This is a genomic window from Streptomyces sp. NPDC037389 (assembly GCF_040636475.1).
GTDB classification, from domain to species: domain Bacteria; phylum Actinomycetota; class Actinomycetes; order Streptomycetales; family Streptomycetaceae; genus Streptomyces; species Streptomyces hesseae.
Map to the genome: position 1 here is coordinate 1 of NZ_JBEZUS010000017.1, position 54,326 is coordinate 54,326.

Genomic DNA, 54,326 nt, shown 5'->3' on the forward strand with positions numbered 1-54,326 from the left:
ACGTCAGCAGGCGCCGCTAGCTCAGTTGGTTAGAGCAGCTGACTCTTAATCAGCGGGTCCGGGGTTCGAGTCCCTGGCGGCGCACAGACGGTCGAAGGCCCTCACCACACGGTGAGGGCCTTCGATGTATGCCCCGGCCACGGCGGGACGGCCGATGACTTATGTCATCGGCGGCCGGTGATTCCCGGACCTGCCCGCGCACCGCCCGCCCCGGAAGACTTCTTCCCATGACGACCGAGACCATCACCGCCGCCGAAGCGACCACCACCCGCACCGCCGGCACCGCCGTCGAGGCCGGTGAGGAGATCAAGCCGCTCCCCACCTGGTTCTTCTGCTTCGAGGGCCTGATGTCGGCCGCCTACGACCTGTTCAAGGCGTACCCGCAGAGCCTGTGGGTGCTCGGCGCCCTCGCCCTGGTCAACCTCGTCGCCTCGCTGACCGTGCTGCGCTCCCGGCTGAAGCTGGCCAAGCGGCTGTGGCGCGGCAAGGGCACCCGCAAGATCGCCCTCGGTCTGGTCGCCCTGCGCCTCGGCAGCCACCTGGCGCTCGGCGCGGCGGGCCTGGCCGTGACCGGGGTCGCGGGCCACCTCGGCTTCGCCGTCGTGATGGCCGCCACCACGGTCTACCTGCTCTGGTTCGGCCAGCGCGCGGCCCTGCGCGCGATCGCCGCCGGCCGGGCGTGACCCGCCCGGCGTACGGACGCCCCCTACGGACGCCCCCTGTAGACACCCTTTACGGACGCGCGTCACGGCCGACCGTGCGGACGCGCGGTCGCGGGAGGGCGGACGGCCCGTAGCATGGAAGGCCGTCCCCGGCGCCGGTCCCGGGGCGCCCGGCCAGGACAGGGCCGGCCAGGACAGGGAGGAGAGGGCACGTGCCGCAGCACCGCCGCCCGACGGCAGCCGCAGCGCTGCTGCTCCTCCTCGCGGTCCTCTTCGGCCCGGTCGTCTGCGGCGCCGGCTCGTCCGCGTACGCGACGGGCAGCGGCTCCGTCCCGGCCGTCTCCGCCCGGGCACAGCACCCGGCCGTCCCGGTCTCCCCCGAGCTCCGGCCCCGTACCGACGTCACGGACACCGGCGGCAGCTGCCGCCAGCAGGACACGCCCCTCAAGGGCGCCGAGGCCGCCGTCGCGCACGCCCAGGCCGACCCGCTCAGCGCCCCCGGCACCGCCCGCACGGCGCTCCCCCGCGCCCGGGCCCCGCAGGTCACCGCCCCCAGGGCGCCGCCCGTGACGGCGGCCGACCGCGCCGAGCTGCTCCCCGTCCTACGGATCTAGACCGCCCCACCACGGCCCACGCCGGGCCGTGCTCCGGCATACCCAGATTCCGTACGACCCAGGGAGTCCCCTCCTCATGTCCGCACGTCCCGCACGCCTCTCCACGCCCTCCCGCCGCCTGGCGGCCATCGGCGCGGTCCTCGCCCTCGTCGTGGCGGTCGTCGCCGCCGGCATCGCCATCGCCAAGAACACCGGCGGCTCCGGCAAGGACAGGCCCGCCGCCGGCTCCGGGCCGTCCTTCGACCCCAACCAGGCCACCTACGACAAGTTCGAGCAGGCCACCAGCCGCCGCAAGGACGGCGACCCGCTCGCGATCGGCAAGGCCGACGCCCCCGTGGTGCTGGTCGAGTACGCCGACTACCAGTGCTCCTACTGCGGCCGCTTCACCCGGGAGACCCAGCCCGAGCTGGTCAAGAAGTACGTCGACGCGGGCGTCCTGCGCATCGAGTTCCGCAACTTCCCGATCTTCGGCAAGGACTCCGAGCGCGCCGCCCGCGCCTCCTGGGCCGCCGGGCAGCAGGGCCGCTGGCAGCAGTTCCACGACGAGCTCTTCGCCAAGCTCCGCAAGGGCGACGCGCTCGCCGAGGACAAGCTCGTCGACATGGCCGGCAAGGCCGGTGTGAAGGACCTCGGCAAGTTCCGCGCCGACCTGTCCGGCGCCGAGTCCGAGGCCGCGGTCAAGAAGGACCAGGACGAGGGCTACGCCCTCGGCGTGCAGAGCACCCCGTCCTTCCTCGTCGGCGGCCGGCCGCTCGCGGGCGCCCAGCCGATGAAGGAGTTCGAGGCCGCCATCGCCCAGGCGAAGGCGGTCAAGGAGGCCGCCGGGAAGTCGGGCAAGTGACCGACATCGGCTACCTCGCCGCCTTCCTCGGCGGCGTCCTCGCCCTGGTCAGCCCGTGCAGCGCGCTGCTGCTGCCCGCGTTCTTCGCCTACTCCCTGGCGACCCCCACCAGGCTCCTCGCCCGCACCGGCGTCTTCTACCTGGGGCTCTCCACCACGCTCGTCCCCCTCGGGGCCGCCTCCACCGCCGCCAGCCGGCTCTTCAACGGCCACCGCGATCTGCTGATCACCACCGGCGGCTGGGTGGTGATCGCCCTGGGCGCGGCCCAGATCGTGGGGCTCGGCTTCGCCTCCAGGAAGGCCCAGGCGGCGGCGGGGCGGATCACTCCGCGCACGGCCGCCTCGACCTTCCTCCTGGGCTGTGTCTACGGACTGGCCGGCTTCTGCGCGGGGCCGATCCTCGGCGCGGTGCTGACCGTGACGGCCGTGGACGGCGACCCCCTCCACGGGGCGTCGATGCTCGCCGTCTACGCGCTGGGCATGGCGCTGCCGCTGTTCGCACTGGCCCTGCTCTGGGACCGCTTCAAGCTGGGGCAGCGGCGCTGGCTGCGCGGGCGGGAGCTGCGCCTGGGCCGGCTGCGGCTGCACACCACCTCGCTGGTGTCGGGCCTGTTCTTCATCGCCATCGGGGTGCTCTTCCTCGGCTGGGGCGGGACGACCGGGCTGCCGGGGCTCGTCGACGCCGAGCAGGAGTTCCGGCTGGAGGAGCTGGTCTCCCGGGTGGGCGGCGCGGTGCCGGACTACGCGCTGCTGGCCGTGCTCGCGCTGGTGGCGGCGGGCGCGCTGGCGTGGTTCGCGCTGCGGCGCGGGCCCGGCGAGTCCGCCTCCGGCGGACCGGACGGCACCGACGGCCCGTAGGCCCCCGGTGCCGCCGTGGGGTGCCCGGCGGACGGGCACCCCACGGCGGTCCTCTCGGGGACCGTCAGGATCCGGACGTCGGTGACGTCGGAGACATCAGAACTGGACGTCCGAACAGGCGTAGAACGCGTTGCCCGTGTCGGCGACGGTCCAGACGGCGAGGATCAGCTGCTTGCCGCTCTTCCCCGCCGGGAGCGTGCCCTGATGCGTGACCGTGGCGTCGGGGATCCGGCCGCCGTAGGGGACGGTCAGGAACGGCTGGGGGTCGAGGTCGGATCTGGTGAGCGGCCGGTTCGGGTCGTAGTGGTCGTTGGTGATGTAGTAGCGGAAGTCCGTGGTGGCGTGGCGGGCCGTCAGCTTCCAGCGGAACGAGTAGCCCTGCCCCGCCGAGACCTTCGTGGCCGGCCACTCCCCGCCGCGCGGGTCGTCGAGCTCGGCGAAGCGGCTGTTGCCGCCGGCGCAGAGCGTGCCGTCGGACGGGCCGTGGGACGGGAAGCCCTTGGGACCCTCGACGGACTGGGGCTCCCACTGGATCTCACCGCAGTCGCTCACCGCGCCCTGGGCGCAGAACACCTGCCGGCTGGTGGGCGCGTCGGTGTAGCCGTGGCTGTTGGCACTTCCGGTGGAGACGAGGGAGATACAGGCGACGCTCAGGCCGATGATCGCCGCACTGATCCTTTTGCGCATACGTCACTCCTCGAGAACGTGGGGGGTTCTGTGAGCCGAGTGGATTGCGGTCTAGACCAAGAGTGACGCTAGTACCGGCCAACGGTCATGTCCAGGCCAAAATTGGGGTCTTGACGTCACCCTCGGTCGCAGTGCTCCTCATCGCCCGTACAGGTGACCGGCGATCCGGCCTCCTCGTCCCAGCCGGAACCGTCATGGTCGGGCGACTCGATCCGGCCGTACATGCGCGCGTCGAAGTACGCGAGGCTGGAGATCCGCACCCGGGTCCCCGGGCGGGCCGCCTCGACATAGCGCCCGCCGCCCAGGTAGATCGCCACGTGGTGCACCCCGGAGGCCCGGCCGTCGCTGGACCAGAAGACCAGGTCGCCACGGGCGAGGGCGCCGCGCGGAATGCGCCGGGTGGCGCGGTACTGGTCGGCCGCCAGCCGCGGCAGCCGGACCCCCGCCCGCTGGTACGCCTGCTGGACGAGCCCGGAACAGTCCCAGCGGTGGGGGCCGGCGCCGCCGTAGGCGTAAGGGTCACCCAGATGGCCCAGCGCGAAGGCGATGGCGGGCTCCAGCCCGCGGATCCTGGCGCTCTCGCCGGTCCCGCCGCCCTGATCGGCGACGTCGTCGCCGTCGACGGCGGTCGTGTCGTCGGTGTCGGCGAGGACCTCGGGGGGCACATCGGCGGGCAGGTCCTCGGGGGCGGTGTCGGCCGGGCCGCCGTCCGGGTCGTCGGCGGCGACGGCCACCGGGTCCGGGAGGGGATCGGGCCGCTCGGTCGCCAGGGCGAACGTGCCCGTACCGGCGAGCAGCACGGCCCCCGCGGCCGCCATCGCCGCCCGGCGCCCGGTGAGCCGGGGGCGCCGGTGCCGGCCGCGCCCGGCGGGTATCTCCTCGGGCATCTCCCCGCCGCCTTTCCCTCGGTTCCGCTCGGCACAGCTTCTCAGCGGCCAAGGAGAACCGCATGTCGCGAGAGAGTCACCCTCCGTAATAAATATCGCCCGATTTTCGGGCATGGCAGCCACCGCGGTCGGAGGCACTCCCGGGCGTCGGGTAGAGTCTTCTCTGTCAGCAGGCGCCGCTAGCTCAGTTGGTTAGAGCAGCTGACTCTTAATCAGCGGGTCCGGGGTTCGAGTCCCTGGCGGCGCACGCGAGACTCAGGGCTCCTCACCATCGGTGAGGAGCCCTGAGTCGTTCTCTGTTCGATGCGAACATCTACACGCATCATTGATGACCACTTCCGCAACATTCGTAAGCATCTTCGTTCGACGTACCGCTTTGCCCGGTAAACACCTTGTTTCACCCTTGCGATCATGATGCGCGGTCCGAGATCCTAAAGCGCACGACTTCACCCAATGTCACGTCGCCAACGGGGAGTTGGGTGGCGCCGCAGGGAGCCGGCGCGGGGCATGCCCGCGCGCGGCCAGGGGGGGCCGGGGGGCCCGCGAAACGGCACACACGCGCAGTGAGCATGCGTGCGGGGGGAATGACTCATGACGTCCACGCCTGCCGACGCCCGGCAGCAGCCCTACGACCCATCGGTGACGGCACGCCCGCACCTGCCGGCCCCGGCCGGCGCGGACGACCCGCCGCCGGGGCCCCATCCGCCCAGACGGACGTCGCCGCCCCGTCGCCGCGAGCCCCTCCCCCGCTTCGACTACGAGCACTACAGCCGGCTCGCCGGCCCGCTGAGCAGGCCACCGCAGGACCCCGGCCCGTACCGGGTGCGCTACCGCAGCCTCCTCGCCGACGAGCCGCACCGCGTCCAGGCGGCGCTGCTGCTCGGCGCGGCGCCCGTGGTCTCGCTGGGCCTGCTGATCTGGCTGATGCAGCCCGCCCACTGGACCCAGCGGGAGCACGGCACACCGCTGATGCGCGCCCTCGACACCGTGATGCTCGTGTCGATCGGGCTGATCGAGCTCTTCCGTACGCTGAACGTGACGTCCAACGCCCACGCCACCCTCGTCGCCCGCGACCCGATACCGGTCGTCCCCGAGACCGGCACCAAAGTGGCCTTCCTGACCTCCTTCGTGCCGGGCAAGGAGCCCATCGAGATGGTCACCAGGACCCTGGAGGCGGCCGTCAGGGTCCGTCACCGGGGGCCCGTGCACGTCTGGCTGCTCGACGAGGGCGACGACCCCGAGGTCAAGGCCGTCTGCGCGCGCCTGGGCGTCCACCATTTCTCCCGCAAGGGCGTGGAGAGATGGAACCAGCCGAAGGGCCCGCACCGCGCCCGCACCAAGCACGGCAATTACAACGCCTGGCTCGACGCCCACGGCGACGAGTACGACTTCTTCGCGTCCGTCGACACCGACCATGTCCCGCTGCCCAACTTCCTCGAACGGATGCTCGGTTACTTCCGTGACCCGGACATCGCCTTCGTCGTCGGCCCCCAGGTGTACGGGAACTACGAGGCGGCGGTCACCAAGGCGGCGGAGAGCCAGCAGTTCCTTTTCCACGCGCTGATCCAGCGCGCCGGGAACCGCTATGGCGCACCCATGTTCGTGGGCACCAACAACGCCGTACGGATCAGCGCCCTCAAGGGCATCGGCGGGCTCTACGACTCGATCACCGAGGACATGGCCACCGGCTTCGAGCTGCACCGGCACCGCAATCCGGGGACGGGCCGGAAATGGCGCTCGGTCTACACCCCCGACGTCCTCGCCGTGGGAGAGGGACCGAACGCCTGGACGGACTTCTTCACCCAGCAGCTGCGCTGGTCCCGGGGCACCTACGAGACCATCATCAAGCAGTACTGGAAGGGCCCCTTCACCCTGTCGCCGGGGAAGTTCCTCAATTACACCCTGATGGTCATCTATTATCCGATGACAGCACTCAACTGGATGCTCGGAGCGCTGAGTTGCGCGCTCTTCCTGGGGCTCGGAGCCTCCGGCATCTCCATCGATTCCGAGATCTGGATGATGCTCTACAGCGACGCGGCGGCCCTCCAGATCGGCCTCTACATCTGGAACCGCCGGCACAATGTCTCCCCCCATGAGCCCGAGGGCTCGGGCGGCCTCGCGGGCATGGTGATGTCCGCGCTCTCCGCGCCGATCTACGCCCGCTCGCTGACGGACGCGGTGCTGCGCCGCAAGAGCTCGTTCGTGGTGACGCCCAAGGGCGATTCGGCCAGCCCCGACACCCTTTTCGGCACCTTCCGCATCCATCTGTTCTTCCTGCTCGTCTTCGGGGGGTCGCTGGTGGCCTCCTTCGTCCTCGGCCACACCCATGTGGCCATGCGCACCTGGGCCTCGCTCGCCCTCGCGGTCACCGTGGCCCCGATCGTCGCGTGGTCGTGGACGCTGTACCGCGCCAAGCATCCCGAGGGAGCCCGTCAGCGATGAGATTCCAACCGAGCCGCCGCACCCGTCGTACGACGGTGGGTGCGGCGGTCGTGTTCGCCCTGGCGGGAATGAACGGCCCGGCGCTCTGGGACTACACCGCCGACCGGTACCACACATACAAGATCAATCAGCCCGCCTACAAGGCGGAGAACGGCCACTGGGACGTCGTGGACGTCCCCCGGGAATACCGGATCAACACCATTCACGCCGCCCTGCTGCACACCGGCAAGGTGCTCCTCGTGGCCGGCTCCGGGAACAACGCCGCCAATTTCAAGGCCAAGTCCTTCCGCACGGTCCTGTGGGACCCGCGCGGGAACACCTTCAAGAACATCCCCACGCCCAAGGACCTGTTCTGCGCCGGCCACACCCAGCTGCCGGACGGCAGGCTCCTGGTGGCGGGCGGCACCCAGCGCTACGAGAAGCTCAACGGCGACGTCACCAAGGCCGGCGGCCTGATGATCGTCCACAATGAGAACCCCGACAAGCCGATGACCTTCCCGGCGGGCACCCGCTTCACGGGCAAGGCCAATCACAAGACCTTCGAGTCCAAGGACGCCGTCCTCGTGCCGCGCGCCGCCAAGACCGGCGAGGGCGACAAGGTCAAGGTCACGGCCAGTACCGCGCGCGTCTATGTGGAGGCCCTGGACAAGGGCCCCAAGTACGAGACGGGGACCACCGACAACTACCGCATCCAGGGCCTCACCGGCGTCGACGACCGGAACAACTACGGCATCGCCAACAAGCTCTCCTTCGACAAGAAGGATTTCCAGGGCATCAAGGACTCCTTCGAATTCGACCCCGTGGCCGAGCGCTACATCACGGTCGACCCGATGGAGGAGGCCCGCTGGTACCCGACCCTGACCACGCTCCAGGACGGCAGGGTGCTCTCGGTCTCCGGGCTGGACGAGATCGGCCAGGTCGTCCCCGGGAAGAACGAGGTCTACGACCCGAGGACCAAGAAGTGGTCCTACCTCCCCAAGGAGCGGTTCTTCCCCACCTATCCGGCCCTCTTCCTCGCCGACAAGGGGAAGATCTTCTACACCGGCTCCAACGCGGGCTACGGCCCGGCCGACAAGGGCCGCACCCCGGGCCTGTGGGACCTGGAGAGCAACGCGTTCACAGAAGTGCCCGGCATCAGCGATCCGGACGTCCTGGAGACCTCGATGTCCGTGCTGCTGCCGCCCGCCCAGGAGCAGCGCTTCATGGTCCTCGGCGGCGGCGGGGTGGGCGAGGACCGCAAGTCCACGGCCAAGACCCGCATCGTGGACCTGCGCGAGGACAAGCCGCGCTTCCACGACGGCCCCGACCTCTACGCCGAGGTCCGCTATCCCAGCAGTGTCATCCTCCCCGACGACACCGTGCTGACCACCAATGGCTCGGGCGACTACCGGGGACGCAGCCAGTCCAACGTCCTGGGGGCCGAGCTCTACGACCCCGGTGCCAACTCCACCCGTCGCGTCGCCGATCCGCTGGTGGGCCGCAACTATCACTCCGGTGCCCTGCTGCTGCCCGACGGCAGGGTGATGACCTTCGGCTCCGACTCGCTGTTCGGCGACAAGGACAACACCAGGCCCGGTACGTTCCAGCAGCAGATCGACCTCTACACGCCGCCGTATCTCTTCCGCGACGAGCGCCCCGGGTTCAAGGACACCGGCCCCCGGACGGTCAAGCCGGGCGAGCGGACCTCGTACCGCACCAGCGCCCCCGAGGCGATCTCCCGGGCGCGGCTGATCCGGCCGGGGTCCTTCACCCATGTCACCAATATCGAGCAGCGCTCGATCGCACTGGACCTCGCCAAGTCGGCGGACGGTGTGACCGTCACCGTGCCCGGGGACCCGTCCCTGGTACCGCCCGGCTGGTACATGCTGGAGCTGATCGACGGCAAGGGCACCCCGTCCGAGGCGGTGTGGATCAAGGTGCCGGTGGCGGAGAAGGCATCCGGGGAGCAGGGCGGGGAGTGAGCGCGGGCCCGGGCGCCGGCGGTGGTCAGCGGGTGTTGCGGGCCAGCTCCAGGGCGTAGTTCTCCCACCACTGGCCGGCGTCCGGGCCGCCCTTGCAGGTGCCGTCCGACTCCCCGGGCCGTTTGACCCATAGGTAGGCGTCCACCAGCGCGTCCCCCGTCCTTGTGGTCGGGGGGGCGCCGAGGGCGCGGCCGGAGGGGTTGCACCAGGCCTTCTCGTGGCCGCCGGAGAGCGGGCCGTTGCCGTTGCGGCTGGTGTCGATGACGAAGTGCTTGCCGCCCAGTTGCCCGGAGATCCGGTGGCCGTACTCCTTGCTGTCCTGGGTGGTCTGGAAGTTGGAGACATTGAGGGCGAAGCCGTCGGCCTGGTCGATGCCCGCGCGGCGCAGCGGGTCGGCCATGCGGTCGGCGGGGGTCACCCAGCTGGGGTTGCCCGCGTCCAGGTAGACCTTGGTCCTCGGGAGGGCCTTGAGCCTGCCGACGGCGTCCTTGAGCAGCGCGTAGCGCTCCTCGTGGAACTGCTGGGGGGTGCAGCCGTCCTCCATGTGCGGCAGGGCGTCGGGTTCGAGGATGACGGTCGTCCTGCGGTCGCCGATGCCGGCGGCGGCCTTGTCCAGCCAGGCCCGGTAGGAGTCGCCGTCGGAGGCGCCGCCCTGGGAGTACTGGCCGCAGTCGCGGTGGGGGATGTTGTAGAGGACCAGCAGCGCGTCGCGGTCGACGGCCGCGGCGGCCTCGGTGAAGCCGCGGGTCTGGGCGTCCGGGTCGTCGGCGCCGACCCATTCGGCGACGGGCTGGGCGGCGATCTTCGCGATCAGCGCGGCGTCCTGGGCCTTGCCGGCCTTGCCGAGCCGGAGGGCCTCGCGGGCGGCCGTGCCGTCGGGGTTCACCCAGTAGGGAGAGGTGGACTTGGGGAGCTGGGAGGGGGCCTGGACGGCGAGGGCGTCCTTCCTGGGGGCGCCGGAGTCGTCCGAGGAGCCGCAGCCCGTGGTCGCCAGGAGCAGGAGCACCCCCGCCGTCGCTCCCGTCCGCGCCCATGCCCTGCGGCCCCGGCGCGCGCGGCCGGAGTAACTGCGGTACATCCACTCCCCCTTGGGTGTACTGCCTGTGGAGGTGATTGACGGAAGCGCCGTCCCCATGCTGGCACAGACGTGCCCACGCCCGGGGGCAGTCATGCCACGACACGTGGTGGGTCGCTCTGTCGGGCGACCCGGCCGGCGGGTGCCCATGCGCTCGGGCGGGCCGCCGGCCGGGGTCTCAGGCCGCACGGCCGGATCCCGTGGCGGCGGGGTCCGTCGCGCCGGTCAGATAGGCGGAGACGACGACGTTGGCGCTGTAGGTGCGCCGGTCGCGGTCGTAGTAGCCGCCGCAGGTGATGAGGCGCAGCTCGGCGCGGTCCTTGACGCGGGGTCCGTAGGCGCGTGCGGCGTCGAAGCGTTCCTTGGTGAAGACGGAGACGTCCTCGACGGTGAACTCGGCGACGGAGCCGTCGGCGCGGGTGACGTCGACCTCGGTGCCGCGCCGGATGCCGCCGAGCCCGTAGAAGACGGCGGGCGCGTGGTCGGTGTCGAGGTGGCCGACGAGGACGGCGGCACCGGGGCTGCCGGGCCGGGGCCCGTCCCGGTACCAGGCGACGGCGCCGGGCCGGGCGTACGGGGGCGGGTCGACCGCGCCCCGGGGGGTCAGCCCGTGGTCCTCGACGGGGGCGTGGACGTTCATGGCCTTGATGGTCAGGCCCTGGGGGCGGCTCCCGGCCAGGGGGCGGTGGGGCGGTGGCAGCGCGGGGTCGGCGGGCCGGCCCACGGCGGCCACGTCGCCGGTGGTGGGGGCGGTCGCCATGGGCACCTCGGTGATGTCGCGTCCCCACAGCCACAGCGCCACCAGCAGGGCGGCCCAGGCCGTGCCGGTCAGCATCCGGCCGGTGCCGCCGGGGCGGTCCTCGTCCATGGCGGTCGTCCGTCCTCGCCTGGTCAGCGCCGGGCCGCGGCGGTGCGGCGCCGGTGCCAGATCAGCGCGCCGGCGATGGCCGCGGTGGTGGCGGCGAGGACGAGGCCGGCGGTGTCGGGCGGTTCCACGGCGGCCGCGTGGGAGGTGCTGCCGCCGCCTCCGGCGGGGACGGGGGCGACGGGTGAGGAGTGGCCGATCCGGCGGTCGCGGCCGGTGAGGGTGCCGTGGTCGTCGCGGTCGGCGAGGGAGCCGGCGGCTGGGTGGTCGGCGTCGGGGTGGTCGTCCCGGCGAGCGTCGGAGCCGTCGGTGACGACGGTCAGCCTGCCCTCGGCCGTGGCCTCCGTGCCGTCGCAGTTGACCCTGACCGGGTAGGTCCCGGGGCGTACGGCCTCGCGGATGGTGGCCTCGGCGAACAGCCCGGCCGAGTCCTTGGCGAGCTTGGCGTCGGAGACGAACGCCTCGGAGGTGGCGGTCCCCCGCTCGCCGGCGCAGCCGGAGACCCTCAGCTGCACCTCGGCGCCGGGCCGGGTGGTGACGGGGGTGAGCTCCATGGTCCCGGACATGGTGACGGGCCCGTCGCTGGCGTGGGCGGGGCCCGCGCCCGCGACGAGCGCCGCCGCGATCACGGCCCCGCAGAGGGCGGAGCGGACTGCATCCATAGTGAACCTCCTGGTACTCCCGAGGTTCACCCGGCGATGTCCGTGGACGCATCCGCTCCGTAGCCGTATTGCTCCATTTGACGATCATCCAAGCCGGTCGGGTCAGCGCGGGGGCGCGGGCCCGGCCGGGGCGGGGCGTCAGATGAGCTCGACGAGGTCCGCGATGGAGTCGACGACCCTGGACGGGCGGAAGGGGTGGAGGTCGACCTCCTCGGCCCGGGTGAGGCCGGTGAGCACCAGGAAGGTCTCCATGCCGGCCTCCAGGCCCGCCAGGATGTCGGTGTCCATCCGGTCGCCGATCATGGCGCTGGTCTCGGAGTGGGCGCCGATGGCGTTGAGGCCGGCCCGCATCATCAGGGGGTTGGGCTTGCCGACGAAGTAGGGCTCGCGGCCGGTGGCCTTGGTGATGAGGGCGGCGACGGAGCCGGTGGCGGGGAGGGCGCCCTCGGCGGAGGGGCCGGTCTCGTCGGGGTTGGTGGCGATGAAGCGGGCGCCGTTGTTGATCAGGCGGATGGCCTTGGTGAGGGCTTCGAAGCTGTAGGTGCGGGTCTCGCCGAGCACCACGTAGTCGGGGTCGGCGTCGGTGAGGACGTAGCCGATGTCGTGGAGGGCGGTGGTCAGGCCGGCCTCGCCGATGACGTAGGCGGTGCCGCCCGGCCGCTGGTCGTCCAGGAACTGGGCGGTGGCCAGCGCGGACGTCCAGATGTTGCGGACCGGCACGTCCAGGCCGATCCGCTTCAGGCGCGCGTGGAGGTCGCGGGCGGTGTAGATCGAGTTGTTGGTCAGCACCAGGAAGGGCTTGCCGGACTCCCGTAGCCGGGTGATGAAGGCGTCGGCCCCGGGGACCGGGATGCCCTCGTGCATGAGGACGCCGTCCATGTCGGTGAGCCAGGACTCGATCGGCTTGCGTTCTGCCACTGCGGACTCCTGCCGTGCTGTGCCCGTCGCCGGGGACGGGTCGGGGACGCCGGGACGACACCTCCCCCAGCTACCGCTGGGAGGTACCCCCAGGCGTCGCCCGACACCCCCAAGCTTAATCAGCTGCCGGTGGCCGCCTTCCATGCGTTGACATAGGAGGGGAGATTCCTGTCGATGTCGGCCCAGTCGGGGCGGAATATCTCGACGCCCTTCATGAGGTTCGCCAGGGAGGTGGCGCTGAGGTCGGTGGCCTTCACGTCCGTGCGGGAGGAGAATCCGCCGCCGACGCCGGACACGGCCTTCTGGACGGGTTCGGTGAGGAGGTAGTCCAGGAACCTCTTGGCGTTCTCGTCGTGCGGGGCGCCCTTCACCAGTCCGGCCGCGTAAGGCAGGGCGAAGGTGGTGGGCTTTCCGTCGTCGCCGGCCGGGAAGAAGATCCCCTGGTTCGGCATGGACTTCATGTTCGCGAAATTCATCTGGACGTCGCCGTTGGCCACCAGGAGTTCGCCCTTGTCGACCTTGGGGGCGAGCTGGCCGGTCGACTTCGAGGGGCCGACGTTGTTGGCCTGGAGGTCCTTGAGGAAGGCCATGGCCTTGTCCTTGCCGCCCAGGTCGTGCATGGCCTTGATCAGGACGGCGGTGCCGTCGCCCGCGACGCCGGGGGTGGAGTACTGGAGCTTCCCCTTGAACTTCGGGTCGAGGAGGTCCTTCCAGGTCTTCGGCGGAGTGCTCTTCAGTTCCATCGAGTTGTAGATGAAGCAGAGGTAATTGTTGGCGATCGACGTCCATTTGCCGTTCGGGTCCTTGTCGCTCGCGGCGACGTTCTCGGATCCCTTGGGCGTGTAGGCCTCCAACAGGCCCTTGCCGTCCGCCTGCTGGATGAAGGGCGGCAGGGTGACGACCACGTCGGCCTTGGTGTTGGACTTCTCCCGGTCCAGGCGCTGGACGAGCTCTCCGGAGCCGCCCTCGACGTAGTTGACCTTGATTCCGGTCTCCTTCTGAAAGTCCTTGAAGACCTTGTCGTAGAAGCCGGAGCCGTCCTCGGCCTTGAGGCCGTCGGCGCTGTAGACGGTGATTTCCTTGGCGTTCCCCGCGGCGGAGGCGCCGCAGCCGGTGAGGGTCGTGCCGAGGGCGAGGACCGACAGCGCGGCGGCGAGCGCGAGCGGGCGGGGCTTGAGGGAGCGAGGCATGACGTGTCGGACTCCTTCGGGAGATACCGGTGGGGGGACGGTATGGGGAGGGACGGCAGGGAAAGGGGGGTCTAGCGGTAGGAGGCCCTCGTACGGATCCGGGAGACCGCGGTCAGGACGATCAGCGTCGTGCCCATGAGGACGACGGCGAGCGCGGCGCCCGAGAAGAGGGACCCCCGGTCGGTGGCGGCGAAGACCTTGACCGGCAGGGGCAGCCAGTCCGGCGGGTAGAGCATCATCGTGGCGCTCAGCTCGCCCATGGACAGGGCGAAGCAGAGGCCGGCGGCGGCCGACAGGGACGGCAGCAGCAGGGGGAGCTTGACCCGCCGCAGCACATGCGCCGGGCTCGCGCCCAGGCCGGCCGCGGCCTGCTCGTACGCCGGGTCCAGGCGGCTCAGCGCAGCGGTCACGGACTGGTGGGCGAAGGCGGTCACCAGCACGGTGTGGGCCAGGACGACGATCGTGGGCGTGCCGTTGAGGAGCAGCGGCGGCTTGGAGAAGGCGACGAGGAGCGAGAGGCCCACGACCACGGAGGGCACGGCGACCGGCAGCATGAACAGCGTGTCGACGGCCCGGCTCAGCCGGCGGGCCCGGGTGCGCAGCGCCTGGACCGCGAGGGCGGACCAGGTGCCGATGGCCAGCGCCAGCGCGCTCGCCGCGAGGCCGGTCAGCAGGCTGGTGACCAGCGCGTCGAGCGCGTCGCCGCGGGAGACGTCCCGGTAGTGCGCGAGGGTCGCGCCGGAGGGCAGCGCGCCGCTCCAGCCGGTGGCGAAGGAGGCCGCGAGGATCACCAGGAACGGCAGCGCGAAGACGGGCAGGAAGACCGCGGTGAAGGCGGCCCACACGGCCCACCGGGCGGGGCGGCTATGCACGAGCACGTCGGACTCCGTTGGTGGAGACGAGGAGGCGGTAGAGCCCGTAGAGGGCCACCGAGAGGGCGATGTTCACGACCGCGACGACGCAGGCGCCCGTGTAGTCGCCGTCGAGGATCGCCTTGCCGTAGATGAGCGTCGGCAGCGTCGTCACACCCTTGGCTCCGGTGAAGAGCACGATCCCGAACTCGTTGAGGCACATCACCAGCACCAGCGACCCGCCCGCCGCGAGCGAGGGCAGCGCCTCGGGCAGGATCACCCGTCGTACGATCCGGGGCGCGGTGGCCCCGAGCGAGGCGGCGGCCTCCAGCTGCGCGGTCTCCACCTGCGAGAAGGCGGCGAGGAGGGGTCGCATCACGAACGGGGTGAAGTAGGTGACCTCCGCGAGGAGCACGCCCCAGGGGGTGTGGAGGAAGTCGAACGGGCCGTGGGCGGCGCCGGTCATCCCGGTCCACAGGCCGTTGGCCATGCCGACGGTGCCGTAGACGAAGAGCAGGGCGAGGGTGATCAGGAAGGACGGGAAGGAGAGGAAGACGTCGATGAAGCGGCTCAGCGCCTTTCCGCCCGGGAAGGGGACGAAGGCGATGACGAGCGCGAGCGCGAAGCCGAGGGCGACGGCGCCGAGGGTGGCGCCGACGGCGATGAGGACGGTGTTGGTGAGGGCGTCGCGGAACGCGGTCTGCGCGAGGACGTCGCTGTAGGCGGACAGCGAGAATCCGCCGCCGTCAGGGGAGACGGACTCCCGGACGACCAGGGCCAGGGGGTAGAGGAAGACGAGGCCGAGGGCGGCGACGGGCGGGAGGGCGAGGGCCCAGGCGGCCCGGCCGGGCCGGGTCGCCCCGGGGCTAGCCACGCGCCACTCCCGCCGGCAGCAGTACCGCGTCCTCGGCCGCGAAGTGCAGCGACACCTCCGTGCCCAGGGGCGGCGGCTCCCGCAGTTCGCGGACGTCGGCCTTCACCCGGTGGCCGGCCACGTCGACGTGGAGCCGGTGGGTGGCGCCGCGCCACTGGAGCTCGGCGACCGTGCCGCGCAGGGTGTTGGGCCCGGTGCCGAGCCCGACCAGGTGGGGGCGGACGCAGAGCGTGGCCGAGGCCCCGGGCGCGGCGGCACCGGCGGCCACGTCCAGCCGGGTGCCGGCGAATTCGGCGCCGCCGTCCCTGACGGTGACGGGCAGCAGGTTCGCGTCGCCGACGAAGGACGCCGTGAACTCGGTGCGCGGGCGGCGGTAGAGGTCGTGCGGGGTGCCGCAGTCCTGGAGGCGGGCGCTGTCCATGACCGCGATCCGGTCGGCGAGGGTGAGCGCCTCGACCTGGTCGTGGGTGACGTACAGCATGGAGACGTCGGGCAGTTCGCGGTGGAGCCGGGCGAGTTCGGCGAGCATGCCGGAGCGCAGCTGGGCGTCGAGCGCGGAGAGCGGTTCGTCGAGGAGGAGTACGCCGGGCCGGACGGCCAGCGCCCGGGCGATGGCGACGCGCTGCTGCTGGCCGCCGGACAGCTCGCGCGGGTAGCGCTTGGCGTAGGCGGTCATGCCGGTCATCTCCAGCGCCTCGGCGACGCGGGCGGCGATCCCGGCGCGGGGCGCCTTGCGGGCCTTGAGCCCGAAGGCGACGTTGGCGTCGACCCGCATGTGCGGGAAGAGCGCGTACTGCTGGACCACCATGCCGACGCCCCGCCGGTGCGGGGGCAGCGCGGTGACGTCCCGGTCGCCGATGAGCACCCGTCCGGAGGCCGGCTGGACGAACCCGGCGACCGCCCGCAGCGCGGTGGTCTTGCCGGAGCCGGACGGGCCGAGGAGCGCCATGACCTCGCCGGGTTCGACGGTGAGGTCGAGTGAGTCGAGAACGGTGTTCCCGCCGTAGGCGACCGAGACGTTCTCAAACGTGATTCCGGACATCAATCGCCTTCCGCGGCGGACCGCTCGTACGCGGCGATGGCGTCCGGGAGTTCGGCGACCGACCCCAGGACGTGGGTGGCTCCGGCGGTGCGCAGGGCGGGCTCGTCGTGGGCGCCGGTGAGGACGCCGGCCGCGAGGGCGGCGCCCGAGCGGCGGGCGCTCAGCATGTCGTACGAGGTGTCGCCCGCGACGGCGATGCCCCGGACGGAGTCGGCGGCGTGGGTGCGCAGCAGGGCCGTGAGGACCATGTCCGGGTACGGGCGGCCGCGGCCGCCGGCGTCTGCCGGGCAGAGGGTGAGGTCGGCGAGGCCGGTCCAGCCGAGGGCGGCGAGGATCGCGTCCTGGGTGACGCGGGCGAAGCCGGTGGTGAGGACGACGGTCCGGCCCTCGGCGCGCAGCTGCTCGATGGCTTCGCGGGCGCCGGGGATCGGCGCGACGTGCCCGGCGTCGACGAGCTGCCCGTAGGCGGTCTCGAAGGCGGCGTTGGCGCGCTGGGCCCGTTCCTCGTCGCCGCCGAAGAGGTGGCGGAAGACGGAGATCTTCGACTCGCCCATGGTGGCGCGGACGTAGGCCAGTTGCCCGGCGTGCTCGGGGGTGCCGGGTTCGACGCCCAGGGTGCGGGCGGCCGCGTCGAAGGCCCGCTCGACCAGGCCGTCGTCGGCGACGGTCGTGCCGGCCATGTCCAGGACGACCAGGCCGATCTTCTCGTTCTCTCGCATCTCTTTCACCACTCCAGTGCGTCGGCGGTGGTCTCGGCGATCGCCGGGGAGCAGGTCATGCCGCGGCCGCCGGGGCCGGTCACCAGCCACACCCCGTCGCGCACCTGCTCGCGGTGGACGACGCGGGTGGTGTCCACGCACTGCGCGTACACCCCGGCCCAGCGGTGCCGGATCTTCGGCAGCGGCCGGCCGAGGAGCCCTTCGGCGACGGCGGTCAAGTGCTCGTAGGGGTCCTCGACGACGTCGAAGGAGAAGGGCTCGGCGTATTCGTGGGTGTCGCCGATGGTCAGGCCGCCGTCGGCGCGCTGAACCATGAGCAGCTGCATCTTGTGCTCCGCCGCCACCGGGGGCTGGGGCTTCGCCGCCGCCATGGCGTCGAGGCCGGCGCCCGCGTAGGCGGGGTAGTAGCGGAAGCTGTCGGCGTCGGCGACGGAGGTGGTGAGCTTCTCGCCCAGCGGCGCGGTCTGCATCATCTGGAGCCGCACCCGGCGGACGGGGAGCGTGGGCGCGAGCTCGCGGACGAGGCCGCCCAGCCAGGCGCCCGTGCACAGGACGACCGCGTCGCCCGTGTGGAGGTCGCCGCGGTCGTCGCGGACGGCGCGCTCGCCGACGACCTCGCGGACCTCGCGGCCGCCGAGGAAGGTGTAGCGGCCGGAGGCGAGGAGGGCGTCCTTGAGGGCGCGCTGTGCGGTGCGGGGCTCGACGGCCGCGTCGCGCTCGCACCACAGGGCGCCGAGGAAGTCGCCGCGCAGGGCGGGGTTGAGGCCGCGGGCCTCGTCCGGGGTGAGCAGCCCGAAGCCGCGGGCGGCGGCGTCGGGGCGGGCCAGGGCGGCGCGGGCGACGGCCAGTTCGGTCTCGTCGGTGACGGCCGTCAGGGATCCGTTGGCGCGGAAGCCGAGGCCGGGGACGGCGGCGCCGATCTCCTCCCACAGCTCCCGGGCGCGCAGGGCGGTCTCCAGCTCCTCGCCGGCCGCCCGGCCGCCGACCCAGACCAGGCCGAAGTTACGGACGGAGGCGCCCCGGGCCTCGGCCTCCCGCTCGATGTGGACGACCTCGTGGCCGCGTTGGACTGCCTGCCAGGCGTGCATGGTTCCCAGCACCCCGGCTCCGACGACTATGACTCGCATGACTCGAACAGTCGTCGGGCGCGGTGTCGCCAATGCAGCCGTACGGCGACGCGGCGGTGAACGAGCCGCCAAACTTGGCCTAGACCCGTTATCGTTCCGTTATCACCCCTCCCGGCCCTCGCCCCGCAGGTGCGCGGTGAACGAGAACCGGTCCCCCCGGTACAGCGACCGCACCCGCTCCAGCGGGCGGCCCTCGGTGTCGCGCGAGACCCGGTGGATCAGCAGCATGGGCAGCGCGGGCGGCGTACCGATCAGCAGCGCCTCGCGCGGGGTGGCCAGCACGGTCTCCAGCCGCTCGTCCGCGTCGCCGAAGGAGATGCCGAGGCGCTCGCGCAGATAGCCGTAGAAGGACGAGTCCGGGGCGAACTCGGCGTCCAGCGACGGCACTCGCGCCACCGCCACGTACGTGCTCTCCAGCCCCACCCGTTCGTCGTCCGCGAGCAGGACGCGCTCCATGTGCCACACCGGCTCCCCCGCCGCCACGCCGAGATCGGGGGCGAGGCCCGCCGGGCAGGAGAGGCGGTCCAGGCCGATCAGGGCACGGCCGGGGCGGCGGCCCTGACGGCGTACGCCCTCGGTGTAGCTGGCCAGGGACAGCGGCTGCTCCAGCTTGGGCCCCGCGACGACCGTGCCACGCCCCATACGGCGCAGCCGCCCCTCCAGCAACAGCTCGCGCAGGGCCTGCCGCACGGTCTCGCGCGAGACCTCGAAGCGCGCCGCGAGCTCGCGCTCGGTCGGCAGCGGTCCGCCCTCGCCCAGCTCGTCGAGGAGCGCGGCCACGCGTGTCTTGACCGCGTAGTACTTGGGGATCCGGCCGTGTTCCGGGATTCCCGCGCGGATGGGGGCGCCGGGCCGCTGACCTGCCATGTCATGGGGGTGCGTGTGCGTGTTGTCCACGGCGCGATCCTCGCACCCCCGGGTGACGCCCCGGTGCCGGCGGGCGCCGGCGGTTCGGTCAGGGGGCGTCAGCGGTTCAGTCGTCGTGCCCCGACCACCAGCGCCGTCCCGGCGACCAGCAGGGCGAGGGCGGCCGCGCCGACGGCGAACACGGGCCGTTCGTCACCGGTGTCGGCCAGTCCGGGCGGCTCCAGGTGCGCGGCGGCGTCGGGCCGCGCGGGAGCGGTGGCGGCCGAGGGCGTCGCGGCTCCGCCGCCGGCCCCGACGGCGAACGTGTAGTCGTCCGACTCCCCCACCCACGCGCCGTCGCCGCCGCGCTTCTGCACGGCCGTCACGTTGACCGTGACCGGCCCCTCGGGGGCGTCGCCGGCGAAGCCCAGCCGCAGGGGCACGGTGAGCGAGCCGTGGGCTGGCACGGTGAAGCCGGGGAAGGCGGGCGCCTCGCCACCGGGTGCCGGTGAACCGCCGTCCAGGACGCCGACGTTCTCCGCCTCGTCGGTCCGCTCGAAGCGTACGGGCAGCCAGCGGCCGTCCCCCGGGTCCTGGAAGTCCAGGTGGAAGTCGGCGGGTTCAAGGGCCCGGCCCCGGTCGGCGAGGACCGCGACGGGGTGGATGGCCCGGCACTCGGTGGCGGTGGCGTTGCGCAGCTCCAGCCGCCAGGCGCGCGGGGTGCCGCCGCGCTCGTATCCGGCGGGACCGCCGGCGATCCGCGACGTGATCGGGAACTCGGCGCTGTGCGGGTCGCCGCACTGCTGCCGCCCCGGGTCGGCGGGCGGACGCGCCGCGCCGACGGCGCCGAGCGCGAGCACGGCGCCGCAGACGAGCAGGGCGCGGCGGGGGGCGGAGCGGGGCGACGGCTTGGGGGGCCTGTTCATGGCGGGCCTTTGCGGCTGGGGGCTCCGGTCGTCCGCAACCTTCCACGGCCCACGCCGTCGGGGGCGTACGGCACGGGCACGTACGGCCGACCGGGCGTCAAACGCCGCCCGATGAGCCGACAGTCGTTTGATCCGGTCGGGTCATTCGGCCGAGCGGGTGAGCGCTGCCGGAGCGGCGGGCGCCAGGGCGCGGCCCGCGCCGAAGAGCGGCGCGAGCACGAGTTCGGCCGCACCCTCGGCCACGGCGCGCTCCCCGCCGGGGGCGACGGCCACGGGCACGGACGCGGGGAGCTCGGCGCGTACGCCCTGTACATACGGGTCGGGGTCGGCCAGCAGCGTCCGGCCGCCGAGCAGCACACGGTCGATGTCCAGCAGCTGGACGAGGTTGGCGGCGCCGACGCCGAGCAGGCGCGCGGCGAGGGCGGTGTCGCCGTCGGCGACGGCCCGCAGGCACAGGACTTCGAGGCAGCCGCGTCTGCCGCAGGGGCACGGCGGCCCGTCGAGCCGCAGCACCTGGTGCCCGAACTCCCCGGCGCCGGTCCGGGCGCCCCGGTGCACCTCGCCACCGAGCACGAGCCCGGCGCCGAGGCCGGTGCCGAGGTGGAGGTAGGCGAAGGAGCCCGGCTCGCGCGGGGCGGACCGCAGGAGGCCGAGCGCGGCGGCGTTGGTGTCCTTGTCGAGGACGACGTGCCGGCCGAGCCGCTCGGCCAGCACCTCCCGCAAGGGGAAGCCGCTCCACTGGGGGAATCCGGTCACGTCCCGCAGGACGCCGCCGATGTGATCGAGCGGCCCGGGGGCGGCGACGCCGACGCCGAGGAGGGAGGCCGCCGGTGGGACTCCCCCGCCTTCCAGCAGCGCCCGCACCTCCCCCACGACCACGTCGGCCAAGGTTTCCGCTGTCGCGCCGAGAGAGAGCGGCACCGTGCGAGTCGCGACAGCCGATCCCGTGAGGTCCACGACCGTGACCGTCACCGCGTCCCGGTCGACGTGCACCCCCACCGCCCGTCCCGCCCCCGGCACCAGCCGTAGCGCCGTCGCCGGCTTGCCGCCCGTGGAGACCCGTCGTCCGGCCTCGGCCGCGAAGCCCTCCGCCCGCAGCCGTGCCGTGATCTTGCTGACGGCCTGGGGCGTCAGCCCCGACCGCGCGGCCAGCTCCGCGCGGCTCGCGCCGTCCTCGCCCGCGTCGCGCAGCAGTCCGAGGACCACGGCGGCGTTGTGGTCGCGCAGCGCGGCGAGGTTGGCTCCAAGATTGCTCACAGACCCCATTCTCCCCTCCACTTGCGCTTACGCAACAGCGTTGCCAAAGTGGAGGGCATGAACACCGGCATGGACACCGCCCCCTTCCGCGTCGGCCTGATCGGCTACGGCCTCGCGGGCTCCGTCTTCCACGCCCCGCTCATCGCCGCCGCCGACGGGCTCACCCTCGACACGGTGGTCACCGCCAACGCCGAGCGGCAGCGGCAGGCCGTGGCCGAGCACCCCCGGGCCCGTACTGTCGCCACCGCCGAGGCGCTCCTCGCCCGTGCCGCGGACCTCGACCTGGTCGTCATCGCCTCCCCCAACCGCACCCACGTCCCGCTCGCCCGCGCCGCTCTCGAGGCCGGGCTGCCGGTCGTCGTCGACAAGCCGCTGGCCGCGACCGCCGCCGAGGCGGAGGAGCTGGCCGCGCTGGCCGAGACGCGCGGGCTGCTGCTCAGCGCGTTCCAGAACCGCCGCTGGGACAACGACTTCCGCACCGTCGCCAAGCTGGTCGGGGGCGGCACGCTCGGCAAGGTCCGGCGCTTCGAGTCCCGCTTCGAGCGCTGGCGGCCCCGCCCCAAGGGCGGCTGGCGCGAGTCCGGCGACCCCGCCGAGATCGGCGGCATCCTCTACGACCTGGGCAGCCACCTCGTCGACCAGGCCCTCACCCTCTTCGGCCCGGCCGTCACGGTCTACGCCGAGTCGGATGTGCGCCGGGCGGGCGCGGAGGCCGACGACGACACGTTCATCGCCATCGGCCACGCCTCCGGCGTCCGCTCCCATCTGTGGATGAGCGCCACCGCCGCCCAGCTCGGCCCGCGCTTCCGGGTGCTGGGCGACACGGCCGGCTATGTGAAGTACGGGCTCGACCCGCAGGAGGGCGCGCTCCGCGAGGGGCTGCGGCCGGGCTCGGCGGCGTCCTGGGGCGTCGAGGCGGAGTCCTCCTGGGGCCGGCTGGGCGCCGGGGAGTCCCCGCTGACGGGCGGCGGCGAACCGGTGCCGACGCTGCCGGGCGACTACCCCGCGTACTACGCCGCGATCGCCGAGGCGCTGCGCACGGGCGGCCTGCCGCCGGTCACGGCCCGGGAGGCGGCGGCCGCGCTGCGCGTGCTGGAGGCGGCGAAGACCTCCGCCGCCGAGGCGCGTACGGTCACGCTGAACGGCTGACGGACAGCGGGGCCCGCTCGCGCCACCGTGCGACGGCGGGCTCCAGCATCGCCCCCATCTCCGGCATCGTCGGCACGAACGCCAGCGCCCCCACCACCTGGAGCAGCCGCGCGCCCTCCATGACCTCCAGGAGGGCGGGGTCCACGGGCCCGCCGCCGGCGCGCTCGTACGCCTCGATCCCGTGCGGGCCGACGAGGGTCAGGTCCCACTCCACGGGTCCGAGGGTGACGTCCTCGAAGTCGCTGAAGAGCCGGCGACCGCCGGTGACGCGCAGCATGTTGTACGCGGGGGAGTCGCCGTGGAGCGGCTGGAGGCGGGCGCCGGGGAAGTGCGCGGACAGGTCGGCGGCCAGCGCTTCGAGCGCGGCGTACTCGCTCTCGGCCCGGTCCAGGTCCGCCGCGGTGAGGCCGTCCGGCCGGTGCTTGCCCAGCTCGTCCAGCAGGGGGCGCAGACCGGGTACGAGCGGGGAGAGCACGGGCAGTTCGCCGGGGTAGCCGGCCAGGAGGGCGTGCAACTCGGCCGCGTTCCCGGTCTGTTCGGCGAACCGTTCCTGGAGGTCCTCGTCGGCGGCGGGCTTCTCCTCGCTGACGAACTCCCAGAACGTCAGCGACGTCCCGTCGGTCACGACCGGTTCGCGCGGCACCAGCGGGCTGGGCCGGACGACCGGGGCGCCGATGTCCGCCAGCCAGCCCGCGACGGCGAGTTCGCGGCGCTGCTTGCGCGCCGGCTCCTCGGCGCCGGCGAAGCCCAGGGACGGCACCCGCACGACGACGGGCTCGGGCGCGAGGTGCACCAGCACGTTGAACACGTCGTGCAGCACGCGGGGTTCACGGGCGTGGAGCCCCAGCCGGAGCCCGGCCCGGGTCGCGATGTCCACGGCGCGTCGGGCGCGTTCGCTGAGGTTCGTCATGAAGGTGATCATGCCGTCCGGGTCGGGCCCTGTCGAAGAGATTTCCCGCGATCTAAGCTCGTGACAGCATGATCCAGCCCAATGGGGAGGACTGACCGATGGATACCGCCGAGACAGCCGGGATAGCCGAGATCACCTCGCCCGAGGAACTGCGCGAACTGCTCGGCGAGCCGACGGCGGCGGCCCTCGGCAAGGTCCGTACGCGGCTGCACGATCTCGACAAGGAGTGGCTGGCGCGTTCGCCGCTCTGCCTCGTGGCGACGGCGGCGGCCGACGGCACCTGCGACGTCTCCCCGAAGGGCGACCCCCATGGCTTCGCGCTCGTCCTCGACGACACCACCCTCGTCATCCCGGAACGCCCCGGAAACCGCCGCGCCGACGGCTTCTTCAACATCCTGAGCAACCCTCACGTCGGGCTGGTCTTCCTCATCCCCGGGCGCGGTGACACGCTCCGCGTCAACGGCCGCGCCCGGCTCCTGCGCGACGCGCCCTTCTTCGACGAGCTGGTGGTCAAGGGGCACCGCCCCCGGCTCGCGCTCCTCGTCGAGATCGATGAGGTCTTCCACCACTGCTCCAAGGCCTTCCTGCGGTCCGCCCTCTGGAAGCCGGAGACGTGGCGGCCCGAGGAGATGACCTCTCGCGCGCGGATCGCCAAGCGCCTGGAGCGCCCGGAGACGCCGCTGGAGGAGCTGGAGAACTACTACGGCCCGCGGTACGCGGACGGCCTGTACGGCTGAAATGGCCGGAACACTCCGAATCGGAGTGAACTGGAACCAGTGCCCTCTTTTGCGGCGTCGTGAGTGATGTCCTGGCCGCAACTGGAGAGGAAACCGAGACGTTGGAGACCACAGGGGCACACCCGTCGCGCCGCGCCATGCTGGCCCTCGGCACCGGGGCCGCGCTGGCCGCCACGCTGACCACGGGCGGGAGCGCCGTGGCGGCCACGCCGCGGCGCGAGGACGAGATCGCCCGACGGCTGAGGGAGCTGGAACGGAAGCACTCGGTCCGGATCGGCGTGTACGCGCGCGACACGGCCACGGGCCGGACCGTCGAGCACGGCGCGGACGACGCGTTCCCGATGTGCTCGGTCTTCAAGACCCTCGCCGCGGCGGCCGTCCTGCGCCAGGACCGGCGCGGCGAACTCCTCGGCAAGCGCCTCCGCTACACCGAGCGGCAGACCGAGGACTCGGGCTACGCCCCCGTCACCGGCAAGGCCGAGAACCTCGCCAACGGCATGACGATCGCCGAACTGTGCGCCGCCACCGTCGGCGAGAGCGACAACGCCGCCGCGAACCTGCTCCTCCGCGAGCTGGGCGGCCCCAGCGCCATCACCCGCTTCTGCCGCTCGATCGGCGACGGCACGACCCGCCTCGACCGCTGGGAGCCCGAGCTCAACTCCGCCGAGCCGGACCGCGACACCGACACCACGACCCCCGCCGCCATCGGCCGCACCTACGAACGGCTCGTCCTCGGCGCCGCGCTCCCCCGCCGGGACCGCGAGCGCCTGACCGGCTGGCTGATCGCCAACACCACCAACACCGAACGCTTCCGCAAGGGCCTGCCGGGCTGGACCCTCGCCGACAAGACCGGCGGCGGCTCGGCCTACGCCGTGGCCAACGACGTCGGCATCGCCTGGCCCCCGCACCGCCGCGCCCCGATCGTCCTCGCCGTCCTGACGACGGCCCTCTCCGCCACCGCCCCGACGAACAACGCGCTGGTGGCCGAGGTCGCGGCACTTGTGGGGACAGCCCTCGTCTGAAGCGGACCACGGGCCACCGGGGCGGCCGGGACCACCTGCGATCATGGCGAGGAACATTCCTTCGCCCGCGAGGTGATTTTTTGAAAAAGGTGGCACTGCGTTCCCACGCACTGTTGCCTCGGCGGTACGACGACCGAAAGGTCCTGGCCACCACGGTGGACGCGTGGGGCAGAGCCCTCTGGCTCCCCTGCCCCGACGCGGAACTCGTACCGAACCCGTACGGAAGACCCAGTCCCGTCCCCCGGCGCCACCCGTATGACGCCCTCCTGGTCATCAGCGATGCCGGTGCCGTCCAGGAGCGCGTCCTCCGGAACGTGACCTTCCGCGTCTACGGCCTGGACGCGTTGCCCAATGGACGGATCATCCTGAAGGGCTACGGCGGCCCGGACGCGCCCAACGCGCAGATCTACGGCCGCGAAGGCCGGCTCCGGCGCCGCCTCTCCATGGGACGCGCCATGAACTTCCTGATGGCCGACCGGCTCAATCACTTGTGGAGCGCGTACGGCGACGAGAGGGTCTTCGTCGACCCGATCAGCTCCGCGGGCCTGGTCCGATGGGACAGCGGCGGCAACCGGCGATGGGGCTACACCCCGCCGGAGGGCGTCCAGCACATCGTCGACGTCCACGCGCTCAATGTCGACGCCGGAGTTGCCCACGCCGCCTACTACCCGACGTTCCCCCTGCTCCAGGCCCATGCCGATGGACGGATCCACGTGCGGAAGAGCCAGGTCGCCGCGCCCTCGGGCCTGGCCGTCCACGGGGACGACGTCGTCGTGCTCGGCGGCAACGGCCTACGCGACCGGCTCTTTCACTGCCGCATGACGAACCACGAGGTCCTGGTCACCGACGAGTCCGAGCTCGTCGCGTCCTACCCCTCGATCGCCAGGCGGATCGCGAGGTCCCTGATCGGTGAACCGCGCCGCAGTTCTCGTCCCCTGAGCTCCGCCACAAGATGGCGGGACGAGCCGTGACAGCGCATCCACTCGGGCGCCGTCCGCTCGGCCGCCAGCAGGGCACGCGTCGCCTCGCCGTCACGACGCATCTCCGCGTAGGCCTGAGCGCGGTCCAGATGGTGGCGGGCCTGCCAGGTGGGCGGCAAGCCCGACAGGTCCGGGATGCGGACGGCATGCGTCAGGGCCTTGTCGGGCTTACCCATGTCCACATACGCGTTGACCGTGGCGACCCCGGCGTTCGTCGGCCCGAAAGGAGTCGCGTAGTCGAGCCGGTCGACGCCGATGCGGGCCGCTGCGGCTGCCGCCAGCGACAGCAACTCCTCTGCCGTATCCACGCGTTCGGCCCGTACAGCCGCCGTCGCGCCACGCAGCAGGAGAATGCCCCAGAGGGCGAGATCAAGAGGGGCCGAGCGGAATCCGGGCTCGATGCGCTCGGCCATCCGTACGGCCACACGCTCCGCGTCGGAGATGCGCCCCTGCTTGGTGAAGATCCACGACAAGGTCGAGACGCCGATGGTCTCCAGGCGAGGATCGTCGGACCGGGCGGCGGCCTCCATGGACCGTTCCAGCGCGGTGTAGGCGGCGTCCTCCTTGCCGAAAGCGGTCAGCGTCGTGGCCGCCACCTGATACGCCTCCGCCAGCACGGCGTACGACGCCGCCCGGTCCGCACCGGTGTAGTGCCCGGCCGCCGCGCGGGCGTCGGCCAGGAGCGTGGGGAGCACGGCCGTGATCTTCGTCAACTCGCCCTGTCGCCGGACCTTTTCCGTACTGCGGATGCTGTCGCGCAGCTCGCTCACGGAAGGAGGGGGAACGTCATCCTCCGCACCGAGTCCCGGAAGCCCCGGGAAGCCGGACAGCGGTGTCACCGCCTGGCGCAGCGCGAGGATGCTGGGCGACTCGGCACCGCCGGAGGTCTCCAGGACCGCGGGCGGACCGAGCAACGCCGAGGTCTCGACGTCGAGAGCGCGCGCCAAGCGGTTGAGCGTGCTCATCCGGGCCGTGAAGCGCTGGTTCTGCTCCAGTTCGCGGATCGTGTCCACGCTCAACCGAACCTTCTCGGCCAGGCCTTCCTGGGTCAGGCCGCGCCGTACGCGCAGCTCGCCGAGCCGGTCCCCGAGTGTCACCGCCATAGCCCCGCCCGCCGGGAGAGTGGAACGCCTCACCCCACAGTACGCCCGCTACGGGAGGGCCCCTCACGCCCGGAACGTCCTCCGGTACGCCCCCGGTGAGACGCCGATCGCCGTGTGGAGGTGCTGTCGCAGGGTCGCGTCCGTGCCGAAGCCGACGCGTTCGGCGACGCGGGTCACCGGGAGGTCGCTGCTCTCCAGGAGGTGGCGGGCCAGGTCGACGCGTTGCTGGGTGAGCCACTGGCCGGGGCTCAGGCCCACCTCGGCGCGGAAGTGGCGGGTGAAGGTGCGCCGGCTCATGCCCGCGTGCCGGGCCAGGTCGGTGAGCTGGAGGGGCTCGTGGAGGCGGTCGAGGGCCCAGGCGCGGGTCCCTGACGTGCCGGTGTCGGCGCTGTGCGGCACCGGGCGTTCCACGTACTGCGCCTGGCCGCCCTCCCGCTGCGGGGGGACGACGCAGCGGCGGGCCACGTGGTTGGCGACGCCGCTGCCGTGGTCCCGCCGGATGAGGTGGAGGATCAGGTCGATGCCCGCCGCGGCCCCCGCCGAGGTCAGGACGCGTCCGGCGTCCACGAAGAGGACGTCGGGCGCCAGGGCGACCCGGGGGTACAGCCGCTGGAAGCGGTCCGCGTGGCACCAGTGGGTGGCCGCGCCCTTGCCGTCCAGCAGGCCCGCGGCCGCCAGGACGTAGGTGGTGATGCAGATCCCGACGATCCGGGTCGCGGGCCGGATCCGGGCCAGCGCCTCGGCCACGGGGGCGGGCAGCGCGTCGCTGTCGACGATGTCGGCGAACGCCTCGGACGCGGGGATCACCACGGTGTCGGCCGTGGCCAGCACCGACGCGTCGTGCTCGACGCTGATCGAGAAGTCGGCGCCCGTACGGACCGGGCCACCGTCCGGCGAGCAGGTCAGCACCTCGTACAGCTGTCGGCCATCCGGGTCGACAGCGACGCCGAACAGGCGCGACGCCAGGCTCAGCTCGAACGGGATGACGCCGTCCAGCGCCAGGACCACCACACGATGCATGGCCCGATTCTTGCATGTCATGGCCTCCGGGCCACTGTCGATCACGTTCCGGGCCGGGAAATCCTTACGTCCATGAGCAAGAGCACGATGAAGGCGATCAGCCAGAACAGCTACGGCGGCCCCGAGGTCGTCCAGATGGTCGAGACCGAGCGGCCGGTCCCCGGCCCCTCCGAGGTACTGGTCCGCGTCCGCGCTGCGGGCATGAACCCCACGGACTGGAAGCACCGGCAGGGCGCCGGCTTCCTCGACCGGCTCCCCCTGGTGCTGGGCTGGGACGTGTCGGGCGTCGTCGAGGCCGTGGGCGTCGGCGTCACGCTGCACGAGCCCGGGGACGAGGTGTTCGGCATGCTCCCCTACCCCTACGGTGTGGGGTCCTTCGCCGAGTACGTCGCCGCCCCGGCCCGCGCCCTGGTGCGCAAGCCGGAGGGCGTCGACCACGTCCAGGCGGGCGCGATCCCGCTGGCCGCGCTGACCGCCTGGCAGGTGCTGGTGGACGCGGCGGACGTCCGGCCCGGGCAGCGGGTGCTGATCCACGCCGCGGCCGGTGGCGTGGGCCACCTCGCCGTGCAGATCGCCAAGGAGCGGGGCGCGTATGTGATCGGCACGGCCAGCGCCCCCAAGCACGCGTTCCTGCGGGAGCTCGGCGCGGACGAGACGATCGACTACCGGAACCAGGACTTCACCGAGATCGACCCCGTCGACCTGGTCTTCGACACCATCGGCGGCGACACGGCCGACCGCTCCCTGGACGTCCTCAAGCCCGGCGGGCAGCTGATCAATATCGCCCTGCTCTCCTACGCCGAGGACCTTCCCGAGCGGGCCGCCGCCCGGGACGTGCGCTTCCGCCCCCTGCTCGTCGAGGCCGACCAGGAGGGCATGCGGTCCATCGCGGACCTGATGCGCGCCGGCAAGCTGAAGGCGGCCGTCGAGGCGGTCTTCCCGCTGGACCGGGCCGCCGAGGGGCACGCGCTGGGCGACACCAACCGGGTGACCGGGAAGGTCGTCCTCACCGTTTCCTGACCGCCCCCTGCCCCTGCCCCCTCAGCGTCTGCGGTAGGCCAGGCGCAGGTTCTGGCCGCCGCGCCGGGCCCGCCGCAGGTCGAAGGCGTCGGCCCGGCCGAGCGCGGCCATGTGCCCCCGCCGGAGCAGGGGGCGCCAGAGGAAGAGCACGAGCTGCCCGCCCGGGCGCAGCACCCGGGCGGCCTCGGCCAGCGCCGTCTCCGGGTCGGCCATCTCCTCCAGGCTGTAGCTGTAGAGCAGCGCGTCCAGGGTGGCGGAGGCGAAGGGCAGGGCCAGCCCGTCGCCGCCGACGTGGACGGTCCTCGCGCCCGGGCCCGTACGGCGGTGGGCGCGGGGGTCGTGGGCGGCCGGGTCGAGCGCGATCAGCAGGCCGCCGGGTCCCAGGTGGGCGGCGAGGGCGGGGGTGTAGTACCCGCCGCCGCTGCCGATCTCGGCGCAGCGCATGCCCGGTCCGGCCGCGATCCAGCGCACGTCGCGCCGCGGATCGTCGCCCAGGACGCGGCGTGCGAGGCGGAGGCTGACGACTGGGTAGCAGCCGCTGGGGGTACGGGGCATGGGAGACCTTTCCGCGAGGCCTGTCCGTGTGGGTCCGCGCTCACTCCGCCACCCTCATCCGGGTCCGGAACAGCACGACGAGGGCGAGTCCGGCACCGGCGGCGACGAGGGCCGTGCCCGCCGCCATGTACGCGCCCATCGGCGGTCCGGTGCGGGCCAGTTCATGGCCGTCGCCGGCGACCGGCGCGTCCTGGACGGGGGCCCAGGAGGCCCCGGGGGCGCCGGCGAGGCCGGCCGGGCCGACGGCCGGGGCGGCGGGGCCGCTGGGCACCGGCAGGGGCAGGGGCTCGCCGGAGTCGGCCGGGTCCGCGGGCAGGGTGGTGCCGCAGTCGGGGAGGGAGCCGTCGAAGGGGTAGGCGTGGAGGGCCTGGCCGCCCGCGCCGGGTCCGGACTCGTGGATGAGGGAACCGGCCGTGAAGAAGCGGCCGTTGATGCCCGGCAGGGTGACCCGGGTGACGCTGGAGCGACGTCCGACGAGCACGGTGCCGTCCAGCTGGCCGCCGCCGGTGAGACGGACCTCCTTCGCGTCGGGGAAGTTCCACAGCAGCCGCTCCCGCCGCACTCCGGTGAGCCTGCCGGAGGACGTGCTGACGGCCCGGGCCGTACCGCCGTCGGGGTTGGTGACGTTGACGAGCACGGTCGCCCCGTCCGGGACGTAGCGGAACAGCAGTTCCTGCGCGCCGCCGCCGGGGGCGACGAGGTCGAAGGGGGCGTTGAAGACCTGGAGGCGGGAGCGGCCGTCGCCGGTGAAGACCGTGGCGGCACCCTGGTTGACGGCCGTGCCCGTGCTGCGGCGGGCCACGCCCCGCTCGTAGGCGTAGCAGTTGCTGGCGGAGGTCAGCTCCTCGCGCAGGGGCCCGTAGAGGGCGACGGTGCCCACGTCGCGCACGGCCTTGGGGCTGACCGTGCCGGTGTGGACGCTCCCGGCGTACGCCACGGTCCCGCTGACCGGGCCCTGTTCGGCCACGAGCCGCTGCCCGGCGGCCACCTTGAGGTCGCCGCCGATCCTCAGGAACGGCGAGCCGTTCTCCGGCGGCACCCGGGAGCCGGTCCCGACCACGCCCACGTTGTAGGCGGGCGGGACCCCGGCGGCCTTGGAGACGTCGAAGTCGCCCAGTACGACGATCCGTCCCTCGGCGTCCGCCGCCGCCTGGCGCACGGTGTAGTCGCCGCCGACGAAGATGTTGACGCCGTTGTCACGGCTGGTGACGGGGCCGTTGTTCGGCTCGGGGTACGCGCCCGGGCACGTCCCCGGGACACAGGGACCCGGGCCCGCCACGGGCGCCGAGTCCTCGGTGCCCATCATGCTGAAGGCACAGGCCAGCAGCGTGCCCCCGATCAGGGACAGCAGGGCCATCACCGAGGCCGCCGGGCGGTTCACCCGGAGCCATCGCACATACTCCTTGTGCTGCATGGGCCGGGGGTGCTGCATGGGGTGCATATCCGAAAATATGCCTAGTAGGGGTGCCGGATCGCCGCAGCACACGCCTCCGTGCCCCCGGACGGCCCACGGCCGGCGCGCCGGTGGGCGCTAGGCGCCCTTGAGCCGCTGCCGCTGCCGGCCCAGCCCCTCGATCTCCAGCTCCACCACGTCCCCGGCCCGCAGATACGGCTTGGGCTCGGGCCGGGCCAGCGCCACGCCCGCCGGGGTGCCGGTGTTGACGACGTCCCCGGGGTGGAGCGTCATGTACTGGCTCAGATGACGCACCAGATGCGCCACCGGAAAGATCTGCTCCGCCGTGCTGGAGTCCTGCATCAGCCGGTCGTTGACCCACAGACGCATCCTCAGCGCCTGTGGGTCGGGTATCTCATCGGCCGTCACCAGCCAGGGCCCCAGCGGATTGAACGTCTCGTAGTTCTTGCCCTTGCCCCAGGCGTTGCCCCACTGCCCGCCGTTGCGCCCGTTCTGGTACGAGCGCTCGGAGACGTCGTGGGAGAGGACATAGCCCGCGACCGCCGCCAACGCCTCCTCGTCCGTCCGCAGATAGCGCGCGGTGCGGCCGATGACGACGCCCAGCTCGATCTCCCAGTCCGTCTTCACGCTGTCGCGCGGCACCAGCACCGTGTCGTCCGGGCCGACGACCGTGTCGGGCGCCTTGAGGAACACCACCGGCTCGGCCGGTGTCGCCACCCGGCTCTGGGCGACGAGATCCCGGTAGTTGACCCCGATGCCCACGATCTTGCCGATCCTGGCCAGGGGCGGGCCGGTGCGCAGCCCGGCCGGGTCGAGGACGGGCAGGATCCGGGCCCCGACGGCCGCCCGGACGCGGTCGAGGGCCGCGGGGTCGCCGAGCAGCGCCCCGTCGACGTCCGCGACCAGGGGCGACAGGTCGCGCAGCGTCCCGTCCTCCTCCAGCAGCGCCGGGCGCTCGGCCCCGGCGGGCCCGACCCGCAGCAGTCTCATCACCACACCCCCCCCCACATGATCGAACAGGACCGGAGGCTGTCTCCACAAGCCCCCTTTCGGCCCCTGGTCCCGATACGGCGCCCTATGCGGCGGAAGTCCTTCCCTTCCGCCGCGTCGTCCCCTTGGCCGGGCCCTCGGCCGAGTCCTTGGCCGGACCCTTCGCCGGATTCCCCGGCACCGTCTCGCGCGGGGTGCGCAGCGGCTGGAGCAGCATCCGCTCCACCGCCGTCCACGTGGTGGTCGTCGCCAGGTACAGCCCGGCCGCCAGCGGCACCACCGCGGCCGTGACCAGCGTGCCGAACGACAGCAGCGGCAGCACCTTCGCCATCGCCGCCATCCCCGGCACCTGCTCGTCGCCCGCCACCGGCGCCGGCAGCGCGGCGGCGGTCTTGCGGTTGCGGAGGAACGTCCACGTCGCCACGGCCGCGATCAGCGCGAACAGCCCCAGATACACCAGCCCCTGGGCGCCGAACGCTCCCCCGTGACCCAGCGCGCCCGCCCAGCGGCCGCCCAGGGGGGCGCCCAGCAGCGTGTGCTCCAGCAGGTCCCCGCCGTCGCCGGTGGAGAACAGGTGGTACATCACATAGAAGACCGGGAGCTGGGCGAGCGACGGCAGACAGCCGGCCAGCGGCGACGCCCCAGCCTCCAAGTACAGCTTCGCCCCCTCCTCGCGCAGCCGCTCGGGGTCCTTGCCGTGCCGGCGCTTCAGCTCGGCCAGCCGGGGCGCGAGCTCGGCCCGGGTGCGCTCGCCCCGCGCCGCCGACCGGGCGAGCGGGAGCAGCGCGAGCCGTACGCAGCAGGTGAGGACCACGATCGCGGCGGCCGTGGCCGAGGCGCCGAAGAGCGGATCGAGCGCGTCCGCGAGATGGGTGAGAAGCGAGCCGAGATTCGAGAAAAGCGGTGAGAGGAAAGACATGGCGAGTGAGCCCTCCACGGGGTCCCGTCGTGACCGAACGAAGCCAAAAGAGGCGAGGGGTTTCGGTGTGACGAGCCGCGCGGGCACCCCCACGGGGCGGTGAGAGCCCGGGTGTGCGCGCCTACGCGGCCGTCAGGACGGAACGGCCGGGCGCCCGGGGCCGGCGACGGCCACGGGCATCGGGATCGCGCTGGGCGAGGAACGCCGTCCGCAGCTCACGGTCCCGTAGCGCCGTGCGTATCCGGGTGGGGGTGAGCGGGCCGGAGGACCGGGCGGCGACGGCGGCCAACAGCAGCGCCGCGGTGGCCACCACGGAGGTGGCGACGGTGAGGGCGACCGAGGCCATCAGGCCGCTCAGCCCGCTCTCCGTCAGCCACAGCTCGGCGAGCAGGAAGAGGAGCATGCTCATGTGCGTACGGAAGACGACGCTCATCACTGCTCCCCCCTGCTGAACCGGGCTCACGATCAGGCGAACACCTGATCACATCTCAACTGCCGTCGATACTAGTCCCCGCCACTGACAACGGCACCGGCCGGGGCGCCGTCCCGCTCCGGATCGCGGCCCGGGTCCCGGGCCAGGACCTCGTCGTCGGGCCGGGCCGCCTCGGCCGGTCCCGGCCGCGGGCCCCACCACGACACCGCCAGCGCCACCAGCACGTTCGCCACCAGTGCCAGGGCTCCCGCGTTCACCCCCCACACCGGGTCGTGCTTGGTGAAGACCAGCGCGCACACCAGCGTGCCGCCCACCGCGAGCCCGCTGAGGGCGCCCCACAGCGTCAGCCTCCGCCACATCAGCCCCAGCAGGATCATGGGAACGAGCTGGGCCATGCCCTCGTACGAGATGAGCGACAGCCGCACCAGCGTGTTGGGCGCGGTGTACGTGAGCAGCAGCGCCAGCGCGCCCGCCCCGACCACCACGGCCTGCGCCGCCGCCTTCTGCCGTTCCGGGCGCTCCGCGAGCCGGGGGATCGCGCCCAGCACGCTCCGTCCCCACATCGTTCCGATGACCAGCATGAACACAGCCATCGGAACGATCGACGAGAGCGCCCCGGCCACCCCGATCACCCCGACCGCCCACGCCGGCAGCGAGTCGACCACCAGCTTGAACAGCGCCAGGTTCGAGCCCGCCCCGGTGAGCCCGGGCACCACGAAGATCGCCGCCATGCCCAGCAGCATCGGCACGAACAGCAGCACGTTGTAGAAGGGCAGCAGGATCGCGTTGCGCCGCAGGGCGTCGGCGTTGCGGGCACCCAGATAGCCCGCCACGGTCGTCGGGAAGATGACGACCGTCAGGGAGTTGAGGAAGCTCGTCGTGACGAACCAGCCCCCGGCCATCCCGCTGCCGCCGTGCCCGGAGAAGGTCAGCCAGTCCGGCTTCTCCGCCACCATCCGGTCCAGGAAGGGGCCGTAGCCGCCGAAGTAGTGCAAGGGGACGTAGACGGCGAGGAAACCGAGGGTGCCGATGACGAGGATGTCCTTGAGCACGGACACCCACGCGCTGCCGCGCAGGCCGCTCACGACCACGAAGGTGGTGGTGACGGCGAAGGCGATGAAGTAGGCCCAGTTCAGGCTGATCGCGCCGTAGGAGATCGTCGAGACGACGACCCCCATCCCGGTGATCTGGAGCTGGATGTACGGCAGCAGGCACACCGTCGCCAGGACCGCCACCAGCGCGCCGGCCCACGGGCGGCCGTAGCGGTGGGCCACCATGTCCGTGATGCTGACGAGCCCGTGGCGGCGGGCGTACGCCCACAGCGTCGGGCCGACGACGTAGCCGATCGCGTAGCCGCAGGAGAGGTACGCGACGACGTAGAGCACGGGCGCGCCGTAGTTGTAGCCCCAGCCCGCCGCGCCGAGGTAGCTGAAGCTGGTGTAGCCCTCACCCGCCATCAGCACCCAGATGAAGACCGTGCCCAGGCTGCGGCCGCCCACCGACCACTCGGCGAGCCCGCCGCCGCGGCCGTGCCCCCGGACGGCCAGCAGGCCGAGGGCGACGGTCAGGAGCATGAAGACGCCGAAGATCGTCGAGGCGACGGCGGCGTTCCCGCTCATGCCCGCCCCCGCGCGCGGTCGCCGCGCCAGGCGAGGAAGACGGCGACGGGGGTGAGGAGGGTGGCCAGGAGCAGCCAGAAGAACAGGAAGGGCAGGCCCATGACGGTGGGACGGACGCGGTCCACGAGGGGGAGGGCGACCAGGTAGAGCACATAGGGGGCCAGGAGCCACAGGAGAGTGGGACGTTTCTTCAGCACGCCCCCGACCCTAGGGGGTGGGAGCTCACGCCCCCAGGCGCGCGTCCCCATGGCTCACAACCCCATGGCTCACGCCCCCAGCAGCCGGAACGCCGTGTAGATCAGCAGGCCCGCCAGGGCGCCCACCACCGTGCCGTTGATGCGGATGAACTGGAGGTCCCGGCCGATGTGGGCCTCGATCTTGCGGGAGGTCTGCTCCGCGTCCCAGCCCGCCACCGTCTCCGTGATCAAGGCGGTGATCTCGTCCCGATAGGTCGTCACCACATAGACGGCCGCGTCCTCCAGCCAGCCGTCGACCTTCCGGCGCAGCCGCTCGTCGTCCGTCATCCGGGCGCCCAGCGAGAGGATCGAGGCGCGGACGCGCAGTCGCAGCTCGCTGCGCTCGTCCTCGGCGGCGGCGACGATCATCGCGCGGACCGAGGACCAGACCGAGGCGATCACATCCTGGACCTCGCCGCGCCCCAGCACCTCGGACTTCAGGCGCTCCACCCGGGCCCGGGTGTCCTCGTCGGACTGGAGGTCGCGGGCGAAGTCCGTCAGGAAGCGGTCGACGGCGCCGCGCGCCGGGTGGTCCGGCATGTCGCGCATCTCGGTGACGAAGCGCAGCAGTTCCTTGTAGACGCGTTCGCCGACCTTGCGGTCGACGAAGCGCGGCGTCCAGCCGGGGGCGCCTCCGGTGACGGCGGACATGACGGAGTCGCTGTGGGTGACGAGCCAGTCGTGGGCCCGTACGCACACCAGGTCGACGACCCTGTGGTGGCCGCCGTCGGCGACGACCTTCTCCAGGGTCGCGCCGATGCCGGGGGCGATCTCGACGGCGTCCGCGCGCCGGGTGATGGCCTCGCCGACGACCGCCTGGACGTCGGAGTCGCGCAGCACGGTCAGGGCGCCGCGCAGCGCCGTGGCCAGCTCGGCGGTGACCCGGTCGGCGTGCGCGGGGTCGGACAGCCAGACGCCGAGCCGGGAGCCGATGCCGACGGCCCGCAGCCGTACCCGCACCACGTCGCCGGAGAGGAAGTTCTCGCCGACGAACTCGCCCAGGCTCTGGCCCAGCTGGTCCTTCTTGGTGGGGATGATCGCGGTGTGCGGGATGGGCAGGCCCATGGGCCGCCGGAAGAGCGCGGTGACCGCGAACCAGTCGGCCAGCGCGCCGACCATGCCCGCCTCGGCGGCCGCGGCCACGAACCCGGCCCAGCCGCCCGCGCCCGCGGACTGCGCCCACTTCGCGAGGGCGTACACCAGGGCAACGCTCAGCAGCAGCCCCGTCGCGAGGGCCTTCATCCGGCGCACGCCACGCCGTTTCTCCTCGTCCGCCGCGCTGTAGGTGAATCCGGCCGCCGGCCCGGGCAGCATCACTCCGTCGGCGGCATTCGCGCCGCCCCCGGCGGCAGCCGGCTCCTCTTCATGGAACCGTTTCATCGACACCACCCGTTCCGAACTGTCCTCGCTGTGCATTGTCCCTACCCGACGTACTCGGGGAACGGACGAAGAGTTCCCCGGCGTCGTTCCCCACGTCGTTCCCCACGTCCGGCCGTCGTCCGCCGTCGATCGTCCGCCGTCGATGTGTCCCCGGGAGTTGTCCGCGATGAACAGGCCACCCCTGTCCCGTGGCGCCGCCCACGCCCTGCTGGCCGCGCTGGCGGCCCTGGTCGTGGCCGCCTCGCTGGCGATATTCACCGGCGTGGGCGGGGCGGACGGCACGGCCGACGAGGCGCTGCGGTCCCCGCGCCCGGCCCCGCCGACCGCAGCGGGACGCTGGATCGGCTCCTGGTCGGCGTCCCCGGCCGCCGCCGAGCCGGGCACGGCGCGCGGCTACCCCGGCCGGTCCATCCGCAACGTGGTACACACGACGCTGGCCGGCGGCATGGCCCGCGTCCAGCTCTCCAACCTCTTCGGCGGCGCCCCGCTGACCGTCGACCACGCCTCGCTCGCCCTCGCCGCGACCCCCGGCGGCCCGGCGGCCGCGCCGGGCGGCATGCGGGAGCTGACCTTCGGCGGGGAGCGCTCGGTGACCGTCCCGGCCGGACGGGCGACCTACAGCGACCCGGTCCGCCTCCCCGTCGCCGCCCCCGCGGACCTGCTGATCAGCACATACGTCTCCCGGCCGGCCGGCCCCGTGACCATCCACCCGCACGCCCGGCAGATCTCCTACCTCGCCCCCGGCGACCGGACGCTGGACGCGGGCGGCGCCGCGTTCACCGCGAAGAGCCTGTTCTGGCGCTATGTGACGGCCGTCGACGTCTGGACCGCCGAGGCCACGGGCGCGGTGGTGGCCCTCGGCGACTCCATCACCGACGGCGTCTCCGCCACCATCGGCGCCGACCGCCGCTGGACCGACTTCCTCGCCGGCCGGCTGCGCACCGAGCGCGGCGCACCGCGCCTGGGCGTGCTCAACGAGGGCATCAGCGGCAATCGCGTCCTCCTCGGCGGAATGGGCTCCTCCGCCGTCAACAATCCCAGCGCCCTGGACCGCTTCGACCGCGATGTGCTCTCCCGTTCGGGGGTGCGCGCTGTCGTCGTCGAGCTCGGCGTCAACGACATCCTGCGCAGCCCCCGCCAGACCGATCCCGCGCGGATCGCGGCGGGCCTGCGGACGCTGGTCGAACGGGCGCACACGCGCGGGCTGCGGGTGACGGGCGCGACGCTGTCGCCCTTCGGCGGGCGGACGGGCACCGGACCGGACCAGGAGCTCGTCCGTCGCGGGCTCAACGCGGAGATCCGCTCGGGGCGCGTCTTCGACGACGTCGTCGACTTCGACCGGACGCTGCGCGACCCGGCCGACCCGCAGCGCCTCCTCCCGGCGTACGACTGCGGGGACCATCTCCACCCGAACGACGCCGGCTATCTGGCGATGGCCCGGACGCTGGACGTCGGTGTGCTCAAGGGGGAGGTCAGGGCGGCGCTGTGACCACCGGGCCGGCGGCTACCCCGGGGTCTTGCCGCCGCCGTCGCGCCGGTCGTCCCACTCCAGCCGCTTCTGCTCGCGCAGCCGGTCCCGTTCGTCCCGGGCCGCCTTGCGCTCGACGCCGACGCCGCCCCAGAGCGCGAGGCCGGTGATCCGCACCTTGGGCGAACCGGGCGTGCCGGGGCCGGTCGCCCTGTCCCCGAAGCCGCCCATGATGCCGATGCCGCGCACCTCCACGTCGAGGTCCGGGGGGACGACGACGCCCATACCGCCCATGAGCGCGAAGCAGCGGATGACGACCTCGCGGTCCTCGAAACGGGCCTCGCGCAGGTCGATCTTCCCGCCACCCCACATGGCGAAGGCGGTGAAGCGCCGTCCCACGGTCCAGCGGCCCGCGCGGTTGAAGCCGCCCCAGATCGCCATCGCCCAGGTGGAGGTGGCGGGCCCGCCGACGCGCTCCGCCCAGCCGCCCCCACCCTCGGGCACCGGCGCGGCAGCCGCCCGGCCGGCGCCCGAGGGCACCGGCAGGTCCCGCACCAGCGGGGTCAGCTCGGCGTGCGTACGGGCCTTGTAGGCGGCGTCCAGACGCTCCTCGAACTCCTCCATGGTCAGCCGGCCCTCGGCGACGGCCTCGCGCAGGACCTCGGCGATCCGTTCGCGCTCCGCGTCGGAGGCCCGCATCTCAGGAAGTTCGTTCATCATGGCGGACAGATTAGATGCCCCGACCGGATGGCCACAGCACGCGTGCGCCACCGGCGGCCCCACGCCCGCTACAGCGCGGAACGATCCGGCGGGGGCTTGGGGGTGTCCCCCATCGGATACAGCATGGTGGCGATGACCTGCTCGATGTCCGGTTCCCGCACCGACAGGTCCACCAGCGGATAGCGCTCGGCCACCGCCGCCACGACGGGCGCCGCGCTGTGCGTGGCGGCGAACGCCAGCCACTGGCGCGGCCCCTCGACCCGCACCACCCGGGCACCGGGGACGCCGGTGACGGGCGGGAACTCCCGCTCCAGGTCGACGACGAGCATCCGCTCGCTCTCCCCCTGAGCATGGAGGCCGTCCAGCCCGCCGTCGTAGACCAGCCGGCCATGGTCGATGACCATCACCCGCTTGCACAACTGCTCGATGTCGGTCAGGTCGTGGGTCGTCAGCAGCACCGTCATCCCGCGCTCGGCGTTGACGTCGCGCAGGAACTCCCGCACCTTGGCCTTGCTCACCACGTCCAGTCCGATGGTCGGCTCGTCGAGGTAGAGCACCTCGGGATCGTGGAGCAGGGCCGCCGCGATGTCCCCGCGCATCCGCTGCCCCAGCGACAGCTGCCGCACCGGCACGTCCAGCAGCTCTCCGAGGTCGAGGAGCTCCACGCAGCGTTCCAGATTGGCCCGGTAACGGGCGTCGGGAATCCGGTACATCCGGCGCACCAGACCGTAGGAATCCCGCAACGGCAGGTCCCACCACAGTGTGGTGCGCTGCCCGAAGACGACCCCGATCCGGCGCGCCAGCCGCGAGCGGTCCCGCGAGGGGTCGATGCCCGCGACCCGCAGCCGGCCCGCGCTGGGCGTCAGGATGCCCGTCAGCATCTTGATCGTGGTGGACTTGCCCGCGCCGTTCGGCCCGATGTAGCCGACCATCTCCCCGCGCGGGACACGGAAGCCGATGCCGTCCACCGCGCGCACCCGGTGCCGCTCCCGCCGCAGGAACCCCGCCCTGCGGCGTACGTCGAAGACCTTCTCGACGTCCTCGAGAACGATGAGATCATCCACCGCGAACCGTCAACTCCCCGTACTTCGATAGCCCCTGAGCCCCACCCGCCAGGCCAGGCCCGCCAGCACCCAGCACACCATCGCCACCAGCGGCGACGCGAAGTCCACCCAGCCCGGCAGCCCCAGCGGATCGTCCCGTCCCAGCACCCTCAGCGCCGGCAGCCAGTTGACGAAGGCCAGCGGCACCACGAACGTCACCCCGCGCACCAGGTCCTTGGCGAACACCGACGGCGGGTACTGGAGCAGCGTCGTCCCGCCGTAGGTGAACGCGTTCTGCACCTCGGCCGCGTCGACCGCCCGGAACTGGAACGCCGCGCCCACCACGAACAGCGCCCCGAAGATCACCGCACCCGTCACCAGCATCACCGGCAGGAGCAGCACCGTCACCGGCGTCCACGCCACGTCCAGCCGCGACAGCGACCACCCCAGCAGCAGCGCTCCCTGCGTCACCCGGCCCAGCCGGCGCAGCGCGAACCGGTCGGCGGCCACCTGCGCCAGGACCGGCGCGGGGCGCGTCAGCAGCGTGTCCATCGTCCCGTCCCGCACCCGGCGCCCGACCCGGTCCAGATTGCCCAGGACGAGATCCGCGAGCCCGAAGGACGTGCTCGTCGTGCCGTAGAGGAAGGCCACTTCCGGCAGCGTGAATCCGCCGAGCGCGTGGATATGGGAGAACATGAAGGCGATCGCGACGAAGTCGAGGGCCGTCGCCGCGAAGTTCCCCACGGTCATCATCACGAACGACACGCGGTACGCCATCGTCGACCGCACCCACATCCGCACGACGAGCCCGTAGGCCCGCCCCCCGTCACGGGCGTGGGCGGACCAGCGCGCGACCGTGCCCCCGCCCCCTGGTGGCCCATACGCCTCAGCCACCCTGGACCACGACCTTCCGAGTGGCCGCCGACTGGAGCGCCCGCCCCGCCAGCAGCAGCGCCACCGCCCACGCGGCCTGGAACCCCAGGGCCGCCGCCAGCCCCGCGCCGGTCCGCCGCTCCAGCAGGACGTCCGCCGGCACTTGCAGCATCGCCGACCACGGCAGCGCCCGCGCGACCTCGCCGAAGGCGCCCGGGAAGACGTTGAGCGGCAGCAGCGTCCCGGAGAAGAAGATGCTCAGCAGGGCGAACGCCATGTTGACCCCCGCGCCGTCCAGCAGCCAGAAGGCGCACAGCCCCACCAGATACCGCAGCCCGAAGCTCACCAGCAGCCCCAGGAGCACCGACAGCAGAAAGGCCGGCCAGGTCAAGGACAGGCCGGGCAACGCCAGTTCGAAGCACAGGGCGCCCACCGTCAGCGGGACGACACCCCGCCCCAGCAGCTGGAAGAAGGCCCGGCCCATGTCACTCGCCAGCCACCACAGCTGGAGATCGGCCGGCCGGTAGAGGTCCACCGCGATGTCCCCGGTGCGGATCCGCTCCTGCAACTCCTCCTGAAAACCTCCGCCGATCAGGCACGCCGCGCCCAGCAGCGCCTGACTCGTCCACACGAACGTCAGCGCCTGTTCCCGGCCGTAACCGCCCAGGTGGGGACGCTCGTTCCACAGCGCGATGTAGGTGTACGCGAGGATGAAGCCGAAGACGGTGTTGGTGAACACCCCGGCGGCCGTGGCCACCCGGTACGTCGCGTGCCGCCGGAAGCCGCTGACCGCGACCGCCGCGTACAACCGCATCCTGGCGTCCCCCTCCTCGTTGAACCCGGTCGAGCGTCCTCGCGTCCCCCCGCACCGGGCCGCGGTCGCTTCGGGCCGCCGCACCCCGAAGCGCAGGAGCCTAGCCGCACACCACGTCCAGGAACCATGGATTTTCACTCCATGGAGTGGTCGGACTGGCCCGAACGGCCCTTCCGGGCCCCCCAACGGTGCGCTGGGCCCTTCCGCCGGAACGCATGATGCGACAGTGTCCTCCGGGGCCTACGACGCAGTCCGGACCCGCCCGAGACGACACCCCTCCGCCGAGGCGGCACAACCCCGGCGGCGGCCGAGGAGTCCCTAAGACATGAGCGACGAGCAGTCACAGCGGCGTCCCGCCGGACGCGGCCACGCGCCGCCGGGCTGGGCCCCCAGAGGCCCGGCGCACGGCGCGCCCCCCGCCGGACCGGGCGACGGCCCCGGCCGGGACGGCCGGCCCGGGCGCCCCCGCCGGACGGGCTGGCGCCGGCTCGTACCCACCTGGCGGATGATCCTCGGCGGCTTCCTGCTGATCGTCCTGATCATCGTCGGCGGCCTGATCGCCGGCTACATGCTCGTGAACATCCCCCCGGCCAACAAGGCCGCCACCGCCGAGAGCAACGTCTTCCTCTACTCCGACGGCTCCCAGCTCGCCCGCGACGGCGAGGTCAACCGCGAGAGCGTGCCGCTCAGCAAGGTCCCCAGGGATGTCCAGCACGCCGTCCTCGCCGCCGAGGACCGCGACTACTACTCCGAGTCCGCCGTCAACCCCGAGGCCATGCTGCGCGCCGCCTGGAACACCGTCACCGGCAAGGGCAAGCAGTCCGGCTCCACCATCACCCAGCAGTACGTCAAGAACTACTACCTGGGCCAGGAACAGACCATCAGCCGCAAGGTGAAGGAATTCTTCATCGCCATCAAGCTGGACCGCGAGGAGAGCAAGAACGACATCCTCGAGGGCTACCTCAACACCAGCTACTTCGGGCGCAACGCCTACGGCGTCCAGGCCGCCTCCCAGGCGTACTACAACAAGGACTCGGACAAACTCACCACCGCCGAGGGCGCCTATCTGGCCACCCTCCTCAACGCCCCCAGCGCCTACGACGTCGGCGCCCACCCCGAGAACAGGCCGCGCGCCGAGGCCCGTTGGCGCTACGTCCTCGACGGCATGGTCAAGAAGAAGTGGCTCAGCCCCGCCGACCGGGCCGCGATGACCTTCCCCACCCCCGGCAAGACCAAGCCCCGGCTGAGCATGTCCGGCCAGCGCGGCTATCTCGTCGAGGCCGTCAAGGACTACCTCACCGGCAACAAGATCGTCGACGAGAACACCCTCGCCGCCGGCGGCTATCGCATCACCACCACCATCGAGAAGAAGAAGCAGGACGCCTTCGTCGCCGCCGTCCGCGACCAGCTGATGAGCGAACTCAGCGACAACCGCAAGGTCGACCGCTACGTCCGCGCCGGCGGCGCCTCCATCGACCCCAAGACCGGCAAGGTCGTCGCCCTCTACGGCGGCATCGACTACACCAGGCAGTACGTCAACAACGCCACCCGCCGCGACTACCAGGTCGGCTCCACCTTCAAGCCGTTCGTCTTCACCTCCGCCGTCGACAACCACGCGAGCACCCTCGCCGGCCAGACCATCACCCCGAACACCGTCTACGACGGCACCAACAAGCGCCCCGTGCAAGGCCCCGACGGGCCCGTCGGCTACGCCCCCGAGAACGAGGACGGCTACTCCTACCCCCACATCACCGTCACCCGGGCCACCGACCTGTCCGTCAACGCCGTCTACGCGCAGATGGCCCAGGACGTCGGCCCCGGCAAGGTCAAGGAGACCGCCGTCGCCCTCGGCGTCCCCGAGAAGACCCCCGACCTCACCGCCACGCCCTCCATCGCCCTGGGCCCCGCCACCGCCAGCGTCCTGGACATGGCCCAGGCCTACGCGACCCTCGCCAACCACGGCAGGCACGGCCCGTACACGCTGGTCGAGAAGGTCTCCAAGGGCGGCGAGGAGGTCCAGCTGCCGGACGGCGAGGACACCCGGCAGGCCGTCTCCCGCGAGGCCGCCGACACCACCACGTCCATCCTCCAGAGCGTCGTGGAGGCCGGCACCGGCCGCCGCGCCCAGTCCGCGGGCCGCCCGGCGGCCGGCAAGACGGGCACGGCCGAGGAGGACAAGGCCGCCTGGTTCGCCGGCTACACCCCCGACCTCGCCACCGTCGTCGCCGTGATGGGCCAGGACCCCGACACCGGCGACCAGAAGCCGCTGTACGGAGCCACGGGCGAGGACCGCATCAACGGCGGCGGCTACCCGGCACAGATCTGGGGCGCCTACACCGCACAGGCCCTGGAGGGCACCGAGGCCACCGACTTCGACCTGGAGCTGGAGAACGGCGCGGCCCCGCCGACGCTGGAACCCTCACCGAGCGCCGCGCCCCCGTCGTCCACCGGCCCGCCGTCCTCGGCCCCGCCGACCGGCCCGCCGTCCCTCCCGGTGCCCAGCCTGCCGCCGACGATCCCGACGCCCCCGCCGGTCACCCCGAACTTCCCGACCCCGCCGGGCCCGCCGACCTTCGGCCCCCCGGGCGAGGGCAAGTCGGACCGCCACGGAGACCTGCTGGGCTATGAATACTGACCGTGACCGGGCATGGTCCGTCAGTGCCCCGACGTCGCTTTCAAGCCGACCACGGCCACCAGCAGAAGGGCTATGAAGAAGATCCGCGCGGCGGTCACCGGCTCACCCAGCACCACCATGCCGAGCACCGCCGCACCGGCCGCGCCGATGCCGACCCAGACGCCGTACGCCGTGCCGATGGGCAGCGTCCGCGCGGCCTGGGACAGCAGCATCATGCTCGCCACGATGCCCGCGGCCGTGAACACGCTCGGCCACAGCCGCGTGAAACCCTCGGTGTACTTCATGCCGATCGACCAGCCGACCTCGAGCAGACCGGCGACAGCGAGCAGAACCCATGCCATGACGGCACCTCCGGTGAAAACGACTCTCCAGGGGTGCGTCGTCTTGTCCTGACCCGGTACGGCGCGTCTCGTCGGGTGTCTACGAGGGTAGCAACTACAGATACAGCCCCGTGGAGTCCTCGGACCCCTCCAGCCGCTCCGCCGCCACCGCGTGGAGATCCCGCTCGCGCATCAGCACATAGGCGACACCGCGGACCTCCACCTCGGCACGGTCCTCCGGGTCGTACAGCACCCGGTCACCCGGCTCCACCGTGCGTACGCTCTGCCCGACCGCGACGACCTCGGCCCAGGCCAGCCGGCGGCCCACCGCCGCCGTCGCCGGAATGACGATCCCGCCGGTGGACCGGCGCTCGCCCTCGGGAATGTCGGTCCGGACCAGAACCCGGTCGTGGAGCATCCGGATGGGCAGCTTGTCGTGGGTGGTATTCGTACTCACGACAAGACCGTACCTGCCCGAAGGCGGCACCGAGGCCACTGGGCGGTCATCCGGCCCGAACCGGCCACCCGGGCGCCCCGCACCATGACTAGCGCTTGCGGCGCCCCGTCGCCTTGGCGGCCTTCCCGCCGGACCTCGACGAGGACACCAGCAGCCCGATCACACCCACGGCCACCATCGCCACCGGAACGATTCGCTCCAGACGAGGCTCGCCCTCCTTGGTGACAAAACCGGAGCGCACCTCCGAGACGACCCGGTTGGCCGCCACACACGCCCGGCCCGCCACATGGTCCACCTTCGAGCTCACCTTCGCCCGGGCGTCCCCGATGATCGTGCTCGGGTGCATCCGCACCCCGATCTCGTCGAGCACAACGGCGAGCTCCTGCCGCCGGCGGTCGATGTCCGCCTCGATCTGCGCAGGGGTCCTGGCTTCCGCCACCGCGCTGCCTCCGTCTCGTCGATAAGAATGAAGAGTGATGACTACAGTCTGTCAGCTCCCCGGGACCACCGCCCCGCGGCACCCCCGAACCGTGACCTGGCTACCCTCGGGACCATAACCACCGACTGTCGAGGAGAGCCATGAGCGAGCGACTGACGCCCGGCGACACCGCCCCCGCCTTCACCCTGCCCGACGCGGACGGCAAGCAGGTCTCGCTCGCCGACCACAAGGGCCGCAAGGTCATCGTCTACTTCTACCCCGCCGCCCTCACCCCCGGCTGCACCAAGCAGGCCTGCGACTTCACCGACAACCTCGACTTCCTCGCCGGCCACGGCTACGCCGTCATCGGGATCTCCCCCGACAAGCCGGAGAAGCTCGCCAAGTTCCGCGAGAAGGAGAACCTGAGCGTCACCCTCCTCGGCGACCCCGACAAGGAGGTCCTCACCTCCTACGGCGCCTTCGGCGAGAAGAAGCTCTACGGCAAGACCGTCACCGGCGTCATCCGCTCCACCGTCATCATCGACGAGGACGGCAAGGTCGAACGCGCCCTCTACAACGTCAAGGCCACCGGCCACGTCGCCAAGGTCATCAAGGACCTGGGGCTGTAGCCCCCGGCGCCAGCGCGCCCCGGCACACCGGACGCTCCCCCTCCGGCACGTCCTCGGCCTCCGGCAGGTCGAGGACGGCCCGGGCGCCACCGCCCGGCGCCGCACCGAACACCAGCCGGGCACCCAGCACCGCCGCCTGCCCCACCGCGATCGTCAGCCCCAGACCGTGCCCCGTCCCCCGCTCCGGCGCGGCCGTACGGAACCGGCGAGGCCCCTGATCCACCAGACCCGGCGGAAAACCGTCCCCATGGTCCCGGATCACGATCCGCGTACCGTCCACGGTGATCTCGATCGGCGGCCGGCCGTGCTTGGCCGCGTTGGCCAGGATGTTCACCAGGATCCGCTCCACCCGACGGGCGTCCGTCGCCACGATCCGGCCCTCACCGACCACCTCGACCGCCACATCGTCCACACCACGCTGACCACGCGCCCGCTTCACGATCCCGCGCACCAACGACGGCAGCTCCACCGCGTCCAGCTGAGCGCTCTCCACCCCCGCGTCCAGCCGCGAGACCTCCAGCAGATCCTCCACCAGCGCCCGCATCGTCTGCGCCCGCTCCTGCACCATCTCCACCGCCCGCGGATGCGGCAACAACTCCGCCGACGCCACCAGCCCCGCCACCGGCGTCCGCAGCTCATGGGCCACGTCCGCCGTGAACTGCCGCTCCGCCGACACCCGCCCCGCCAACGACGTCGCCATCTGATGCACCGACCGGCCCAGCTCCGCCACCTCGTCCCGGCCACCGGTGTCCAGCCCCACCGCGTCCAGGGTCTCCCCCGCCGCGATCCGCCGCGCCGCCGCCGCACTCAGCCGCAGCCGCCGCGACAACCCCTGCGCCACGAACCACGCCACCACCGCCATCAGCGCCACCGTCGCCGCACCCGCCACCACCAGCGCCTTGTCCAGCGCCGTCTGCAACGGATCACGCGCCGGATACGACGCCGAGATCGACAGCACCCGGTCCCCGGCCACACCCGTAGCCGCCCACACCCGCGGATCCTCACCACCGCTGATGTACGTACCCGACTGCCCCCGCGCCACCGCCTGCGACAACGTGAACGGCAACGTCGAATCGTCCAGCTGCGCCCCCAGCGCCAGCGTGCCGTCCCGCTGATAGATCTGAAGCGCCGAACTCAGCAACCCGTCCTGATACGCCTTCGCCTGCCGGTCGCGCTCCAGCCCCGAGATGTGGTGCACGGCCACACCCAGGACCACCACGGCCAACGCGGTGACAAAAGAGATCGCGAACGCGATCCGGCCACGAATACCCATCACGCGATCGGGAGCACCTCTCGGTGCTCACCGGAAGGGGTGGCACCCGTATAGACGACCTCCAGCGCCGTGAACGCCACCGAGCCGTCGACCTCCTTCGGCCCGTACAGCCGCAGCTTCGCCTGGAACGACTTCGCCGCCGCCCCCGACGCACCACCCGACACCTGCACCACACCGCTGCCGTTCGCGCCGTCCTCCGTATAGGCATCCCACCGGATACCACTGGCCACCCGGCCCGACGTCGAACAATCCAGCGTGATGATCGTCGGCTCCTGCACCGGCTCACCCATCCCGCAGTCCCGCACCCCCGGCAACTCCCGCGCGCCCGAATCCTCCGGCTCCACCTGAGAGTCCTGCCCATCGGCCCCCGACCGCTGCGCCGCCGCGGTCTTCGGCGCCTCGTCCACCATGCTCGCCCGGTCCGTGACGTTCTCCAGCCACACCCCACCCGTCACCAGCACGGCCACCCCCACCAGGATCGCCACCACCCTGCGCCAGCCCGCCCAGCGGGCCACGGTGCGGTCGGTCATCGGGCTCTCTTCCTTACTCACAGGCAGCTGTTCGTCCACGGGCCTGTCCCCTTCCCCGCCCTGAGTGACGGAGAAAAAAGGCCGCGCGTTCCCGTTTCGCCCTACGGACATGTGTGGCGTAACCGATCACGTAACCGATTCCGGGCACGCGCGTTACTCCATACGAGGCCGCCGGTCGGTGGCCGTACCCAGGGACGCAACCGTCCGAGTCACAGCCTTCGGGGCTCGCTCGGCGGGAACGGGGTACGGCCGCCGGCCGTGCCCTTTTCCCGCCGGGGGCCACGGGGTGGGGAGGGGAACCATGCCGGTCAGTCCGTATACGCGAGAGCGGCTCGCCACGGCGGCGGAGTCGTCGCGGACGCTGTCGGAGGCGTTGAGCAAGCTCGGGGTGGACCCGAGGAGCTCGTCGCGGCGGTACATCCACGAGCGGATGAAGTCGATGGGGATCGACACATCGCACTTCGCACGCGAGGGGGCCCGCTGGACCAAGGAGATCCTCGAAGCCGCAGTCGCCGCGTCATCGAACATGAACGATGTTCTGCGGCATCTGGGCCTCGAAGCCGTCGGAGGGCACCACACCCACATCAGCCGACGAATCCGTATGTTCGGCATCGACACCTCGCACTTCGACCGTCGAGGCCGGTCACCCAATGGCAGGCGACACCGCACCACAGCAGAGCTGCTCGTCGAACAAAATCCTTCCAACGCCCGGCGCGAGCAGAACGACCGACTCAAGCGAGCCATGCGGGAACTCGGCGTCCCGGACCGCTGCGCGTTCCGCGGCATCAAGACCATGTGGCAAGGACACCCCCTGCCGCTCGAGGTGGACCACATCGACGGCGACTGGCGCAACAACCGAATCGAAAACCTCCGGCTGCTCTGCCCCAACTGTCACTCGACAACCGACACCTATCGCGGTCGCGGCAAAAGCCGTCGTCCTGCGGCCTCCCAGTCGTCGCGGACAGCCGGTGGCGTTCGATGAGCACGGGCAACCACTACGCAAAGGAACGCCTGGCCGAAGCAGCTCGGCAATGCGCGGACATCGACGAGGTCATCGCGTTCCTGGGCACTCGTCCCTACGACACGCTCTCCCGGTACCTCTACAAGCGCTTCGCACACTTCGGGATCGATATCTCCCACTTCCGCCGCAAGTACCGCAAGAACGGACCGCGACCGTCCTCAGTCATCCTGAGCAACGCCGTAGCGAAATCCTCTTCCATCGCAGAGACGCTGCGCCGCCTCGGCCAGCCGGACAACGGCCGCCAACGCGCTCTGCTGCGCCAGTGGATCGCCGAGGACCGTCTCACGACATCGCACTTCCTAGGGCAGGCTCATCAGCGGGGCAAGCCCGGCCCAACACCCCGGAAGCCTGCCGAGGACGTGCTCGTGAAGCACGCCAGCAGCAACCGCACGCGGGCCCACATGCTCCGCCGTGCGCTGCGCTAGACCGGCGTACCAGAAGAATGCGCAGGTTGTGGAACCGCCCCCTCATGGCATGGCCGACCCATGACGCTCGAAGTGGACCACATCAACGGTGATTGGAGCGACGATCGACGAGAAAACCTCCGGCTGCTCTGCCCCAACTGCCACGCCATCACGGATACCTGGTGTCGAGGTGGCCGACGACGGCGAGAGCTTGGGTAGCGCTGTAGCTGCTCCCGTGCGACCGGTAGCATGACAGGGCTCGCGGCCGTGGTGGAATGGCAGTCACGCAGCACTTAGGATGCTGTGGGAGAAATCCCGTGTGGGTTCGAATCCCACCGGCCGCACTGCCCTTAGATTCGAAGGGGCCGGTCCGTTGCTCAACGGACCGGCCCCTTCGGCGTACGGTCACCCCAAAAGCTCCCGCACCACCGGCACCAGCCCCCGGAACGCCTTCCCCCGGTGGCTGATCGCGTTCTTCTCCTCCGCCGTCAGCTCCGCGCACGTGCGCGTCTCGCCCAGCGGCTGGAGGATCGGGTCGTACCCGAAGCCCCCCGAACCCGCCGGCTCGTGCCGCAGCGTGCCCTCCAGGCGGCCCTCGACGACGCGCTCCGTGCCGTCCGGCAACGCGAGAGCGGCGGCACACGCGAAGTGGGCGCCCCGGTGCTCCTCCGCGATGTCGGAGAGCTGGGCCAGGAGGAGGTCGAGGTTGGCCTTGTCGTCGCCGTGGGCGCCGGCCCAGCGGGCGGAGAAGATGCCGGGGGCGCCGTTGAGGACGTCGACGCAGAGGCCGGAGTCGTCGGCGACGGCGGGGTGGCCGGTGGCCCGCGCCAGGGCGTGGGCCTTGAGGAGGGCGTTCTCGGCGAAGGTGACGCCGGTCTCCTTGACGTCGGGGATCTCGGGATAGGCGTCGGCGCCGACGAGTTCGACGTCAAGGCCGGCCGCGGCGAGGATCGCGCGGAGCTCGGTGACCTTGTTGGCGTTGCGGGTGGCGAGGATCAGGCGCTTCATGGGTCCTGATTATCCCGGGGCCGGGGGCCCGGCAGGGGCCCCGGGCACCCGGGGAACAACTACAGCGTGCGGGCCAGGGCCTCGCGCTGGGCCGCGTCCAGGGAGGCGCAGCCGGCGACGGCGAGGTCGAGGATGTTGTTGAGCTCGTCGCGGTCGAAGGGCTGGGCCTCGGCCGTGCCCTGGACCTCGACGAAGCGGCCGTCGCCGGTGCAGACGACGTTCATGTCGGTCTCGGCGCGGACGTCCTCCTCGTAGCAGAGGTCGAGGAGGGGGACGCCGTCGACGATGCCGACGCTGACGGCGGAGACGGTGCCGGTGAGCGGCTTGCGGCCGTGCTTGATGAGCTTCTTGCCCTGGGCCCAGGTGATGGCGTCGGCCAGGGCGACGTAGGCGCCGGTGATGGCGGCGGTGCGGGTGCCGCCGTCGGCCTGGAGGACGTCGCAGTCGAGGACGATGGTGTTCTCGCCGAGGGCCTTGAAGTCGATGACGGCGCGCAGGGAGCGGCCGATGAGGCGGGAGATCTCGTGGGTGCGGCCGCCGATCTTGCCGCGGACTGATTCGCGGTCGCCTCGGGTGTTGGTGGAGCGGGGCAGCATCGCGTACTCGGCGGTGACCCAGCCCTCGCCGGAGCCCTTGCGCCAGCGGGGGACGCCTTCGGTGACGCTGGCGGTGCAGAAGACCTTGGTGTCGCCGAAGGAGACGAGGACGGAGCCTTCGGCGTGCTTGCTCCAGCCGCGCTGGATGGTCACGGGGCGGAGCTGGTCGGGGGTACGGCCGTCGATGCGAGACATGGTGATGAGCCTATAGCGACGGCAGAGGGCCCCTGTTCCGGTTGTGGGACAACCGGGTGGGGGCCCTCGTGGGGAGCGCGTGGCTCAGCTCACATCATGTCTTCGATCTCGGCGGCGATCGGGTCGGCGTCGGTGCCGATGACGACCTGGATGGCGGTGCCCATCTTGACGACGCCGTGGGCGCCGGCGGCCTTGAGTGCGGCCTCGTCGACGAGACCGGGGTCGTTGACCTCGGTGCGGAGGCGGGTGATGCAGCCCTCGATCTCCTCGATGTTGTCGATCCCGCCGAGGCCGGCGACGATCTTCTCAGCCTTGCTGGCCATGTGCACTCCTGGTTGTCTCGGCCCCTCGGCGGTATCGCCGACCGGCTTTCACACGGTAAACCACGTATAGCCCAACTATGCGGGCGTATGTCCGCCATCTCACGAAAGATGGCGACCACCCGGACTGCGTTCCGGGGGGCCTCGCACCGCCCATAAGTGGTCTACACCAGTATGCCAGCAGCCGGAGGACGCACATGAGTTCGGTCGCCGCGGCGGCGCCCCGGAAGAAGTGGTCGCAGGGCCTCTTCCAGGGCCTCCAGAAGATGGGCCGCAGCCTCCAGCTGCCGATCGCGGTGCTGCCTGCGGCCGGCATCCTCAACCGGCTCGGCCAGCCGGACGTCTTCGGCAAGGACGGCCTGGGGTGGACGGACGTCGCCAAGGTGATGGCCGGGGCGGGCGGGGCGCTGCTGGACTCGTCGCTGGGGCTGCCGCTGCTCTTCGCGGTGGGTGTGGCGATCGGGATGGCGAAGAAGGCGGACGGCTCGACGGCGCTGGCGGCGGTGACGGGCTTCCTCGTCTATTACGCGGTGGTGCACCAGTTCCCGGAGACCTGTCCGGGCGGTGGCCGGTTCACGGGGCTGGGGCTGCTGAGCGGGGTGTGCGTGGGGACGGCCGGGCCGGCGGGCCCGGCGACGTACCAGAATCCGGGGGTGTTCGGCGGGATCGTGATCGGGCTGCTGGCGGCGTGGTTCTGGCAGCGTTTCCACCGGGTGCGACTGGTGGACTGGCTGGGGTTCTTCAACGGTCGCCGGCTGGTGCCGATCATCATGGCGTTCGTGGCGATCGTCTTCGCCGCGTTGTGCCTGTGGATCTGGCCGCCGGTGGGGCGTGGGCTGACGAGCTTCAGCCAGTGGCTGTCGGATCTGGGCTCCTGGGGTGCGGGCATCTTCGGTGTGGCCAACCGCGCTCTGCTGGTGATCGGCCTGCATCAGTTCCTGAACGTGTTCGTCTGGTTCCAGTTCGGTTCGTTCACCAAGCCGGACGGCACGGTGGCGCACGGCGACATCAACCGCTTCCTGGCGGGCGACCCGCACGCGGGCCAGTTCACCTCGGGCTTCTTCCCGATCATGATGTTCGCGCTGCCGGCGGCGGCGCTGGCGATCACGCACTGCGCCAGGCCGCACCACCGCAAGGCGGTGGGCGGCCTGATGCTGTCGGTGGGCCTGACCTCGCTGGTCACGGGCATCACCGAGCCGATCGAGTACTCGTTCCTCTTTATCGCCCCGGCGCTCTACGCGGTCCACGCGGTGCTGACGGGCGTCTCGATGGCGGTCACCTGGGGGCTGGGGGTGCACGACGGCTTCAGCTTCTCGGCGGGCCTGATCGACTACATCATCAACTGGGGACTGGCGACCAAGCCCTGGCTGATCATCCCGATCGGGCTGTGTTTCGCCGCCGTCTATTACGCGGTCTTCCGTTTCGCGATCACCTTCTTCGACCTGCCGACCCCGGGCCGTGAGCCGGAGGAGCTGGCGGAGCAGATCGAGAAGGACAACATCAAGTAACCACCTGTTAATCAACGTCCCGTAAGGGTGGCGTGACGCAGCGCTGAGCGCTCACGCCGCCCTTTCTTCTGTGGCCCAGGCCACTTGGAACGATGGATTCCTTTATGCCCGACTCACGTGCTACAACAGGTCTAAACCAGTAGTGGTGTAGACCAAATTGCGGGCCGTCCCCCTTCCCCCCGAGCGCCCGCCTCACCTGGAGGAATCCGATGAGTACGGCAGCCAAGGCGGCGAAGAAGGCGCCTGGAAAGGCCGAGAAGGCCAAGAAGGAGAGCCCCGCCAAGGAGAGCCCCGTCAAGAAGTGGGGCAACACCGTCCTGCAGGGCATGCAGAAGATTGGTCGCAGCCTCCAGCTGCCGGTGGCCGTGCTGCCCGCGGCGGCCATTCTGCTCCGCCTGGGCCAGGACGACGTCTTCGGCAAGGACGGTCTGCAGTGGGGCAAGGTCGCAACGGTCTTCGCCACCGCCGGTGACGCGGTCTTCGCCAATCTGCCGCTGCTGTTCTGCATCGGCGTCGCGATCGGCTACGCGAAGAAGGCGGACGGCTCCACGGCCCTCGCCGCGCTGGTCGGCTTCCTCGTCTACAAGAACGTGCTGACGGCCTTCCCCGCGGACGGCACGATCACTGCGGCCCTCCCCAAGGGCAAGCCGCAGGACCCGGGCGTCCTCGGCGGCATTCTGGTCGGTCTGGTCAGCGCCATCGTCTGGCAGCGCTACCACCGCACCAAGCTCGTCGACTGGCTGGGCTTCTTCAACGGCCGGCGTCTCGTGCCGATCCTGATGGCCTTCATCGGTGTGCTGTTCGGTGTCGTCTTCGGTCTCGCCTGGCAGCCCGTCGGTGACGCCCTCACCGACTTCAGCGACTGGCTCACGGGCCTGGGCTCGGCCGGTGCCGGTATCTACGGTGTGTTCAACCGCGGGCTGATCCCGGTCGGCATGCACCAGTTCCTGAACACCTTCTTCCAGCAGCAGGTCGGCAGCTTCACGGACTCCGCCGGCCAGGTCTGGCACGGCGAGATCCCGCGCTTCTTCCACGGCGACCCGTCCGCGGGCCAGTTCATGTCCGGCTTCTTCCCGGTGATGATGTTCGGTCTCCCGGCCGCCGCCATCGCCATCGCGCACTCCGCACGCCCCGAGCGCCGCAAGGCCGTCATGGGCATGATGATCTCGCTCGCCCTGACGTCCTTCGTCACCGGCGTCACCGAGCCGATCGAGTTCACCTTCCTCTTCATCGCCCCGCTGCTCTACGTGGTTCACGCGTTGCTCACCGGTATCTCCATGGCCGTCACCTGGGGCCTGGGCGTC

At 72.0% G+C, this 54,326-nt stretch carries 55 protein-coding genes, 3 tRNA genes, 1 pseudogene and 1 riboswitch (1 of these 60 running past the window's edge); of the genes and pseudogenes, 21 read left to right on the forward strand and 38 right to left on the reverse strand.

Annotated features, from left to right (window positions below; translation table 11 throughout):
- Positions 1–10 precede the first annotated feature (10 nt).
- From AB0E98_RS28970 to AB0E98_RS28990, 5 genes are all read left to right on the forward strand, one after another.
- Positions 11–84 (forward strand) — tRNA-Lys (locus tag AB0E98_RS28970).
- A 143-nt stretch (positions 85–227) separates the two neighbouring features.
- Complete coding sequence (locus tag AB0E98_RS28975) at positions 228–683, forward strand: hypothetical protein (protein WP_361708234.1); 456 nt, start codon at positions 228–230, stop codon at positions 681–683.
- A gap of 191 nt (positions 684–874) precedes the next feature.
- A complete protein-coding gene (locus AB0E98_RS28980; RefSeq protein WP_361708237.1) occupies positions 875–1,276 on the forward strand; it encodes a hypothetical protein in 402 nt (133 codons plus the stop codon).
- Between the two features lie 76 nt (positions 1,277–1,352).
- The gene (locus AB0E98_RS28985; RefSeq protein ID WP_361708239.1) at positions 1,353–2,117 is read left to right on the forward strand and encodes a DsbA family protein; all 765 of its coding nucleotides are present in this window, start codon (positions 1,353–1,355) and stop codon (positions 2,115–2,117) included.
- Entirely contained in the window at positions 2,114–2,974 is an 861-nt protein-coding gene (locus AB0E98_RS28990; protein ID WP_361708242.1) for a cytochrome c biogenesis CcdA family protein, read from the forward strand. Before AB0E98_RS28985 ends, AB0E98_RS28990 begins: the two co-directional genes overlap by 4 nt.
- Before the next feature lie 96 nt (positions 2,975–3,070).
- Here AB0E98_RS28990 and AB0E98_RS28995 read toward each other — a convergent pair whose 3' ends face one another.
- Both AB0E98_RS28995 and AB0E98_RS29000 read right to left on the reverse strand, forming a co-directional pair.
- Complete coding sequence (locus AB0E98_RS28995) at positions 3,071–3,661, reverse strand: lytic polysaccharide monooxygenase auxiliary activity family 9 protein (protein WP_361708244.1); 591 nt, start codon at positions 3,659–3,661, stop codon at positions 3,071–3,073.
- Positions 3,662–3,777: 116 nt separating this feature from the next.
- Positions 3,778–4,548 (reverse strand): NlpC/P60 family protein, encoded by a 771-nt coding sequence (locus AB0E98_RS29000; RefSeq protein ID WP_361708247.1) that lies wholly within the window; start codon positions 4,546–4,548, stop codon positions 3,778–3,780.
- 173 nt (positions 4,549–4,721) lie between these two features.
- Between AB0E98_RS29000 and AB0E98_RS29005 the strand changes: the two genes are divergently transcribed.
- From AB0E98_RS29005 to AB0E98_RS29015, 3 genes are all read left to right on the forward strand, one after another.
- Positions 4,722–4,795 (forward strand) — tRNA-Lys (locus AB0E98_RS29005).
- A gap of 344 nt (positions 4,796–5,139) precedes the next feature.
- On the forward strand, positions 5,140–6,990 hold the full coding sequence (locus AB0E98_RS29010; RefSeq protein ID WP_361708249.1) for a cellulose synthase catalytic subunit: 1,851 nt from the start codon (positions 5,140–5,142) through the stop codon (positions 6,988–6,990).
- Positions 6,987–8,951, forward strand: a complete 1,965-nt coding sequence (locus AB0E98_RS29015; RefSeq protein WP_361708252.1) for a kelch motif-containing protein — start codon at positions 6,987–6,989, stop codon at positions 8,949–8,951. The genes AB0E98_RS29010 and AB0E98_RS29015 overlap by 4 nt, the downstream gene beginning before the upstream one ends.
- A 25-nt stretch (positions 8,952–8,976) precedes the next feature.
- Here AB0E98_RS29015 and AB0E98_RS29020 read toward each other — a convergent pair whose 3' ends face one another.
- From AB0E98_RS29020 to AB0E98_RS29080, 13 genes are all read right to left on the reverse strand, one after another.
- Positions 8,977–10,029, reverse strand: coding sequence for a glycoside hydrolase family 6 protein (locus AB0E98_RS29020; protein ID WP_361708255.1), 1,053 nt, complete (start codon positions 10,027–10,029; stop codon positions 8,977–8,979).
- Positions 10,030–10,204: 175 nt separating this feature from the next.
- Positions 10,205–10,894: a class F sortase gene (locus tag AB0E98_RS29025; RefSeq protein ID WP_361708258.1), complete on the reverse strand. Its 690-nt coding sequence runs from the start codon at positions 10,892–10,894 to the stop codon at positions 10,205–10,207.
- Positions 10,895–10,917: 23 nt separating this feature from the next.
- Positions 10,918–11,553 carry a hypothetical protein gene (locus tag AB0E98_RS29030; protein WP_361708261.1) on the reverse strand — a complete coding sequence of 212 codons (636 nt, stop codon included), beginning with the start codon at positions 11,551–11,553 and terminating at the stop codon, positions 10,918–10,920.
- Between the two features lie 138 nt (positions 11,554–11,691).
- On the reverse strand, positions 11,692–12,471 hold the full coding sequence (locus AB0E98_RS29035) for an HAD-IIA family hydrolase (protein WP_361708264.1): 780 nt from the start codon (positions 12,469–12,471) through the stop codon (positions 11,692–11,694).
- 119 nt (positions 12,472–12,590) lie between these two features.
- Positions 12,591–13,661 carry a 2-aminoethylphosphonate ABC transporter substrate-binding protein gene (locus AB0E98_RS29040; protein WP_361708266.1) on the reverse strand — a complete coding sequence of 357 codons (1,071 nt, stop codon included), beginning with the start codon at positions 13,659–13,661 and terminating at the stop codon, positions 12,591–12,593.
- Positions 13,662–13,732: 71 nt separating this feature from the next.
- Entirely contained in the window at positions 13,733–14,539 is an 807-nt protein-coding gene (locus AB0E98_RS29045) for an ABC transporter permease subunit (RefSeq protein ID WP_361708269.1), read from the reverse strand.
- A complete protein-coding gene (locus AB0E98_RS29050; RefSeq protein WP_361708272.1) occupies positions 14,526–15,386 on the reverse strand; it encodes a 2-aminoethylphosphonate ABC transporter permease subunit in 861 nt (286 codons plus the stop codon). Before AB0E98_RS29050 ends, AB0E98_RS29045 begins: the two co-directional genes overlap by 14 nt.
- Positions 15,379–16,428 (reverse strand): ABC transporter ATP-binding protein, encoded by a 1,050-nt coding sequence (locus tag AB0E98_RS29055; RefSeq protein ID WP_361708274.1) that lies wholly within the window; start codon positions 16,426–16,428, stop codon positions 15,379–15,381. The genes AB0E98_RS29050 and AB0E98_RS29055 overlap by 8 nt, the downstream gene beginning before the upstream one ends.
- A complete protein-coding gene (locus AB0E98_RS29060) occupies positions 16,428–17,147 on the reverse strand; it encodes a phosphonatase-like hydrolase (protein WP_361708277.1) in 720 nt (239 codons plus the stop codon). The genes AB0E98_RS29055 and AB0E98_RS29060 overlap by 1 nt, the downstream gene beginning before the upstream one ends.
- 5 nt (positions 17,148–17,152) lie before the next feature.
- On the reverse strand, positions 17,153–18,274 hold the full coding sequence (locus AB0E98_RS29065; protein WP_361708280.1) for a TIGR03364 family FAD-dependent oxidoreductase: 1,122 nt from the start codon (positions 18,272–18,274) through the stop codon (positions 17,153–17,155).
- A 102-nt stretch (positions 18,275–18,376) separates the two neighbouring features.
- On the reverse strand, positions 18,377–19,141 hold the full coding sequence (locus AB0E98_RS29070; protein WP_361708504.1) for a GntR family transcriptional regulator: 765 nt from the start codon (positions 19,139–19,141) through the stop codon (positions 18,377–18,379).
- A gap of 98 nt (positions 19,142–19,239) precedes the next feature.
- Positions 19,240–20,046, reverse strand: a complete 807-nt coding sequence (locus tag AB0E98_RS29075; protein WP_361708283.1) for a hypothetical protein — start codon at positions 20,044–20,046, stop codon at positions 19,240–19,242.
- Between the two features lie 141 nt (positions 20,047–20,187).
- Positions 20,188–21,312: an ROK family transcriptional regulator gene (locus AB0E98_RS29080; protein WP_361708286.1), complete on the reverse strand. Its 1,125-nt coding sequence runs from the start codon at positions 21,310–21,312 to the stop codon at positions 20,188–20,190.
- Positions 21,313–21,360: 48 nt separating this feature from the next.
- Here AB0E98_RS29080 and AB0E98_RS29085 point away from each other — a divergent pair, with 48 nt between their 5' ends.
- A complete protein-coding gene (locus AB0E98_RS29085; RefSeq protein ID WP_361708289.1) occupies positions 21,361–22,452 on the forward strand; it encodes a Gfo/Idh/MocA family oxidoreductase in 1,092 nt (363 codons plus the stop codon).
- Here the strand turns inward: AB0E98_RS29085 and AB0E98_RS29090 are convergent.
- Positions 22,436–23,362 (reverse strand): phosphotransferase, encoded by a 927-nt coding sequence (locus AB0E98_RS29090; protein WP_361708292.1) that lies wholly within the window; start codon positions 23,360–23,362, stop codon positions 22,436–22,438. The genes AB0E98_RS29085 and AB0E98_RS29090 overlap by 17 nt on opposite strands.
- Before the next feature lie 98 nt (positions 23,363–23,460).
- On the opposite strand from AB0E98_RS29090, the gene AB0E98_RS29095 reads away from it, so the two are divergent.
- From AB0E98_RS29095 to AB0E98_RS29105, 3 genes are all read left to right on the forward strand, one after another.
- Entirely contained in the window at positions 23,461–24,099 is a 639-nt protein-coding gene (locus tag AB0E98_RS29095) for a pyridoxamine 5'-phosphate oxidase family protein (protein WP_361708295.1), read from the forward strand.
- Between the two features lie 137 nt (positions 24,100–24,236).
- Positions 24,237–25,121, forward strand: a complete 885-nt coding sequence (gene bla / locus AB0E98_RS29100; protein ID WP_361708506.1) for a class A beta-lactamase — start codon at positions 24,237–24,239, stop codon at positions 25,119–25,121.
- Between the two features lie 89 nt (positions 25,122–25,210).
- Positions 25,211–26,092, forward strand: a complete 882-nt coding sequence (locus AB0E98_RS29105; protein ID WP_361708298.1) for a hypothetical protein — start codon at positions 25,211–25,213, stop codon at positions 26,090–26,092.
- Here the strand turns inward: AB0E98_RS29105 and AB0E98_RS29110 are convergent.
- Positions 25,990–27,204 carry a helix-turn-helix transcriptional regulator gene (locus tag AB0E98_RS29110; RefSeq protein ID WP_361708300.1) on the reverse strand — a complete coding sequence of 405 codons (1,215 nt, stop codon included), beginning with the start codon at positions 27,202–27,204 and terminating at the stop codon, positions 25,990–25,992. The two genes, AB0E98_RS29105 and AB0E98_RS29110, sit on opposite strands and share 103 nt — an antisense overlap.
- Before the next feature lie 63 nt (positions 27,205–27,267).
- Positions 27,268–28,224, reverse strand: a complete 957-nt coding sequence (locus AB0E98_RS29115; protein ID WP_361708303.1) for a helix-turn-helix domain-containing protein — start codon at positions 28,222–28,224, stop codon at positions 27,268–27,270.
- Between the two features lie 87 nt (positions 28,225–28,311).
- Here AB0E98_RS29115 and AB0E98_RS29120 point away from each other — a divergent pair, with 87 nt between their 5' ends.
- On the forward strand, positions 28,312–29,244 hold the full coding sequence (locus AB0E98_RS29120; protein ID WP_361708508.1) for an NADP-dependent oxidoreductase: 933 nt from the start codon (positions 28,312–28,314) through the stop codon (positions 29,242–29,244).
- A 21-nt stretch (positions 29,245–29,265) separates the two neighbouring features.
- On the opposite strand, the gene AB0E98_RS29125 is transcribed toward AB0E98_RS29120, so the two are convergent.
- The 8 genes from AB0E98_RS29125 to AB0E98_RS29160 all read right to left on the reverse strand — a co-directional run bounded on the left by AB0E98_RS29125 (position 29,266) and on the right by AB0E98_RS29160 (position 36,790).
- The gene (locus AB0E98_RS29125; RefSeq protein ID WP_361708306.1) at positions 29,266–29,799 is read right to left on the reverse strand and encodes a methyltransferase domain-containing protein; all 534 of its coding nucleotides are present in this window, start codon (positions 29,797–29,799) and stop codon (positions 29,266–29,268) included.
- Positions 29,800–29,839: 40 nt separating this feature from the next.
- Positions 29,840–31,240, reverse strand: a complete 1,401-nt coding sequence (locus AB0E98_RS29130; RefSeq protein WP_361708308.1) for a choice-of-anchor A family protein — start codon at positions 31,238–31,240, stop codon at positions 29,840–29,842.
- A 90-nt stretch (positions 31,241–31,330) separates the two neighbouring features.
- Positions 31,331–32,203, reverse strand: coding sequence for a fumarylacetoacetate hydrolase family protein (locus AB0E98_RS29135; RefSeq protein ID WP_361708311.1), 873 nt, complete (start codon positions 32,201–32,203; stop codon positions 31,331–31,333).
- Between the two features lie 85 nt (positions 32,204–32,288).
- Entirely contained in the window at positions 32,289–33,122 is an 834-nt protein-coding gene (locus AB0E98_RS29140) for a membrane protein insertase YidC (protein WP_361708312.1), read from the reverse strand.
- 121 nt (positions 33,123–33,243) lie between these two features.
- A complete protein-coding gene (locus AB0E98_RS29145; protein ID WP_361708315.1) occupies positions 33,244–33,555 on the reverse strand; it encodes a DUF6412 domain-containing protein in 312 nt (103 codons plus the stop codon).
- 71 nt (positions 33,556–33,626) lie between these two features.
- Positions 33,627–35,174: a sodium:solute symporter family protein gene (locus AB0E98_RS29150; protein WP_361708317.1), complete on the reverse strand. Its 1,548-nt coding sequence runs from the start codon at positions 35,172–35,174 to the stop codon at positions 33,627–33,629.
- Positions 35,171–35,422: a DUF3311 domain-containing protein gene (locus tag AB0E98_RS29155; RefSeq protein WP_361708320.1), complete on the reverse strand. Its 252-nt coding sequence runs from the start codon at positions 35,420–35,422 to the stop codon at positions 35,171–35,173. The genes AB0E98_RS29150 and AB0E98_RS29155 overlap by 4 nt, the downstream gene beginning before the upstream one ends.
- An 18-nt stretch (positions 35,423–35,440) precedes the next feature.
- Positions 35,441–36,790: a DUF445 domain-containing protein gene (locus tag AB0E98_RS29160; protein WP_361708321.1), complete on the reverse strand. Its 1,350-nt coding sequence runs from the start codon at positions 36,788–36,790 to the stop codon at positions 35,441–35,443.
- Between the two features lie 166 nt (positions 36,791–36,956).
- Here AB0E98_RS29160 and AB0E98_RS29165 point away from each other — a divergent pair, with 166 nt between their 5' ends.
- Positions 36,957–38,279, forward strand: coding sequence for an SGNH/GDSL hydrolase family protein (locus tag AB0E98_RS29165; RefSeq protein ID WP_361708323.1), 1,323 nt, complete (start codon positions 36,957–36,959; stop codon positions 38,277–38,279).
- A gap of 15 nt (positions 38,280–38,294) precedes the next feature.
- Here AB0E98_RS29165 and AB0E98_RS29170 read toward each other — a convergent pair whose 3' ends face one another.
- From AB0E98_RS29170 to AB0E98_RS29185, 4 genes are all read right to left on the reverse strand, one after another.
- Positions 38,295–38,978, reverse strand: coding sequence for a DUF1707 domain-containing protein (locus AB0E98_RS29170; RefSeq protein ID WP_361708326.1), 684 nt, complete (start codon positions 38,976–38,978; stop codon positions 38,295–38,297).
- Positions 38,979–39,046: 68 nt separating this feature from the next.
- Entirely contained in the window at positions 39,047–40,042 is a 996-nt protein-coding gene (locus tag AB0E98_RS29175) for an ATP-binding cassette domain-containing protein (RefSeq protein WP_361708328.1), read from the reverse strand.
- Positions 40,043–40,051: 9 nt separating this feature from the next.
- Positions 40,052–40,816 (reverse strand): ABC transporter permease, encoded by a 765-nt coding sequence (locus AB0E98_RS29180; RefSeq protein WP_361708511.1) that lies wholly within the window; start codon positions 40,814–40,816, stop codon positions 40,052–40,054.
- A gap of 91 nt (positions 40,817–40,907) precedes the next feature.
- A complete protein-coding gene (locus AB0E98_RS29185) occupies positions 40,908–41,708 on the reverse strand; it encodes an ABC-2 family transporter protein (protein ID WP_361708331.1) in 801 nt (266 codons plus the stop codon).
- Positions 41,709–42,033: 325 nt separating this feature from the next.
- Here AB0E98_RS29185 and AB0E98_RS29190 point away from each other — a divergent pair, with 325 nt between their 5' ends.
- Positions 42,034–44,343, forward strand: a complete 2,310-nt coding sequence (locus AB0E98_RS29190) for a transglycosylase domain-containing protein (protein WP_361708333.1) — start codon at positions 42,034–42,036, stop codon at positions 44,341–44,343.
- A 20-nt stretch (positions 44,344–44,363) separates the two neighbouring features.
- On the opposite strand, the gene AB0E98_RS29195 is transcribed toward AB0E98_RS29190, so the two are convergent.
- The 3 genes from AB0E98_RS29195 to AB0E98_RS29205 all read right to left on the reverse strand — a co-directional run bounded on the left by AB0E98_RS29195 (position 44,364) and on the right by AB0E98_RS29205 (position 45,559).
- Positions 44,364–44,684: a multidrug efflux SMR transporter gene (locus AB0E98_RS29195; RefSeq protein WP_361708335.1), complete on the reverse strand. Its 321-nt coding sequence runs from the start codon at positions 44,682–44,684 to the stop codon at positions 44,364–44,366.
- 32 nt (positions 44,685–44,716) lie between these two features.
- Positions 44,717–44,781, reverse strand: a riboswitch (guanidine-III (ykkC-III) riboswitch).
- Complete coding sequence (locus AB0E98_RS29200) at positions 44,779–45,081, reverse strand: co-chaperone GroES (RefSeq protein WP_048831771.1); 303 nt, start codon at positions 45,079–45,081, stop codon at positions 44,779–44,781. Its footprint overlaps the riboswitch before it by 3 nt.
- Positions 45,082–45,208: 127 nt before the next feature.
- Positions 45,209–45,559: a DUF3618 domain-containing protein gene (locus tag AB0E98_RS29205; RefSeq protein ID WP_361708337.1), complete on the reverse strand. Its 351-nt coding sequence runs from the start codon at positions 45,557–45,559 to the stop codon at positions 45,209–45,211.
- Between the two features lie 140 nt (positions 45,560–45,699).
- Here AB0E98_RS29205 and bcp point away from each other — a divergent pair, with 140 nt between their 5' ends.
- Positions 45,700–46,167, forward strand: a complete 468-nt coding sequence (gene bcp / locus AB0E98_RS29210; protein WP_361708339.1) for a thioredoxin-dependent thiol peroxidase — start codon at positions 45,700–45,702, stop codon at positions 46,165–46,167.
- On the opposite strand, the gene AB0E98_RS29215 is transcribed toward bcp, so the two are convergent.
- Positions 46,148–47,440 carry a HAMP domain-containing sensor histidine kinase gene (locus AB0E98_RS29215; RefSeq protein WP_361708514.1) on the reverse strand — a complete coding sequence of 431 codons (1,293 nt, stop codon included), beginning with the start codon at positions 47,438–47,440 and terminating at the stop codon, positions 46,148–46,150. The two genes, bcp and AB0E98_RS29215, sit on opposite strands and share 20 nt — an antisense overlap.
- Positions 47,440–48,009, reverse strand: coding sequence for a hypothetical protein (locus AB0E98_RS29220; protein WP_361708342.1), 570 nt, complete (start codon positions 48,007–48,009; stop codon positions 47,440–47,442). The genes AB0E98_RS29215 and AB0E98_RS29220 overlap by 1 nt, the downstream gene beginning before the upstream one ends.
- Positions 48,010–48,271: 262 nt before the next feature.
- On the opposite strand from AB0E98_RS29220, the gene AB0E98_RS29225 reads away from it, so the two are divergent.
- From AB0E98_RS29225 to AB0E98_RS29235, 3 genes and pseudogenes are all read left to right on the forward strand, one after another.
- Positions 48,272–48,952 (forward strand): HNH endonuclease signature motif containing protein, encoded by a 681-nt coding sequence (locus tag AB0E98_RS29225; protein ID WP_361708344.1) that lies wholly within the window; start codon positions 48,272–48,274, stop codon positions 48,950–48,952.
- Positions 48,949–49,614: pseudogene (locus AB0E98_RS29230) on the forward strand (HNH endonuclease). Before AB0E98_RS29225 ends, AB0E98_RS29230 begins: the two are co-directional and overlap by 4 nt.
- A gap of 42 nt (positions 49,615–49,656) precedes the next feature.
- A tRNA-Leu gene (locus AB0E98_RS29235) sits at positions 49,657–49,739 on the forward strand.
- 61 nt (positions 49,740–49,800) lie between these two features.
- Here AB0E98_RS29235 and rdgB read toward each other — a convergent pair.
- From rdgB to AB0E98_RS29250, 3 genes are all read right to left on the reverse strand, one after another.
- Positions 49,801–50,403: an RdgB/HAM1 family non-canonical purine NTP pyrophosphatase gene (gene rdgB / locus AB0E98_RS29240; RefSeq protein ID WP_361708347.1), complete on the reverse strand. Its 603-nt coding sequence runs from the start codon at positions 50,401–50,403 to the stop codon at positions 49,801–49,803.
- 59 nt (positions 50,404–50,462) lie between these two features.
- The gene (rph, locus tag AB0E98_RS29245; protein WP_311611349.1) at positions 50,463–51,194 is read right to left on the reverse strand and encodes a ribonuclease PH; all 732 of its coding nucleotides are present in this window, start codon (positions 51,192–51,194) and stop codon (positions 50,463–50,465) included.
- A gap of 89 nt (positions 51,195–51,283) precedes the next feature.
- Positions 51,284–51,517: a PTS glucose/sucrose transporter subunit IIB gene (locus AB0E98_RS29250; protein WP_361708348.1), complete on the reverse strand. Its 234-nt coding sequence runs from the start codon at positions 51,515–51,517 to the stop codon at positions 51,284–51,286.
- Between the two features lie 194 nt (positions 51,518–51,711).
- Here AB0E98_RS29250 and AB0E98_RS29255 point away from each other — a divergent pair, with 194 nt between their 5' ends.
- Both AB0E98_RS29255 and AB0E98_RS29260 read left to right on the forward strand, forming a co-directional pair.
- Entirely contained in the window at positions 51,712–53,022 is a 1,311-nt protein-coding gene (locus tag AB0E98_RS29255; RefSeq protein WP_361708351.1) for a PTS transporter subunit EIIC, read from the forward strand.
- Between the two features lie 326 nt (positions 53,023–53,348).
- On the forward strand, positions 53,349–54,326 hold the 5' portion of the coding sequence (locus AB0E98_RS29260; protein ID WP_361708517.1) for a PTS transporter subunit EIIC. 204 nt of this gene lie beyond the right edge of the window; the window shows 978 of its 1,182 coding nt (coding positions 1–978); the start codon lies at positions 53,349–53,351; its stop codon lies off the right edge, out of view.

Coding starts and splice junctions, on each gene's coding strand:
- AB0E98_RS29225 (WP_361708344.1), top strand. CDS start 48,272: ATGCCGGTCAGTCCGTATACGCGAGAGCGGCTCGCCACGGCGGCGGAG.
- AB0E98_RS29025 (WP_361708258.1), bottom strand. CDS start 10,894: ATGGACGAGGACCGCCCCGGCGGCACCGGCCGGATGCTGACCGGCACG.
- AB0E98_RS29130 (WP_361708308.1), bottom strand. CDS start 31,240: ATGCACCCCATGCAGCACCCCCGGCCCATGCAGCACAAGGAGTATGTG.
- AB0E98_RS29060 (WP_361708277.1), bottom strand. CDS start 17,147: ATGCGAGAGAACGAGAAGATCGGCCTGGTCGTCCTGGACATGGCCGGC.
- AB0E98_RS29195 (WP_361708335.1), bottom strand. CDS start 44,684: ATGGCATGGGTTCTGCTCGCTGTCGCCGGTCTGCTCGAGGTCGGCTGG.
- AB0E98_RS29065 (WP_361708280.1), bottom strand. CDS start 18,274: ATGCGAGTCATAGTCGTCGGAGCCGGGGTGCTGGGAACCATGCACGCC.
- AB0E98_RS29000 (WP_361708247.1), bottom strand. CDS start 4,548: ATGCCCGAGGAGATACCCGCCGGGCGCGGCCGGCACCGGCGCCCCCGG.
- bcp (WP_361708339.1), top strand. CDS start 45,700: ATGAGCGAGCGACTGACGCCCGGCGACACCGCCCCCGCCTTCACCCTG.
- rdgB (WP_361708347.1), bottom strand. CDS start 50,403: ATGAAGCGCCTGATCCTCGCCACCCGCAACGCCAACAAGGTCACCGAG.
- AB0E98_RS29255 (WP_361708351.1), top strand. CDS start 51,712: ATGAGTTCGGTCGCCGCGGCGGCGCCCCGGAAGAAGTGGTCGCAGGGC.
- AB0E98_RS29170 (WP_361708326.1), bottom strand. CDS start 38,978: ATGATGAACGAACTTCCTGAGATGCGGGCCTCCGACGCGGAGCGCGAA.
- AB0E98_RS29140 (WP_361708312.1), bottom strand. CDS start 33,122: ATGTCTTTCCTCTCACCGCTTTTCTCGAATCTCGGCTCGCTTCTCACC.
- AB0E98_RS29190 (WP_361708333.1), top strand. CDS start 42,034: ATGAGCGACGAGCAGTCACAGCGGCGTCCCGCCGGACGCGGCCACGCG.
- rph (WP_311611349.1), bottom strand. CDS start 51,194: ATGTCTCGCATCGACGGCCGTACCCCCGACCAGCTCCGCCCCGTGACC.
- AB0E98_RS29135 (WP_361708311.1), bottom strand. CDS start 32,203: ATGAGACTGCTGCGGGTCGGGCCCGCCGGGGCCGAGCGCCCGGCGCTG.
- AB0E98_RS29030 (WP_361708261.1), bottom strand. CDS start 11,553: ATGGATGCAGTCCGCTCCGCCCTCTGCGGGGCCGTGATCGCGGCGGCG.
- AB0E98_RS29250 (WP_361708348.1), bottom strand. CDS start 51,517: ATGGCCAGCAAGGCTGAGAAGATCGTCGCCGGCCTCGGCGGGATCGAC.
- AB0E98_RS29125 (WP_361708306.1), bottom strand. CDS start 29,799: ATGCCCCGTACCCCCAGCGGCTGCTACCCAGTCGTCAGCCTCCGCCTC.
- AB0E98_RS29090 (WP_361708292.1), bottom strand. CDS start 23,362: ATGACGAACCTCAGCGAACGCGCCCGACGCGCCGTGGACATCGCGACC.
- AB0E98_RS29080 (WP_361708286.1), bottom strand. CDS start 21,312: ATGGGGTCTGTGAGCAATCTTGGAGCCAACCTCGCCGCGCTGCGCGAC.
- AB0E98_RS29070 (WP_361708504.1), bottom strand. CDS start 19,141: ATGGCAGGTCAGCGGCCCGGCGCCCCCATCCGCGCGGGAATCCCGGAA.
- AB0E98_RS29215 (WP_361708514.1), bottom strand. CDS start 47,440: ATGGGTATTCGTGGCCGGATCGCGTTCGCGATCTCTTTTGTCACCGCG.
- AB0E98_RS29160 (WP_361708321.1), bottom strand. CDS start 36,790: ATGAAACGGTTCCATGAAGAGGAGCCGGCTGCCGCCGGGGGCGGCGCG.
- AB0E98_RS29150 (WP_361708317.1), bottom strand. CDS start 35,174: ATGAGCGGGAACGCCGCCGTCGCCTCGACGATCTTCGGCGTCTTCATG.
- AB0E98_RS28995 (WP_361708244.1), bottom strand. CDS start 3,661: ATGCGCAAAAGGATCAGTGCGGCGATCATCGGCCTGAGCGTCGCCTGT.
- AB0E98_RS29085 (WP_361708289.1), top strand. CDS start 21,361: ATGAACACCGGCATGGACACCGCCCCCTTCCGCGTCGGCCTGATCGGC.
- AB0E98_RS29180 (WP_361708511.1), bottom strand. CDS start 40,816: ATGTGGGTGCGGTCGACGATGGCGTACCGCGTGTCGTTCGTGATGATG.
- AB0E98_RS29095 (WP_361708295.1), top strand. CDS start 23,461: ATGGATACCGCCGAGACAGCCGGGATAGCCGAGATCACCTCGCCCGAG.
- AB0E98_RS28985 (WP_361708239.1), top strand. CDS start 1,353: ATGTCCGCACGTCCCGCACGCCTCTCCACGCCCTCCCGCCGCCTGGCG.
- AB0E98_RS29015 (WP_361708252.1), top strand. CDS start 6,987: ATGAGATTCCAACCGAGCCGCCGCACCCGTCGTACGACGGTGGGTGCG.
- AB0E98_RS29200 (WP_048831771.1), bottom strand. CDS start 45,081: ATGCTCCACGACCGGGTTCTGGTCCGGACCGACATTCCCGAGGGCGAG.
- AB0E98_RS29020 (WP_361708255.1), bottom strand. CDS start 10,029: ATGTACCGCAGTTACTCCGGCCGCGCGCGCCGGGGCCGCAGGGCATGG.
- AB0E98_RS29145 (WP_361708315.1), bottom strand. CDS start 33,555: ATGAGCGTCGTCTTCCGTACGCACATGAGCATGCTCCTCTTCCTGCTC.
- AB0E98_RS29120 (WP_361708508.1), top strand. CDS start 28,312: ATGAAGGCGATCAGCCAGAACAGCTACGGCGGCCCCGAGGTCGTCCAG.
- AB0E98_RS29165 (WP_361708323.1), top strand. CDS start 36,957: ATGAACAGGCCACCCCTGTCCCGTGGCGCCGCCCACGCCCTGCTGGCC.
- bla (WP_361708506.1), top strand. CDS start 24,237: ATGCTGGCCCTCGGCACCGGGGCCGCGCTGGCCGCCACGCTGACCACG.
- AB0E98_RS29040 (WP_361708266.1), bottom strand. CDS start 13,661: ATGCCTCGCTCCCTCAAGCCCCGCCCGCTCGCGCTCGCCGCCGCGCTG.
- AB0E98_RS29110 (WP_361708300.1), bottom strand. CDS start 27,204: ATGGCGGTGACACTCGGGGACCGGCTCGGCGAGCTGCGCGTACGGCGC.
- AB0E98_RS29075 (WP_361708283.1), bottom strand. CDS start 20,046: ATGAACAGGCCCCCCAAGCCGTCGCCCCGCTCCGCCCCCCGCCGCGCC.
- AB0E98_RS29010 (WP_361708249.1), top strand. CDS start 5,140: ATGACGTCCACGCCTGCCGACGCCCGGCAGCAGCCCTACGACCCATCG.
- AB0E98_RS29115 (WP_361708303.1), bottom strand. CDS start 28,224: ATGCATCGTGTGGTGGTCCTGGCGCTGGACGGCGTCATCCCGTTCGAG.
- AB0E98_RS29055 (WP_361708274.1), bottom strand. CDS start 16,428: ATGTCCGGAATCACGTTTGAGAACGTCTCGGTCGCCTACGGCGGGAAC.
- AB0E98_RS29155 (WP_361708320.1), bottom strand. CDS start 35,422: ATGGGGACGCGCGCCTGGGGGCGTGAGCTCCCACCCCCTAGGGTCGGG.
- AB0E98_RS29185 (WP_361708331.1), bottom strand. CDS start 41,708: ATGCGGTTGTACGCGGCGGTCGCGGTCAGCGGCTTCCGGCGGCACGCG.
- AB0E98_RS28975 (WP_361708234.1), top strand. CDS start 228: ATGACGACCGAGACCATCACCGCCGCCGAAGCGACCACCACCCGCACC.